General features: G+C 49.8%; 58 protein-coding genes and 1 pseudogene (1 of these 59 cut by a window edge). 35 read left to right on the forward strand and 24 right to left on the reverse strand.

All coding sequences use genetic code 11. The features are described from left to right. Both KG631_RS14490 and KG631_RS14495 read left to right on the forward strand, forming a co-directional pair. On the forward strand, window positions 1-933 hold a 933-nt coding region (locus KG631_RS14490; RefSeq protein WP_214000408.1), incomplete at its 5' end, for a GGDEF domain-containing protein. A gap of 251 nt (window positions 934-1,184) precedes the next feature. Next, on the forward strand, window positions 1,185-1,514 hold the full coding sequence (locus KG631_RS14495) for a hypothetical protein (RefSeq protein WP_213994625.1): 330 nt from the start codon (window positions 1,185-1,187) through the stop codon (window positions 1,512-1,514). Between the two features lie 150 nt (window positions 1,515-1,664). On the opposite strand, the gene KG631_RS14500 is transcribed toward KG631_RS14495, so the two are convergent. From KG631_RS14500 to dksA, 7 genes are all read right to left on the reverse strand, one after another. Further along, complete coding sequence (locus KG631_RS14500; RefSeq protein WP_213994624.1) at window positions 1,665-2,486, reverse strand: DUF72 domain-containing protein; 822 nt, start codon at window positions 2,484-2,486, stop codon at window positions 1,665-1,667. A 25-nt stretch (window positions 2,487-2,511) separates the two neighbouring features. Continuing rightward, window positions 2,512-3,354 (reverse strand): pantoate--beta-alanine ligase, encoded by an 843-nt coding sequence (gene panC / locus KG631_RS14505; RefSeq protein WP_214000409.1) that lies wholly within the window; start codon window positions 3,352-3,354, stop codon window positions 2,512-2,514. After that, a complete protein-coding gene (gene panB, locus KG631_RS14510) occupies window positions 3,355-4,149 on the reverse strand; it encodes a 3-methyl-2-oxobutanoate hydroxymethyltransferase (protein WP_214000410.1) in 795 nt (264 codons plus the stop codon). 63 nt (window positions 4,150-4,212) lie between these two features. Continuing rightward, window positions 4,213-4,740, reverse strand: a complete 528-nt coding sequence (gene folK, locus KG631_RS14515) for a 2-amino-4-hydroxy-6-hydroxymethyldihydropteridine diphosphokinase (protein WP_214000411.1) — start codon at window positions 4,738-4,740, stop codon at window positions 4,213-4,215. Further along, complete coding sequence (pcnB, locus tag KG631_RS14520; RefSeq protein WP_365869155.1) at window positions 4,733-6,196, reverse strand: polynucleotide adenylyltransferase PcnB; 1,464 nt, start codon at window positions 6,194-6,196, stop codon at window positions 4,733-4,735. The genes folK and pcnB overlap by 8 nt, the downstream gene beginning before the upstream one ends. Before the next feature lie 122 nt (window positions 6,197-6,318). Next, window positions 6,319-7,239, reverse strand: a complete 921-nt coding sequence (gene gluQRS / locus KG631_RS14525) for a tRNA glutamyl-Q(34) synthetase GluQRS (RefSeq protein ID WP_214000501.1) — start codon at window positions 7,237-7,239, stop codon at window positions 6,319-6,321. Between the two features lie 17 nt (window positions 7,240-7,256). Continuing rightward, on the reverse strand, window positions 7,257-7,706 hold the full coding sequence (gene dksA / locus KG631_RS14530) for an RNA polymerase-binding protein DksA (protein WP_019675979.1): 450 nt from the start codon (window positions 7,704-7,706) through the stop codon (window positions 7,257-7,259). Window positions 7,707-8,019: 313 nt separating this feature from the next. On the opposite strand from dksA, the gene pepB reads away from it, so the two are divergent. The 6 genes from pepB (at window position 8,020) to KG631_RS14560 (ending at window position 18,800) form a co-directional block, all read left to right on the forward strand. Continuing rightward, a complete protein-coding gene (gene pepB, locus KG631_RS14535; RefSeq protein ID WP_214000412.1) occupies window positions 8,020-9,348 on the forward strand; it encodes an aminopeptidase PepB in 1,329 nt (442 codons plus the stop codon). 7 nt (window positions 9,349-9,355) lie between these two features. Then, a complete protein-coding gene (gene hrpB / locus KG631_RS14540; RefSeq protein ID WP_214000413.1) occupies window positions 9,356-11,839 on the forward strand; it encodes an ATP-dependent helicase HrpB in 2,484 nt (827 codons plus the stop codon). After that, on the forward strand, window positions 11,823-14,072 hold the full coding sequence (gene mrcB / locus KG631_RS14545) for a penicillin-binding protein 1B (protein ID WP_301003866.1): 2,250 nt from the start codon (window positions 11,823-11,825) through the stop codon (window positions 14,070-14,072). The genes hrpB and mrcB overlap by 17 nt, the downstream gene beginning before the upstream one ends. A gap of 42 nt (window positions 14,073-14,114) precedes the next feature. Then, a complete protein-coding gene (locus tag KG631_RS14550; protein WP_214000414.1) occupies window positions 14,115-16,274 on the forward strand; it encodes a winged helix-turn-helix domain-containing protein in 2,160 nt (719 codons plus the stop codon). A gap of 112 nt (window positions 16,275-16,386) precedes the next feature. Continuing rightward, window positions 16,387-16,635, forward strand: a complete 249-nt coding sequence (locus KG631_RS14555) for a hypothetical protein (RefSeq protein ID WP_214000415.1) — start codon at window positions 16,387-16,389, stop codon at window positions 16,633-16,635. Between the two features lie 92 nt (window positions 16,636-16,727). Next, window positions 16,728-18,800, forward strand: a complete 2,073-nt coding sequence (locus KG631_RS14560) for a winged helix-turn-helix domain-containing protein (protein ID WP_214000416.1) — start codon at window positions 16,728-16,730, stop codon at window positions 18,798-18,800. Here KG631_RS14560 and hemL read toward each other — a convergent pair. The 4 genes from hemL to KG631_RS14580 all read right to left on the reverse strand — a co-directional run bounded on the left by hemL (window position 18,797) and on the right by KG631_RS14580 (window position 23,369). Next, window positions 18,797-20,077, reverse strand: a complete 1,281-nt coding sequence (gene hemL / locus KG631_RS14565) for a glutamate-1-semialdehyde 2,1-aminomutase (RefSeq protein WP_214000417.1) — start codon at window positions 20,075-20,077, stop codon at window positions 18,797-18,799. The two genes, KG631_RS14560 and hemL, sit on opposite strands and share 4 nt — an antisense overlap. Window positions 20,078-20,139: 62 nt before the next feature. Continuing rightward, a complete protein-coding gene (locus KG631_RS14570; protein WP_214000418.1) occupies window positions 20,140-21,144 on the reverse strand; it encodes an aspartate carbamoyltransferase in 1,005 nt (334 codons plus the stop codon). 90 nt (window positions 21,145-21,234) lie between these two features. Next, window positions 21,235-21,669 (reverse strand): CopD family protein, encoded by a 435-nt coding sequence (locus KG631_RS14575; protein ID WP_214000419.1) that lies wholly within the window; start codon window positions 21,667-21,669, stop codon window positions 21,235-21,237. Continuing rightward, on the reverse strand, window positions 21,666-23,369 hold the full coding sequence (locus KG631_RS14580; protein ID WP_214000420.1) for a chloride channel protein: 1,704 nt from the start codon (window positions 23,367-23,369) through the stop codon (window positions 21,666-21,668). Before KG631_RS14580 ends, KG631_RS14575 begins: the two co-directional genes overlap by 4 nt. Window positions 23,370-23,547: 178 nt before the next feature. Between KG631_RS14580 and erpA the strand changes: the two genes are divergently transcribed. Continuing rightward, the gene (gene erpA, locus KG631_RS14585) at window positions 23,548-23,889 is read left to right on the forward strand and encodes an iron-sulfur cluster insertion protein ErpA (protein WP_019675990.1); all 342 of its coding nucleotides are present in this window, start codon (window positions 23,548-23,550) and stop codon (window positions 23,887-23,889) included. A gap of 81 nt (window positions 23,890-23,970) precedes the next feature. Here erpA and KG631_RS14590 read toward each other — a convergent pair whose 3' ends face one another. Continuing rightward, complete coding sequence (locus KG631_RS14590) at window positions 23,971-24,144, reverse strand: hypothetical protein (protein WP_214000421.1); 174 nt, start codon at window positions 24,142-24,144, stop codon at window positions 23,971-23,973. Between the two features lie 252 nt (window positions 24,145-24,396). Between KG631_RS14590 and KG631_RS14595 the strand changes: the two genes are divergently transcribed. Then, on the forward strand, window positions 24,397-24,639 hold the full coding sequence (locus tag KG631_RS14595; protein ID WP_019675992.1) for a helix-turn-helix transcriptional regulator: 243 nt from the start codon (window positions 24,397-24,399) through the stop codon (window positions 24,637-24,639). A 37-nt stretch (window positions 24,640-24,676) separates the two neighbouring features. Here KG631_RS14595 and KG631_RS14600 read toward each other — a convergent pair whose 3' ends face one another. From KG631_RS14600 to KG631_RS14620, 5 genes are all read right to left on the reverse strand, one after another. Further along, the gene (locus tag KG631_RS14600) at window positions 24,677-26,017 is read right to left on the reverse strand and encodes an MFS transporter (protein WP_214000422.1); all 1,341 of its coding nucleotides are present in this window, start codon (window positions 26,015-26,017) and stop codon (window positions 24,677-24,679) included. A gap of 130 nt (window positions 26,018-26,147) precedes the next feature. Next, the gene (locus tag KG631_RS14605) at window positions 26,148-26,468 is read right to left on the reverse strand and encodes a hypothetical protein (RefSeq protein ID WP_214000423.1); all 321 of its coding nucleotides are present in this window, start codon (window positions 26,466-26,468) and stop codon (window positions 26,148-26,150) included. Window positions 26,469-26,523: 55 nt separating this feature from the next. Next, on the reverse strand, window positions 26,524-27,105 hold the full coding sequence (locus KG631_RS14610) for a peptidylprolyl isomerase (RefSeq protein WP_214000424.1): 582 nt from the start codon (window positions 27,103-27,105) through the stop codon (window positions 26,524-26,526). A gap of 4 nt (window positions 27,106-27,109) precedes the next feature. Further along, window positions 27,110-27,661, reverse strand: a complete 552-nt coding sequence (locus KG631_RS14615) for a YajG family lipoprotein (protein ID WP_214000425.1) — start codon at window positions 27,659-27,661, stop codon at window positions 27,110-27,112. A gap of 4 nt (window positions 27,662-27,665) precedes the next feature. Continuing rightward, the gene (locus tag KG631_RS14620; RefSeq protein WP_214000426.1) at window positions 27,666-28,820 is read right to left on the reverse strand and encodes a methyltransferase; all 1,155 of its coding nucleotides are present in this window, start codon (window positions 28,818-28,820) and stop codon (window positions 27,666-27,668) included. 32 nt (window positions 28,821-28,852) lie between these two features. Between KG631_RS14620 and KG631_RS14625 the strand changes: the two genes are divergently transcribed. The 12 genes from KG631_RS14625 to KG631_RS14680 all read left to right on the forward strand — a co-directional run bounded on the left by KG631_RS14625 (window position 28,853) and on the right by KG631_RS14680 (window position 39,755). Beyond that, a complete protein-coding gene (locus KG631_RS14625) occupies window positions 28,853-29,476 on the forward strand; it encodes an alpha-ketoglutarate-dependent dioxygenase AlkB (RefSeq protein WP_214000427.1) in 624 nt (207 codons plus the stop codon). 129 nt (window positions 29,477-29,605) lie between these two features. Beyond that, window positions 29,606-29,938, forward strand: a complete 333-nt coding sequence (locus KG631_RS14630; protein WP_214000428.1) for a BolA/IbaG family iron-sulfur metabolism protein — start codon at window positions 29,606-29,608, stop codon at window positions 29,936-29,938. Between the two features lie 125 nt (window positions 29,939-30,063). Then, the gene (gene fabV, locus KG631_RS14635) at window positions 30,064-31,257 is read left to right on the forward strand and encodes an enoyl-ACP reductase FabV (RefSeq protein ID WP_214000429.1); all 1,194 of its coding nucleotides are present in this window, start codon (window positions 30,064-30,066) and stop codon (window positions 31,255-31,257) included. Between the two features lie 332 nt (window positions 31,258-31,589). Beyond that, window positions 31,590-32,927, forward strand: a complete 1,338-nt coding sequence (locus tag KG631_RS14640; RefSeq protein ID WP_214000430.1) for a Na(+)-translocating NADH-quinone reductase subunit A — start codon at window positions 31,590-31,592, stop codon at window positions 32,925-32,927. A gap of 2 nt (window positions 32,928-32,929) precedes the next feature. Continuing rightward, a complete protein-coding gene (locus KG631_RS14645; RefSeq protein WP_214000431.1) occupies window positions 32,930-34,135 on the forward strand; it encodes an NADH:ubiquinone reductase (Na(+)-transporting) subunit B in 1,206 nt (401 codons plus the stop codon). Further along, window positions 34,128-34,931 carry a Na(+)-translocating NADH-quinone reductase subunit C gene (locus KG631_RS14650; RefSeq protein ID WP_097111519.1) on the forward strand — a complete coding sequence of 268 codons (804 nt, stop codon included), beginning with the start codon at window positions 34,128-34,130 and terminating at the stop codon, window positions 34,929-34,931. Before KG631_RS14645 ends, KG631_RS14650 begins: the two co-directional genes overlap by 8 nt. Then, entirely contained in the window at window positions 34,924-35,553 is a 630-nt protein-coding gene (locus KG631_RS14655) for an NADH:ubiquinone reductase (Na(+)-transporting) subunit D (RefSeq protein WP_214000432.1), read from the forward strand. Before KG631_RS14650 ends, KG631_RS14655 begins: the two co-directional genes overlap by 8 nt. A gap of 10 nt (window positions 35,554-35,563) precedes the next feature. Then, the gene (gene nqrE, locus KG631_RS14660; protein WP_214000433.1) at window positions 35,564-36,172 is read left to right on the forward strand and encodes an NADH:ubiquinone reductase (Na(+)-transporting) subunit E; all 609 of its coding nucleotides are present in this window, start codon (window positions 35,564-35,566) and stop codon (window positions 36,170-36,172) included. A gap of 20 nt (window positions 36,173-36,192) precedes the next feature. Then, window positions 36,193-37,419, forward strand: a complete 1,227-nt coding sequence (gene nqrF, locus KG631_RS14665) for an NADH:ubiquinone reductase (Na(+)-transporting) subunit F (protein ID WP_214000434.1) — start codon at window positions 36,193-36,195, stop codon at window positions 37,417-37,419. A 121-nt stretch (window positions 37,420-37,540) separates the two neighbouring features. Beyond that, window positions 37,541-38,572 (forward strand): FAD:protein FMN transferase, encoded by a 1,032-nt coding sequence (locus KG631_RS14670; RefSeq protein WP_301003868.1) that lies wholly within the window; start codon window positions 37,541-37,543, stop codon window positions 38,570-38,572. 3 nt (window positions 38,573-38,575) lie between these two features. Then, window positions 38,576-38,788 carry a (Na+)-NQR maturation NqrM gene (gene nqrM, locus KG631_RS14675; RefSeq protein WP_097111524.1) on the forward strand — a complete coding sequence of 71 codons (213 nt, stop codon included), beginning with the start codon at window positions 38,576-38,578 and terminating at the stop codon, window positions 38,786-38,788. A gap of 103 nt (window positions 38,789-38,891) precedes the next feature. Further along, entirely contained in the window at window positions 38,892-39,755 is an 864-nt protein-coding gene (locus KG631_RS14680) for an MBL fold metallo-hydrolase (protein WP_214000435.1), read from the forward strand. A gap of 37 nt (window positions 39,756-39,792) precedes the next feature. Here KG631_RS14680 and dbpA read toward each other — a convergent pair whose 3' ends face one another. The 5 genes from dbpA to ygfZ form a co-directional block, all read right to left on the reverse strand. Beyond that, entirely contained in the window at window positions 39,793-41,172 is a 1,380-nt protein-coding gene (dbpA, locus tag KG631_RS14685; protein WP_214000436.1) for an ATP-dependent RNA helicase DbpA, read from the reverse strand. Window positions 41,173-41,261: 89 nt separating this feature from the next. After that, complete coding sequence (locus KG631_RS14690; RefSeq protein WP_301003869.1) at window positions 41,262-41,585, reverse strand: polymer-forming cytoskeletal protein; 324 nt, start codon at window positions 41,583-41,585, stop codon at window positions 41,262-41,264. Between the two features lie 8 nt (window positions 41,586-41,593). After that, a complete protein-coding gene (locus KG631_RS14695) occupies window positions 41,594-42,544 on the reverse strand; it encodes a M23 family metallopeptidase (RefSeq protein ID WP_214000438.1) in 951 nt (316 codons plus the stop codon). A 153-nt stretch (window positions 42,545-42,697) separates the two neighbouring features. Then, the gene (locus tag KG631_RS14700; RefSeq protein ID WP_214000439.1) at window positions 42,698-43,183 is read right to left on the reverse strand and encodes a peptidylprolyl isomerase; all 486 of its coding nucleotides are present in this window, start codon (window positions 43,181-43,183) and stop codon (window positions 42,698-42,700) included. A gap of 10 nt (window positions 43,184-43,193) precedes the next feature. Beyond that, window positions 43,194-44,165 (reverse strand): tRNA-modifying protein YgfZ, encoded by a 972-nt coding sequence (gene ygfZ, locus KG631_RS14705; RefSeq protein ID WP_214000440.1) that lies wholly within the window; start codon window positions 44,163-44,165, stop codon window positions 43,194-43,196. A 135-nt stretch (window positions 44,166-44,300) separates the two neighbouring features. On the opposite strand from ygfZ, the gene KG631_RS14710 reads away from it, so the two are divergent. Both KG631_RS14710 and KG631_RS14715 read left to right on the forward strand, forming a co-directional pair. After that, window positions 44,301-44,552 (forward strand): succinate dehydrogenase assembly factor 2, encoded by a 252-nt coding sequence (locus KG631_RS14710; protein ID WP_214000441.1) that lies wholly within the window; start codon window positions 44,301-44,303, stop codon window positions 44,550-44,552. Continuing rightward, window positions 44,539-44,976: a protein YgfX gene (locus KG631_RS14715; RefSeq protein ID WP_365869187.1), complete on the forward strand. Its 438-nt coding sequence runs from the start codon at window positions 44,539-44,541 to the stop codon at window positions 44,974-44,976. Before KG631_RS14710 ends, KG631_RS14715 begins: the two co-directional genes overlap by 14 nt. Here KG631_RS14715 and nadB read toward each other — a convergent pair. Next, window positions 44,973-46,604 carry an L-aspartate oxidase gene (gene nadB, locus KG631_RS14720; RefSeq protein ID WP_214000443.1) on the reverse strand — a complete coding sequence of 544 codons (1,632 nt, stop codon included), beginning with the start codon at window positions 46,602-46,604 and terminating at the stop codon, window positions 44,973-44,975. The two genes, KG631_RS14715 and nadB, sit on opposite strands and share 4 nt — an antisense overlap. 215 nt (window positions 46,605-46,819) lie before the next feature. Here nadB and rpoE point away from each other — a divergent pair, with 215 nt between their 5' ends. The 11 genes and pseudogenes from rpoE (at window position 46,820) to acpS (ending at window position 55,904) form a co-directional block, all read left to right on the forward strand. Further along, a complete protein-coding gene (rpoE, locus tag KG631_RS14725) occupies window positions 46,820-47,395 on the forward strand; it encodes an RNA polymerase sigma factor RpoE (protein WP_097111534.1) in 576 nt (191 codons plus the stop codon). 36 nt (window positions 47,396-47,431) lie between these two features. Beyond that, the gene (locus KG631_RS14730; RefSeq protein ID WP_214000444.1) at window positions 47,432-48,034 is read left to right on the forward strand and encodes an anti sigma-E factor RseA C-terminal domain-containing protein; all 603 of its coding nucleotides are present in this window, start codon (window positions 47,432-47,434) and stop codon (window positions 48,032-48,034) included. Window position 48,035: 1 nt separating this feature from the next. After that, window positions 48,036-48,965: a MucB/RseB C-terminal domain-containing protein gene (locus KG631_RS14735; protein ID WP_214000445.1), complete on the forward strand. Its 930-nt coding sequence runs from the start codon at window positions 48,036-48,038 to the stop codon at window positions 48,963-48,965. Between the two features lie 82 nt (window positions 48,966-49,047). After that, window positions 49,048-49,533 (forward strand): SoxR reducing system RseC family protein, encoded by a 486-nt coding sequence (locus KG631_RS14740; RefSeq protein WP_214000446.1) that lies wholly within the window; start codon window positions 49,048-49,050, stop codon window positions 49,531-49,533. 134 nt (window positions 49,534-49,667) lie between these two features. Next, entirely contained in the window at window positions 49,668-51,467 is a 1,800-nt protein-coding gene (lepA, locus tag KG631_RS14745; protein ID WP_214000447.1) for a translation elongation factor 4, read from the forward strand. A gap of 24 nt (window positions 51,468-51,491) precedes the next feature. Continuing rightward, window positions 51,492-52,415, forward strand: a complete 924-nt coding sequence (gene lepB / locus KG631_RS14750) for a signal peptidase I (protein WP_214000448.1) — start codon at window positions 51,492-51,494, stop codon at window positions 52,413-52,415. Between the two features lie 9 nt (window positions 52,416-52,424). Next, window positions 52,425-53,099, forward strand: a complete 675-nt coding sequence (gene rnc / locus KG631_RS14755) for a ribonuclease III (RefSeq protein ID WP_214000449.1) — start codon at window positions 52,425-52,427, stop codon at window positions 53,097-53,099. After that, window positions 53,089-54,015 carry a GTPase Era gene (gene era / locus KG631_RS14760; RefSeq protein ID WP_214000450.1) on the forward strand — a complete coding sequence of 309 codons (927 nt, stop codon included), beginning with the start codon at window positions 53,089-53,091 and terminating at the stop codon, window positions 54,013-54,015. Before rnc ends, era begins: the two co-directional genes overlap by 11 nt. Window positions 54,016-54,042: 27 nt before the next feature. Next, window positions 54,043-54,726, forward strand: coding sequence for a DNA repair protein RecO (gene recO / locus KG631_RS14765; protein ID WP_214000451.1), 684 nt, complete (start codon window positions 54,043-54,045; stop codon window positions 54,724-54,726). Between the two features lie 64 nt (window positions 54,727-54,790). Continuing rightward, window positions 54,791-55,521, forward strand: a pseudogene (gene pdxJ, locus KG631_RS14770) (pyridoxine 5'-phosphate synthase). Further along, window positions 55,521-55,904 (forward strand): holo-ACP synthase, encoded by a 384-nt coding sequence (acpS, locus tag KG631_RS14775; protein WP_214000452.1) that lies wholly within the window; start codon window positions 55,521-55,523, stop codon window positions 55,902-55,904. The pseudogene pdxJ and the gene acpS overlap by 1 nt, the downstream one beginning before the upstream one ends. Here acpS and KG631_RS14780 read toward each other — a convergent pair. Continuing rightward, window positions 55,882-57,553, reverse strand: partial view of a response regulator gene (locus KG631_RS14780; RefSeq protein WP_214000453.1) — the 3' portion only. The gene runs 1,079 nt beyond the window's last position; only the last 1,672 of its 2,751 coding nucleotides appear in the window; its start codon lies off the right edge, out of view — the gene reads right to left on this strand; the stop codon is at window positions 55,882-55,884. The two genes, acpS and KG631_RS14780, sit on opposite strands and share 23 nt — an antisense overlap.

A 57,553-nucleotide genomic window follows, 5' to 3' on the forward strand; every position in this document is an offset into this window, starting at 1 on the left:
CAGTGTTGTGCCCAGCGGGGCTGGTGCAGTTTTCACGCTTTCCGGTACACCAAACGCCGCAGGCGTCAGGCATTCGCTGCTCTGGCCTTTACCTTACTGGTGTTGCTGGCAAGCTATCAGCAACCAGGCCTGATAAGTGTGGCAGTGGCGCTGGCCATTGGTATTACATTTTGCCTGTGTGCCCTTTTACTGCAAAGGTCCGTTATCACCGAACCGTCCTTTAGCCGAACCCTGCAAATAGTTTTTATAGTGCATGCATTGGTGATGTTCGGGCAAGCCGCGTTAATAATGTTTAACTGGCAGCAGCTCAATATGCATGGCTTACCAGAAACCTCTATTTACACCCTGCTTAGCCACATTTTGTTAACCACATTTACCGCCTTGCTATTGCCATGGCTAAGCTTTTTGAAACTGGAGCGTAAACTTACCCTTAGATCGCAACGTGATGGCTTAACCCGGCTGGCGAATCGGGAGCACTTTTTTAATCAGATTGAGCGGTACTGGCAGCAACATCCATCGATCCCTGCGGTGCTAATGATGATTGATATCGATTTCTTTAAAGGCGTAAACGACACCTTTGGCCATGCGGTGGGTGACCGGGCTATTGCTTTGGTAGCGAAGCTGCTGTCAAAACAACTGCGCAGCAACGATATTATTGGCAGGATAGGTGGCGAGGAATATGCGGCGTTGTTAATTGATATAGACGAGCAAACGGCGTTGAGGATCAGTGAGCGGCTCTGTCAGCAAGTCGCAGCGCAATTACAGTACATTGACGATGCCAAAGTTGAGCTGACTATCAGCATTGGCATGGTCCATGTGGTTCCGGCACAGCACAAGCATACTGCTGCCTTTAAAATCGCTGATGAAGCCTTGTACGCCAGTAAACAGGCCGGTAGAAACACCGTAACACTGGGTAAGCTTAATACAGTTTAACATCTGGTATTTGATTAATCCTTCAAATTTTTGTGAGTCAGCACTCTTGCTGTGGTCATGTTTGTTCCTTCGTAAATAACAAATGTATATACATAATGAAAATCTTGAATTACATTCGGGTACAAGAATCTGCCAACTGATTGAACTTTTAAGACTGTTCTTGCTGCCACTTGTCTTAATTGTTTATCAAGAGAAAGCTGATTTTAGATATCAGCGCCGTTAAAACAGCATATATAAAAAAAGGAGTTAAAGTGGAAGAATTAAAACATTCCGGGCTTGGTATCGCGTCATTTATCACAAGTATTGCCTCTGGGATCCTGATATTTGTGCTTATTGTAATCGCTGGCATTATGGAAGTGTCTACACCTGGTGGCATTGATGAAAACTCTGCAGATGCGATAATAGTAGGCCTGTGTGTCCTTGCTTTTTTAGGGACGTCAGTAGTTGCATTTGGCTTGGGTATTGGTTCACTTGTTCAGAAAAACCGCAAAAAAATCCTTGGCATCCTTGGTACAACGTTTTCTGCACTCATAGTGTTAGGAACGGTATTTCTTATTGTTCTTGGTTTGTCAATGGAGTGATGCTGCTCAAGCAACAGCCATAATGTGGCATTTGACAAGTATTGGCCATATTGATTACTTGATGGTGTTATTACTTCAAAGAAACGATACGAACACTATTATCCATAAAATATGATAGCTGGCCTATATACCATGATAACTGCAGACTACTTACCATAAACCCAGCTGTGCTTGCTGCTCGCCTGGCCAGGGCGAGAGTACTAGGTGGGGTTGCTGTAAATCGGCGGCAAACTGGCGGCACAGCTGAGGAGCGAGGGTATTGTCCGGGGTGTGGAAAAAACAGTACGGCGTTTTCCCCTCTCGCAGCCAGTTGTTAATTTTCGCTAGCCAGGGGGTATAGAATTGCCGGTTAAGCTCCATATCATCGGTGCCGATAAAGCGCAGCATCGGCCGGTCACTCAGGCAAATAGCATGCACCGGTAAGCGTGGCTTTTTCGCCTGGGCATCCAATAGCGCCGGGCTGCTGGCCGTTACTGAAAATAGCGCTCGGCTATCTAACACCACCCGCTCGGCACCGTGTTGCTGCAACAGGCGGTTTAAGGCCAGTTCGTGCTCAGCCTTATCAAAAAACGCCGGATGGCGTACCTCTACTGCTAATGGCACCTTACTACTTAATAGCTCAAGCACAGTGGTTAATTGCCCCAGCATGGCCGGGCCCACTGCTGCAGGTAGTTGTAAGTGAACTAAACCAATAAAAGGGTGGACCGGGGCAAAATGTTGCCACCATGCTAACAGGGCGCTGTGGTCGAGCTCCGTTAACTGATGACTAAAACGACGGGGGATTTTAAATACAAAGCGGAAATGCGCTGGCAACTGCGTGGCCCAACGCGCCAATTGGCTGTCGGACGGGTCAGCATAAAAGCTGGTATTGCCCTCCACGCTGTTAAAATACTGGCTGTAACCGGCCAGAAACTCATTGTTGCTCAGATCATCAGCAAATAAGCTGCCTTTCCAGCGGCTGTTAGCCCACATCGGACAACCAACATACAGCAAAGGGTTACAGTTCCAGGTTATCAATCAGCCGGGTGCTGCCAAGTTTAGCTGCGGCCAGAATGACTTTTGGCTCGGTTGCGTCAACAGCGAGCGTCAGACTGTGCTGATTGCTGATATTAACGTAATCCGGCACAAAACCCGCTGCTGTAAGCTGTGTCTTGGCTTGTTGCTCCAATGCCCGGTAATTATGGTTGCCGGCGATAATGCTGGCTTTAAGTTGCTGTAATATCTGATACAGCGCAGGGGCCTTAGCCCGCTCTGCCGGCGTTAAATAACCATTGCGGGAGCTAAGTGCCAGGCCGTCATTTGCGCGCTCAGTGGCCACGCCAATAATCTCAATCGGCAAGGATAAGTCGATCACCATCTGGCGGATAATCGCCAGTTGCTGAAAGTCTTTTTTACCGAAACAGGCAATATCGGGTTGCACCAGATTAAACAGTTTGCAAACGATAGTCGACACGCCGCGAAAATGGCCAGGCCGGTTTGCCCCGCAGTGCAAGTCACCCAGTTGCGGCACTTCAACAAAGGTTTGGGCATCGAGCCCGCGCGGATACATCAGTTGCGGGGTCGGGGTAAAAACGGCATCGGCATGGTGCTGGGTTAAGCCGGCGATATCGGCATCCAGGGTACGCGGGTAATTGGCTAAATCTTCATTCTGGCCAAACTGCATTGGGTTAACGAAAATACTGACAAGAACTTTATCAGCCTGGCTTTTTGCCACGTCAACCAGCTGCAAATGACCCTGATGGAGGTTCCCCATGGTAGGCACAAACGCTATTTTTTCACCGGCGCGGCGCCAGCTGGCAATTTGCGCCCGCAGCTCTGCAATAGTACTAAGAATAATCATTTAGTTAAAACTATGCTCCGGGCCAGGGAACACCTGGCTTTTTACTTCACTGACATAGGCGGCAATGGCACTTCTGATCTCGCCGGTTTGCGCCAGATAGTTTTTCGAGAATTTTGGAATATAGCCGCTGCTGATGCCCAGTAGGTCATGCATAACCAGAACCTGGCCGTCAGTGACGTTGCCAGCACCAATACCAATAACCGGAATGCTCAGTGCGTCGGTAATTCGTTTTGCCAGCGGCGTTGGAATACATTCCAGTACCAGCAGCTGAGCCCCGGCATCTTGCAGTGCCTGCGCTTGCTGCAACATGGCATCGGCCGCAGTATCGGTTTTCCCCTGTACTTTGTAGCCACCAAAAATATGCACCGATTGCGGCGTTAGTCCCAGATGACCGCACACCGGTACGCCGCGTTCGGTTAGCGCTTTAACGGTTGGTAGTAAAAAATCACCGCCTTCCAGTTTCACCATATTGGCGCCGGCCTGCATTAACGGCGTCACGCTTTGCATCGCCTGCTCGGGGGTGGCGTAGCTCATAAAAGGCAAATCGGCAATGATAAAAGCATCTGGAGCACCGGCCCGGACGCTTTTAGTATGGTAAGCAATATCGGCGACGGTAACCGGCAGCGTATCGCTGTGGCCCTGCAGCACCATGCCCAGCGAGTCGCCAATTAACAACACATCGACGCCTTGTTCGGCAAACAATTTGGCGAAGCTGGCGTCATAGGCTGTCAGCATGCTGATTTTATCAGCTTGCAGCTTCATTTTTTGCAGTACCGCTGTGGTGATTTTAGCCATAGGTTGTGATCCGACCATTAATTCCGGGTGCGCAAGATCGCACAAAGTTCCGCCAGCTGCAAGTTACCAGCTGCACGTTTCGCTAAGTTTCTGCAGGCCATTTAATGGCACTTTGCTTAGCAATGCCTGCAGCGGTGTGCCACAAGGCAGGGTTAACTGTGGTGCAATTTCAGCCAGCGGATACAGCACAAACTCGCGCTCTGCCAAACCGTAATGTGGCACCGTTAAGCGCTCTGAGGCAATAGTGTGGCTGGCATACAGCAAAATATCCAGATCTAACGAGCGCGGCCCCCAGCGCTCGGCTTTGCGCTGCCGACCTTGTTGCTGTTCTATTTGCTGCAAGGCATCCAGCAGTGCCAATGGCGTAAGCCCGGTGCTGATTTTGGCCACCGCATTAACGTAGTCGGGCTGGTCTTGCGGGCCCATTGGTTTGGAACCATACAGGCTTGATACTACCAGCAGCTTGCTTTGCGGCAGCTGGCGTAGCGCCGCTACCGCGTTCTGTATTTGCGCGACCGGGTTGGCTAAATTAGCACCTAAACCCAGAAAAACCTCATGCTCAGCAGGCCGTTCGAGTTGCTGCTCAGGCATCGGGTGTGCTGCTGCGCCTACGCTTGTAATTATTCCGGCGGCGCTTTGGTCTGTCATGCGCTTCGCGGCCCAGGCTGTTTATCAGCTCCAGTTTTTCAGCATCATCTGCAAATTGAAATTGCTGCCACCAGCTGGCCAGTTCAGTCAGGCTGCCGCCTTCGGCTTCGGCGCGCAGTTGCAGAAAATCAAAGGCGCCGCGAAATTTATTTTGCTCAAGCATTTTAAAAGCCCGGCGGCCACCGCGTTTGGTTAGCCGGTACTGCAGTGCCCAGATATCGCGCATGGTTAAGCTAAAGCGTTTTGGGATGGCGATAGTGCGTTGGATATCATCCAGCACTTCAGTCATCGCAATATTCAGGGCGTCAATTTCATTTAAGCCGCTCTCAATCAGCAGAGTCTGGCTACGCAGTTCTACCGGATACCACAGCATGGCAGCAAAAATAAAGGCCGGGGTAACCGGTTTATCAACTGCAACCCGTTGATCAGTATCCTGCAGAGCGCGGGTTACCAGGCTGAAGGCTTTACCTTCAGGTTCCTGTTTTAATATTTTGTCCAGCTGCGGCATCAGCTGTTTTAATATCCGGGTATCGCGCAGCAACATAAAATTGTCGAATGCTTTACCGGCCAGCAGCATTTTTACCAGCTCATCAAATAAACGCGGCGGTGGAATGTTTTTTAACAGCACGGCTAATTGACTGATAGGTGCTAACGCGTCAGGTGCAATCTCCATATTGAGCTTGGTGGCGAAGCGGATGGCTCTGAGCATCCGCACTGGATCTTCCCGGTAGCGCACGTCCGGGTCACCAATCAGCTCAATCCGCCGTGCCGTAATGTCACGCATGCCGTTAGCAAAATCGTAGATAGCGAAGTCTTTTACCGAATAGTACAGCGCATTTATAGTGAAATCGCGCCGCTCAGCGTCTTCCTCAATAGTGCCATAGACGTTGTCACGCAAAATCTGGCCGTGATCACTTAAACTGGCGGTTTTCAGCTTGGGAGCCGTGTTTTCTTCATCATCAGCGCCGCTGTGATGACCACGAAAGGTAGCAACTTCAATTATCTCCCGGCCAAACACCACATGGGCCAGCCGAAAACGACGACCAATTAAGCGGCAGTTACGGAATACCTGTTTAACTTGCTCCGGATGGGCATTGGTTACCACGTCAAAGTCTTTGGGTTTTAAGCCCAGTAATAAATCGCGAATACAGCCACCGACCAGATAGGCTTCAAAGCCAGCGTCTTTCAGACGATACAATACTTTTAAAGCACTGGGACTGATATCGCGCCGGGAAACACTGTGCTCACCCCGGCTGATAACCTGCATCGGTGGTAATATTGAACTGGCTGACGCCCGGGCAATAGGCGCTGCGGCTGCGGCCGATCTGGCAGCAACAGGCTGTTGTTGGTTGTCGCCCTGAGGCTTACCGCTTAACGTTCTGCGGCAGAAATCTAACACGCGCGAAATTATGATATCTCTCCTGAGCACTTGCCAGTTTGATTAGTGGCATTGGCATCTGACTTAAAAAAACGGCTAATAATACCGCAGCACACAACAAAAAAGAATTAATCTGGCTAAAATCAGCCAAAATCGGGGGTTATTACTTCCCGTGCCGCCGGAATATCAGCAGGACGCCAGTTGGCAAGGGCAAAAGTTAACTGTTCTGGGGCCTGGGCTTGTTGTAGCTCATCTGGCAACACCAGCCCTAATATTGCCAGCGCCCGGGCCAGAGTATAACTGGCTGGCCAGTGACTTAAAGCGGTAGCATGGTTTTGTTTACTTAGTTTATGGCCAGGTGTGGTAACCGCTAACGGCAAATGGCCATAAAGCGGTGGCGAGGTCCCAAGTAACTTAAACAGATGCTGTTGCCGGGGGGTCATACTGAGTAAGTCGGCACCGCGGATCACTTCCGTAACCCCCTGGTCCCAATCGTCCACTACCACTGCCAACTGGTATGAAAATAAGCCATCCCGGCGTAATAGTATGTAATCTTCCTGCGCCAGTGCCGGCTCGATCTGCTGCGGGCCGAGCAAAGTGTCGTTAAACTGACAGGCGACGCCAGCTGCCTGCAAGCGCCAGCTCAATGGTGTCGGGTTGTTTTCTTGCTGATGCAGTTTCAGGGTCGCACAGGTGCCCTGATACAGCCCGCCGCCGGCATTAACTTGCTTACGGCTGCACTGACAGCCATACACCAGGCCTTGTTGCTGCAGCTGGTTAAATATTTCGCGGTAGCGCTCAGTACGCTGACTTTGATAGATAACCTGCTCATCCCACAACAGGCCATACTGCTCCAGCGCGAACATAATGCTGCTGTCTGCACCCGGGCTGACTCTGGGTGTGTCGATATCTTCTATACGCAGCAGCCATTTGCCACCTTGCTGTTTGCTGTACAGATAACTGCCGACAGCAGCCAGCAATGAGCCAAAATGCAGTGGTCCGGAGGGAGAGGGGGCAAATCTGCCAACAGCGATGGCTGTTGGCTTACTTTTGCTATCTAACATTGTCACAGTGGCTGCAATTAGCCGCCTAGCTGCTTTTCTTTTATCTCGGCCAGGGTTTTACAATCGATACATTGATCAGCTGTTGGCCTTGCTTCCAGACGCTTTATACCAATTTCAATCCCGCAGGTATCACAAAAACCGAAATCGTCGTTTTCGATTTTTTGTAAGGTTTTTTCAATTTTCTTTAATAGCTTCCGCTCGCGATCGCGGGCGCGTAATTCCAGGCTGAACTCTTCTTCCTGAGCGGCACGGTCTACCGGATCAGGGAAATTGGCTGCTTCATCGGCCATGTGGGTCTTGGTGCGGTCAACTTCTTCGCGCAGTTGTTGGCGCCAGGCGTCAAGAATTTTGCGAAAATGTTCGAGCTGCTTCGGGTTCATGTACTCTTCCCCGACCGCTTCCTGATAAGGTGTTACACCAGCCAGTGCCAGTAACCCTAATGTCTTAACATTCTTGCCTTCTGGCATGATCATCTCCTGTACAATACTGCCAAGCAAAAAAAAGTGGCGGCTATAGATAGCAGAATATTGCCACTACCGCAATCACTAATAAAAAAGCCGGCGAAGTATACAGATTGTGGCTGGAGCCGTCACCTGTTTTAACCCCGGCAGCCTTATTGGCTAAAATGTGGCATAGTTTTGTCACTGATAACCGCGCCAATAGTGCATTGCAACGCCATTTTAATGCTTTGCGCTCGTTGTCTGCTGCGCGGCTATGTTACACTTTGGCCCATAAAAGTTAGCCATTACTGCTGATAAGCTCGATTAAATGGGGATTACTATGTCTGATTCAAGCTCTAATTCAACACCAGAAATATTACAAATCAGTATTGCTGCAGACAAAGCTGCGCAAAAATGGGGTAATAATGCGTTATTAAGCCCTACTGCAGATGGTTATCAAATTCATTTGCCGGAGAATGACCCGCTGCGTGGCATGCAGAGAGCCGGTCGTAGTCTGGACAATCTCGGTATTTCACAACTGCAATTAAGCGGTACGGGTTGGAGTAAAGACCTGCAATGGGCGTTTTATCAGGGTTTCTGCAATGCCAGAAAACACGATGGAGTGGTTTTCAACAACCAACTGGGCGACGCAGAGCAGCTGCAACAACTAGCGCAGTGTTTTAGTTTTGCCAAGAAAATGATCAATGATACCCCTGAAATGTTATCGCCGGTCGCATTAGCAGAGCAGGCTGAAGCCTTTATCCGCACTGTTGCCCCGGCAGGTAGCGTAAGCAGTGAACTGATTAGCGGCGCAGATCTGGCCGAAGCAGGCTGGCATGGTATTTACCAGGTAGGCCGGGGCAGTACCCGCCCACCAGCGTTACTGGTGCTGGATTTTAACCCCGCTAAAACGGAAGACGCACCGGTTGCTGCCGCTCTGGTTGGTAAAGGCATTACCTTCGACAGTGGCGGTTACTCAATTAAACCAACGGAAGGTATGGCGACCATGAAATGCGATATGGGTGGTGCTGCTACCGTAACCGCGGCGCTGGCGCTGGCAATAATGCAGGGTCTTAAGCAGCGGGTAAAACTGATTTTATGTTGTGCAGAAAATCTGATCAGTGGTCATGCATACAAACTGGGCGATATTATAACCTATAAAAACGGCACTACCGTTGAAATTGTCAACACCGATGCTGAGGGCCGTTTAGTGCTGGCCGATGGCCTGATGTGTGCCGCGGAAAGTAAAGCGCCGCTAATTATTGATGCCGCTACCCTGACCGGCGCAGCCATGATAGCAGTCGGGGGGGAATATAATGCCCTGTTTGCGCTGGACCAGCCTCTGGCAGCCCGGACGCTGCAATACGCTGCCAATGAGCAGGAAGCGACCTGGCAGTTACCGCTGGAAAAATGGCATCAGCAACAATGTCCTTCGCCCTATGCCGATACGGCTAACAGCCGGCCGGTAAAAGGCGGTGGGGCGGGTGGAGCCAGCAATGCTGCCGGTTTTTTAAGCCGGTTTGTGCCAGCTGATGGCAAGGGCTGGCTGCATTTTGATTTAGCAGCAGCCTTTAATAACTCGGCCAATGGTTATTGGGCAGCTGGCGCTACCGGCCATGGCATTCGTACTATTGCCACTACCTTACTGACTGAAACGACGGCTAAGTAATACTGCAGTGACCAAAAAAGAGGTTAACGCGGGCTTACCGGTAGCAGAGGTGCTGCCGGAGCTTTGTCGCTTGCTGAAAAGCGGCAACCGACTGATTTTGTCAGCGCCGCCTGGTGCCGGTAAATCGACCTGGCTACCATTGCAGTTGCTGCAGCAACCCGAATTTGCAAGCGGCCAGATTATTATGCTGGAACCGCGCCGGCTGGCGGCGAAAACCATTGCCAGTTACCTGGCACAGCAGCTGAATGAGCCAGTGGGTAAGACCGTTGGCTATCAGATCCGCCATGACAGCTGCCAGTCTGCAACCACCCGCTTGCTGATTGTCACTGAGGGTATTCTGACCCGCAAACTGCAGCAAGACCCGGAACTGACCGGTGTCAGCCTGCTTATTTTTGATGAATTTCATGAGCGTTCGCTGCATGCCGATTTAGCGCTGGCGTTAAGTATAGAAGTGCAGCAATTACGGGAAGATCTGAAAATACTGGTGATGTCAGCCACCCTCGATGTGGCCGCGCTGGAAAGCTACCTGCAGGCACCGCTAGTCAGTAGCAGCGGGCGCAGTTATCCAGTCGATATTCAGTATATAAAACCAGGTTCAGAGCCCTTAGCAATCCAGGGCGCGCGACAGGCGCTGAGCGCATTTAACGATAAGCCGGGGAATATACTGGTTTTTCTGCCGGGGCAGGCTGAAATAAACAAAGCCCGGGAGTATTTAGCAACTCAGTCGTTGCCAGAAAATCTGCAAGTTTATTCATTGCTGGGGGCGCTGAGCCTGACTGAACAACAGGCTGCAATTGCGGCACCGCCAGCAGGCCAGTATAAAATTGTCCTGGCAACCAATTTGGCCGAAACCAGTTTAACGATTGATGGCGTTAACCTGGTGGTGGATACCGGCTTGTGCCGGCGGGCCAGTTTTAACCCGCGCCACGGCATCAGCAAGCTGGAAACGGTGGCAATTAGTCAGGCTGCGGCCATTCAGCGGGCGGGTCGGGCGGGCCGCCAGGCACCGGGGCGTTGTTATCGGATAGACACAGCGGAATTATGGCAAAGGCGGGCGGCGTTTGAGCCGGCCGAAATTGAATTGGCAGAGCTTACTCAACTACGGCTGGAAATTGCAGTATGGGGCTGTCTGCCCGATGATATTAACTGGCTAACCCCGCCGCCGCCTGCGCATCTGGCCGTTGCCAGCCGGTTGTTACAACAGTTTGCGGCACTGGACGAGGCCGGGGTTATTACCTCCTATGGCCGGCGCTTGTATCAGACCGGCAGTTCAGTGCGGCTGGCTAATATGTTGTTGTATGCTGCAACTCATGAAGCGCAGGTTCCCGGGCTGGCGTGGCTGGCTGCGTTAGTGGCAGCGCTGTTGGAAGATAGCCGTAATTTGCAGGCAAATCTGCACCAGCAATTACAAATGCTGGCCCAAAGCAAGCATTTGCCACAGTATCAGCAAGCGCAATCTTTCGTCCGGCGTTTAGGATTTAACAGCCGCGCCAGCTTACCCTTGCAGTCGCTGCCAATGTTATTGCTCAGAGCCTTCCCGGATCAGCTGGCGCAGCGCCGTGGTCAGGGTTATTTGCTGGCCAATGGGGTGGGGGCCAGCCTGGCGTCGGATCATCCGCTGCATGACACCGAGTTGTTGGTAGTGTTGGATATCCAGCAGTGGCAACAGCAAAACCGCATTCGCCATGCTGTCGCTATTACGCTGCAAGATATACTGGCTGATTGGCAGCCACAGTTGGATTGGCAGCTGAAAACCGGCTGGAATGATAAAACGGCCAGTTTCAGCAGTGAACGCCAGCGCTGTTTTGGCCAGCTGGTATTACAACGACAGCCAGTGCAAAGTCGTATAACAGCGGCAGAACGCCAGCAAGCCTGGCTTGACTATCTGAGCCGGCGTGGCCTGGCAGAATTAAGTTGGTCGGATGCGGCACAAAGCTTATGTGCCCGGGTACAGCTGATCCGCCAATATCAGGGCGTTGCCGTGTTGCCTGATTTCAGTCAGACAGCGTTACTGGCAGACTTGGCCAGCTGGCTTGGGCCACATCTTGGTGATATCAGCAAAAAAACACAGTTAAGCCAATTAGAGCTGGAACCCATATTACTGGCCAGATTAAATTACCAGCAACAGCAGTTGCTACAGCAGCAGTTGCCTGCCTATTGGCAAACCCCGACGGGCAGCCGGCTGAAAATTGACTATTTGCATCCCGGCGGACCGCAGCTTTCAGTAAGAGTTCAGGAAATGTATGGTCAACTCAGCACACCTGTGCTGCTAAATGGCGCTATTGCATTAACTATTGCCCTGCTTGCACCCGGGCGGCAACCTTTGCAAGTTACCCGCGACTTAGCCAGTTTCTGGCAAAACAGCTGGCAGGATGTTAAAAAAGAAATGAAAGGTCGTTACCCGAAACACTACTGGCCAGATAATCCGGCCGATGCGCAGCCAACAACTAAAACCAAAAAGGCGATGTTACGCGATGTCAACCCGAAGTAAAGGCGCCCGCGCGCCGAAAGTCAAAGTCAGACCATGGTGGCATAAAGTACTGTTTACCATTGGTAAGTTAGCGCTGGTAATGTTGTTTTTACTGGCTACCTACCTGATTTATCTCGACAGTAAAGTTACCCGGGCTTTCGCCGGTCAGAAATGGCAGGTACCGGCCCAGATATATGCCCGTAGTCTTGAACTCTTTCCCGGTAAGGCGTTAACTTCTGCTCAACTGCAGGCCGAACTGGACCAATTACAGTATCAGCGCAATCCGGCAATGACGGCCCCCGGCCAGTACAGCGTGTCGCGCAATCATATTACAATTTACCGACGGGCCTTTACCTATATTGATGGCGTTGAGCCTGAAGCCTTATTCAGTGTCGAGTTTAACAGCAGTGGCATTAACCGGATCCGTTACCGCCAGCAGCAGGAAGTAAACTTTGCCCGGCTGGAGCCGCAGTTAATTGAGCATATGCTGTCACCGCATCAGGAAGACCGCGAGCTGGTCAGGTTAGAGCAGGTGCCCAGCCTGGTAAAGGAGGGGCTGTTATTGGTCGAAGACCGTGATTTTTATCATCATCGCGGCGTGTCACCCCTGTCGGTATTACGGGCGCTGTGGGCGAATATTGTGGCCGGGCGGACAGTGCAGGGCGGCTCTACCCTCACTCAGCAGCTGGCAAAAAACATGTATTTGTCCAGTGATCGGACGTTGCTGCGTAAAATTAATGAGGCGATGATCGCGCTGATCCTGGATTACCGCTTTAGCAAAGATCACCTGCTGGAAGCGTACCTGAACGAAATATTCCTGGGGCAGAATCACGCCACGGCTGTGCATGGCTTTGGCCTGGGTAGCCGGTTCTATTTCGCCAAACCAATAACAGAATTGCGGCCGGATGAAGTGGCGTTATTAATTGGCCTGTTGAAAGGACCATCCTATTACGATCCGAGACGCTATCCTGAGCGGGCAATTACCCGCCGGGATCTGGTGCTGCGATTGATGTTTGAACACCATTTACTGGATGGTAAGCAGTATCAGCAGGCACTGGCGCAGCCATTGCAACTGGTACCACGGGGTCAGTATCTGAATGCGCGTTTCCCAGCCTATCTGGATGCGGTTAAAAAAGAACTCAGGCAGATAAACTTTGATCAACAGCTGTTAAGTAGCGGCATTAAAGTGTTTACGTTTTTAGACCCGAAAGCCCAACAGCAAGCCGAACTGACTGTTCGCCAGCAATTGCAGGAGCAGGATGAGCAGTTGCAGGCGGCGATGATGGTTGTCAATTATCAACAGGCGGAAATTCAGGCACTGGTTGGCGGTAGGGAAAGTGGTTTTGCCGGCTTTAACCGGGCGCTTGACGCCAGGCGGCAGATTGGCAGTATTATCAAACCGGTGATTTATCTGGAAGCCCTGAATCAACCTGGCAGATTCTCGCTGGCGTCGATGCTGGACGACCAGCCATTAAGTTTGCGCTCAAATAATGAAGAGTGGCAACCGCAGAACTTCGATAAAAGCTATCGGGGCCCGGTTAATCTGTTGACAGCATTAACAGACTCGTTGAATGTACCGACGGTCCGGTTGGGTTTGCAATTGGGTATGCCTACAATAAGTGACGGTTTACGTAAACTGGGATTAAATCGCCGGGTTAATTTGCATCCGGCGGCATTACTGGGTGCTATTGAGCTTAGCCCGCTGGAAGTCAGTCAGCTGTACCAGACCCTGGCCAACGACGGTGTTTATCAGACACTGGCAACGGTGCAGGCGGTAACAGATCAGGACGGCCACCGTCTGTATCACCGGCCTGGTCAGCGCTACAGCCGTTATTCACCGCAAAGTATTTATCTGCTGCACCATGCATTAATAGCGGCGACGCAGACAGGTACAGCGAAGGCATTGCAACAGGCTTTACCGATGACAGTTGTTGCCGGGAAAACCGGAACCTCAAGTGACTATCGCGACAGCTGGTTCAGTGGTTTTGACCAGCAGACTCTGGTAACGGTCTGGCTGGGTCGGGATGACAATAAGCCAATAGGCCTGACGGGCAGTAGCGGTGCGTTGCCGTTGTTTATTGATTATTTTCAGGGCCAAGGTGCGCAGTCACTAGTCCGGTATTTGCCTGATCAGGTACAGATCCAGGCATTTTCGGCTGTAAGTGGTGCGCCGGTGGCAGAAACTTGCGCTAACATATTGTTATTACCTGCAATATCAGTTGAAATGCAGCAACAATTAACCTGTGATGATTAACGTTAACTTTTAAAGTAATTAGGGTGCAGCAAACTCACTATTATGGAAATTAAACCCGAACGTTCGCTCCTGGTTGGTGAATGGCACTATCTGGCAAAAGAAGACAAGTTGGTGAAGCTTGATCAGCATGGCCAGATTATTGCCACGGCTGATTTAGATAACCTGGGCCAGAAAGTTGTTAACTACTTTATCGTTCATGCCGGTAATCTGGTCACTAAAGATCAGCTACTGGCTGATGTATGGGGGATCCGTGATGTGTCTGACGGCCGGGTGATGCGGGTTATCCGGGCTATCAGAATTGCCCTGAATGACGATACCCGCCAGCCAACCTATATTGAAACGATCCCTAAACGCGGTTATCGCTTTATAGCCAACGTAGCCGAAATTCCGGATAAACCTTTGCAAGACAGTGGCAGCGCTGCCGAAACGCCGGTTGATGCTGTTGCTATTAGTCCGCACCGGCAGGCAGCAACTTGGGCCACTGCAATATCGGTATCCTTGCTGGTGTTGTTAGCCTGGTTGTTCTGGTTAAAGCCGGTGGCTGAAAATCAGCCTGCAGAAGTTAATACTATTCCGCTGTGGCGCTATAAGCCTATTACCTCGCTGGATGGCCTCGAGTTCTACCATAACGTGTCGCCCGACGAGCGTTATTTAGTATACAGTTATGCAAAACAGGGCTCAGACTTAGTTGCAGTTCTTACACTACAGGATTTACTAAGCCATCAACGGGTACAGCTTACAGCAGAAATTGGAAGTAGTCTTGGTGCGGCGTTCAGCCCCGATGGCCGGCAAATTGCCTACCACAGGATGCTGCCGGATAGAAGTTGCGAAATCCGGCTGATTGAACTGGATCAGGGCAAAATGGCGGTAAAAACAGACCGGTTATTAACCCGCTGTACTCCTGAGTCAGTATCAGCACGAGTCAGCTGGTCACCTGATGGCCGCTATATTGTTTATCCCAGTCTCGACCCTGAACAACGGCAGATGGTTATGATGATGTACCCGGTAGCGGGTGGCACCGCTGAGCAATTAACGGTTCCCCCAACCAGTAGTTTTGGTGACTATGTTGGCCGGTACTCGCGAGCAGGCGATAAGATTGCCTTTATCCGTGATGCGGCCGGTACCGCTCAAATCTGGCTGCTCGATTTAACCAACAGAGCGACCCGGCTGTTAGTGCAGATTGACGATGCTTATCCGGGCAATATTGACTGGACGTTGGATGATCGCAGTATTATTTACCCTTCCGGGCCCACCGCATTGGGAATTGTGGATATTGCCACGGGAGAAAGCCGGGAACTGGCCTATACCGATAATCATGCTAGTGAAATTCAGCTGGGGGCAGTTAGTGGTAAAATTTATGCTTCAGTGGGCTTTTTTTCGCATACCAATATTAAAAAGGTCAATAACCAACTGGTTACTGCCACGTCCACAGAAAACCTGGTATTCAGCTCCAATCGTAATGAGTCATTAGTTGAAATTAACCCGCAGCCGGAAGGGCCAACGGCAGTGGTATCCCGGCGATCCGGATTACCCCAGGTCTGGCTGTTTTATCCGGATGGCCGCCAGCAGCAGATTACTGATTTTGCCTCGCGCGAGCGGATCCGTAGTTTGGTATTTTCGCCGGATGGCAAGCAGTTGCTGGTCCATCTGAATAGTGGGGTCTGGCAATTGGCTCTTGATGGTGAACTTAAACAGGTCGTTGGCCAGGGGGGCGAAATTGTAGCGTATCCTGCCTGGAGCAGAGACGGCACAGAAGTATTCTATGCCCAGTCACGGCAGGGACGTTGGGATATTATTACAGCAGCTGTCGACACGGAGATTGAAAAGCGGTTGCTGGCAACCGATCGTGAGTTGTATCAACAAAGTTATATTGCAGATTACAATATCTGGCGTGATGCTAATTCAAAGAATTTTGTTATCGAATACAGTAATGGTGAAACAAAGGAACTGGATTTAGGCACTACAGCAGATCAGGCTTTTTTTAAACTAGATCTTCGCTCGGAGGGTTTTTACTTTACTTATCTGTTGGATGGCACTCAATATCAATTGCGCTATTATGATTTAACCAATGATACTATTGATGATCAGGTGATAAAAGATTATCTGTATCACAGTCGTTTCAGTATGTCACTAGACGAGAAAGACGTTTATTTTCTGGAAGCGGCCAGAGCGGATTTCGATATCGCTGAAATTAGTTTTTAGATCGACATTTTATAAGGTTTTTATTGAAAAACCATCGAGTTTCATCGGAAGTTCAGGAGTAGGGTCGATAGTGTTTAGCACAATAATGTGACTGAAACCCGGAGACTTTACCATGATAAAAGCAATTAAAGCGATCGTAGTTAGTGCCAGCCTCATTGTTGCATTAGCCGCCAGCACGACAACTGATGTCGCTTCTTACAAACAGCAGCTACAACTTGATGATTTGTATGTGTGTTCTTTTTGGCCAACATGTCGTGACCCGGATGAGCAGAAACCCGCACCATCAGACAGTTCCGCCCCCAAGCCAAGTGGTGATAAAGACACCACTAAAGATAACAAAGATGAGGCTCAGCTGGCCTGAGACAACTTAAAGTCGTTTCAAAAGCAGATACACTCTACTTTTCAGTCAATTAAGGTATAATCCGCCCTGACACTTTAGTCAGGCGGACCTTAATGTCAAATTTAGAACCACTGGTAAAAATCGGCAACTGGTATTATCAGGCAGCATATGGGCAGTTATTGCCCGCTGAACCTGATAGCAGTGATGCGGTGCCGGTAGTGTTAGAACCGCGGCTGCACAGTCTGCTGAACTACTTTTTGTTGCACCCGAATCAAATTCTGGATAAAGACACCCTGATTAATGACGTCTGGCCACCTGCTGAAGGCACCGATGCAGCGGTGATGCGGGCGGTCGGGGCGTTACGTAAAGTGTTGGGTGATAACGTTAAGTCACCAACTTATATTGCCACTATTGCCAAGAAAGGTTATCAGTGGCTTTGCCATATCGAACCGTTAACCAGCCATCAGCGGAAACCGTTGGCGCTGGCAGGAACCCTAACGCCGGCTGATCTGGCACTGCCCGCTGCTGACGCTGAAAAAAGGTTACCCTGGCGTTTTATTAGCGCAGTTTGCAGCGCATTGCTGCTGGGCGGTGCAGTCCTGGCCTATGTGCTTGCCAGTGTGACCGTGACGCCGCTAACCCAGTTACCTGATACGGTAAAACCGCTTAGTGCCCTAACCGGCCAGGAATACGGGGCCACCCTGGAGCCCGGTCAGCAGTATGCATTTTATTGGCACCGCAAATCTGAAGCGGCGCCACTGCAGCTGGCGCGCCAGGACTTAACCAGCTTAAAAGTCAGTTATCACGACCAGCTATATACTGCTGCCAGCCAACCGCTATGGCTGGATGACAGCAGATTACTGTTCCGGGCCCGGGACAGCGAACAACAATGCTACTTTTATCAGCAACAGGTGATGCCGGACTTTTTGCCCGCCGAAAAAGTTATGCCTTGTCAACAGGTGGTGGCGCAGGGATTAGCGATTATGGAGCGGAATTGGTACTGGCTGGACTATGCTGATGATTTGCGCCGTTACGAATTATGGCGCCGGACAGAAGATGGCAGCACCTTGCGGCTAATGGCATTTGAGGAAAAGTGGCACAACGTTGACCAGCTGCTGGCAGTGGGTTCATCACTGTATCTGGTTGTGCAGCAGGATTTTTATCGTAGCCGGTTGTATCAGGTCAAGCTGGAGCAAAATCAGCTGGAACATATCGGTCACTTTGACCAGAAAATTATTACCAGTAGCTACTGGGACCAGCATCATGCGCTGCTGACCCTGAAAAACAGTGAGTTGCAGCTATATGATTTAAAGAGCAATAAACAGCTCAGTCTGGGGCCGATGACCTGGGATCTGACTCAGCCACAGCGATATCAGCAGCGGATCTTGTCGACTCAGTACCTCGATTACACGACAGACATTGTGCAACTAACGTTAGCAAACGAACAGTTAACCAGTCAACAAAGCTGGCAAACCAGTAACCGTAACGAGCGGCTGTTTGCTGCTAATGGCGACCAGCTTGCTTTTGTTTCAGAGCGGGCTGGCGATAATCAGGTTTGGCTGTCCCAGGCAGGTGAAAGTCGTCAGTTATCAAGGTTAGCAAGTGGCCAGTACATTCAGCAGTTATTCTGGCATCAGAATGCCCTGTTATCAGTAATTGATAATCAGCTTTATCAGGTAGCGTTGGCAGATGGCAGCCTGTCATCAATTAGCAGCAGGCCGGTATCCGGACGATATCAAAGCTGTAACGATACTCTGTACTGGACAGAGCAAAATAATGATGGCTGGCAGTTAATGCATAGTCTGCAACAACCTGAAGTGCTGTTGTCCGGGGTAGTAAACCTGAAATGTGCGCCAGCTGGCCTTGTGGTACAGTTTTACAATGATAATGCCTTGGCATTGTGGTCAGCCAGTCAGCCACAACAGCTAACGCCATTGCCCGTCAGCCTGAACTGGCATCACATTCTGCCAGAGCAGTGGACCAGTAATAACCAGCAATTGTTATGGCTGGAGCGGCAACAATGGCAGCTAAAAGTGTATGACTGGCAAAGCGGTGAGATCAGCAGTTACCCGTGGCCGGCCACGGCATTGCCGCTGGAAATTCATAGCGACAATAGCGGTGACCTGTACAGTGTGCAGCCGCGACATTATGACACTGACATCGTCTGGCTGCAGAACCGCAATTAAAGCGCGGCAAAACTCTTGGCCGCGGCATCAATTGTAGCGGCCAGATCATCATCACTGTGAGCCAGCGATAAAAAGCCCGCTTCAAAGGCCGAGGGGGCCAGATAAATTCCCTGTTGCAGCATTAAATGGAAGAAATGTTTAAAGGCGGCGGCATCGCACTGGGTTGCCTGCTGATAGTTGCTGACTCTTGGCTCGCTACTAAAGAAAAAGCCAAACATACCGCCCACCTGATTAAACGTCATCGGCACGCCGTTTTGTTGCGCAGCTGCGCTGATCCCGGTGATTAGCAGACTGGTTTTTGAGCTAAGCTTTTCATAAACATCTGGCTGGCTGATTTCATTCAGTGCCGCCAGGCCGGCAGCCATAGCAATAGGGTTACCCGAGAGGGTACCCGCCTGATAAACCGGCCCTAACGGGGCAATGTGCTCCATTATCGCCCGCCTGCCACCAAAGGCACCGACCGGCATACCGCCGCCGATGATTTTGCCAAGGGTGGTCAGATCTGGCACAACATTGTATACCGCCTGGGCGCCGCCAAGCGCTACCCGAAAGCCGGTCATTACTTCATCAAAAATAAGCACGCTCTGGTATTGATCACAAATCCGGCGCAGCCCTTCCAGAAAACCCGGCTCTGGCGGTATGCAGTTCATATTGCCCGCCACGGGTTCGACAATAATGCAGGCAATATCAGTGCCTTTTTCCGCAAAGATTTGTTCTACCTGCTCCAGGTTATTAAATTCGCAGGTCAGAGTATATTTGGCAAAGTCGGCCGGTACGCCCGGCGAGTTAGGCACGCCCAACGTCAATGCACCGGATCCTGCTTTAACCAGCAAAGAATCTGCATGGCCGTGGTAGCAGCCCTCGAATTTTAAAATGGTATCGCGCCGGGTATAGCCGCGGGCTAAGCGGATAGCACTCATGGTAGCTTCAGTACCTGAACTGACCATCCGCACCATTTCCATCGATGGCATCAGTTTGGCAATTTTTTCTGCCATATCAATCTCTGCCGGGCAGGGAGCACCGAAGCTCAGGCCATTTTCAGCCGCCTGAATGACTGCATTGCGGATAGCTAAATGGTTATGACCGAGCAGCATCGGGCCCCACGAGCCAATGTAGTCTATGTAGCGTTTGCCATCAACATCGAATAAATAGGCGCCATCAGCACGCTCAATAAATACCGGGGTTCCGCCAACACTTTTAAAGGCTCGCACTGGCGAGTTAACCCCACCTGGGATAGTAAGCTGGGCCCGTTGAAACAGGGTTTCAGATAAAGACATAGTAAATTCCGCTCGCAGTTATTGGGTGTGGTATCAGATGATTACGTCAGCTTACTACTGAACTATTTATTGCTATACCAGGGCACCGCACATTCGTAATCTTTGACGATGTTTTCCACGCCAAGAGTCAGGGCAAACAGTGCCATTCTCACCAGTACGCCATTATCGGCCTGACGAAAAATAGCAAGGTTAGGGTTCAGGTTTAAATCATTGTCTAATTCGTTGGCTTCCATACGCGAATCGCGTGGTAACGGATGCATAATCACCGTATTGGATTTACAGTATCTTGTATAAATTTCCTGATTCAGCCGAAACTTACCGCGGTACTGATCGGCATCGGCTTTCGAAGGAAAACGTTCTTCCTGAATTCGGGTCTGGTAAACAATATCGGCGTTTAAATGGCCTTCCAGTTTATCACTGATCACCAGCTGATGACCGGCATTGGTCAGGCTACTGACAATGTCATCCGGCATCGCCAACTCAGCAGGGGACACCAGGGTTAACTTAATATTGCGGTATAGGCACAGTAGTTTTGACAGTGAATGGACGGTGCGGCCAAATTTCAAATCACCGACCATCGCAATATGCATACCATCAATCTGCAGGCCGGAGGCGGCAAGCTCACGTTCTATGGTAAACAGGTCAAGTAATGCCTGGGTAGGGTGTTCATTGGCACCATCACCGCCATTTAATACCGGCACTCGGCTGCCTTCAGCAAATTCAGCGACGGAGCCCGCCTGCGGATGGCGCATAGCAATAACATCACTATAGCTGCTGATCACCCGTGCCGTATCAAACAACGACTCGCCCTTGGACAGCGCTGAAGATTCCATGCCGGTGGTTTCGCGCACTTCTCCGCCCAGCAGGTTAAAGGCACAACCAAAGCTGACCCGGGTGCGGGTACTAGGTTCAAAAAACAAGTTGCCTAAAATGGCACCATCGAGCACCCGGGTCCGTTTCTTCCGGCCGGCATAGGGTGCCATCTGCCGGGCAATATCAAAAACCCGGGTAATACTGTCGCGGTCGAATTGCTTAACAGAGAGGATATGCTGGCCTTTGAAGCTCATTGTCAGTACTCATTAAACAGGTGCCATTGGGCGCCATTATCGACGCAAAGGAAACCCTATTATACCCAAAACCGTCAGCAAAAAGCGAGTTTAGTGCAGCAAGGGTTTCAGCGTTGCCAGTAAAATAATGGCCAATAACAACAGCACAGGCATTTCGTTAAAGATTCGGTAAAACCGCGGACTGCGCCGGTTGCGGTTGTGTTTAAAGTCCGCCAGTAATTTGAAACACCAGCCGTGATAACCATACAGCAATAGCACCAGCAGCAGTTTGATATGTAGCCAGCCGCTGGCGATAAACCAGGCCTTACCATAAGCGATAATCAATAACATACCGAATATCAGCGTAAGTACCGCAAAGGGGTTACAAAAAAGTAGCCGCCGTTCCATGACTTTAAAGGTTTCAGCACATTCAGTGCTGCGGGTTTCTGCATGATAGACAAATAGCCGCGGCAGATAAAAAATGCCGGCAAACCAGGCCACCATAAAGAAAAGATGTAATGCTTTGTATAGCAGAATTAGGGTCATAATAAATTATTCTGTTTAATGAGTAAGCTGCGAACCTGGTCCCAGCGGATAATGCCAATTGGTTCTGTGGGCGAGTCCTGGTAGATATAAACCAGGCCATCGCGTGCGTCTTCCAGCAGCGCAAATACTTCAGCCAGGGTGGCTTGATGAGACAAGCCGGTAACGTCCTGATAGCGAATTGCACTATCCCCGGTTAATGACAAACTGACATCATAGCTTGCCGCCACAAATTCTGTAGCATCACCCTCCGTACGTTTTAACAATAATTGTACCGGGGGCTGCAGCTGGGCCAGTTGCTGGCGTATTGCCGGATCGTCAGGGTTATGTAGCAACACATATTCTTTACTGAGCAGCGCCAGCACGCCTACTTTTTGCAAAATATCGTCAGCGGGAGCCAGCTTGTAAGGCATTTGCATGAAATCGAGCTGCATCATGAAGATGGATTTGTTATTAAAAAATTGCACTGTGGTGACATAGGCCGTAATAATCACCACCATTGCCGGCAGAATAATTTGCTGATTTGATGCCAGTTCAATTACGGCGAGCAGGGCTGCCAAGGGCGCGTGCAAGGTAGCGGCCATTAAACCGGCCATGCCGAGCACCGCATAGGTACCTGCAGTGCTGCTGTCGCCGATAAAAATCGCCGGTATTATTGCCAGCAACGTGCCCAGTACAATTCCCATGCCAAATACGGGGCCTATTACCCCGCCCGGCACGCCAAGTCCGAGGGCAAAAATGGTCAGGACCAGCTTGCCAACAAATATTACCAGCAGCAGTTGCACGTCTGTCGGATTATTCACGGCATTAAAAATTGCGCCGGTTTCCGCGCCCATCGCATGTGGTATCAGGTAGCCGACTGCGGCGGTTACCACACCAGCCAGCGCCAGACGCACCAGTAGCGGCCAATTTTTAACCAGCCGGATTAGCCGCATCAGGTTCTGATTAAATAGAAAGGCTACTGCGCCAAACACGATACCGCAGATAATAAGATAGGGGAAATGCCAGATATTTATTGCCACTATGTTAAGAGATGCCAGTTCCCGGTCGTGACCAAACACTAACTGGGTGGCCAACGCACCGACTACGGATGCCAGCATAATCGGAATAAATACATGAATACGGTATTCACGCAGCACGACTTCCATCACGAAAATTACCGCGGCCAGTGGTGTGTTAAAGGATGCGGAGATACCTGCCGCTATACCACAGCCGGCCAGAATCCGAACGCTGTTATAAGGTAGTTGCAGGTATCGGCCTACGGTACTGGCGCCATATGCGCCCAGATGCACTGAAGGCCCTTCCCGGCCAACTGAGAAACCACTGACCAGGGCAATAATACCACCGAAAAACTGATTCATGGTATTGCGAAAGGGCATGATGCCGTAGCGGGTTTTTATTCGGTGGATAACAAAAGGTATCCCCATCCGGTAGTGGCGATAACCGGTTGCCAGGGCAATAAGGCCTATCAGCAGGGCGCCGCCAAGAGGCAGTAACCAGACAATTTCCGGGTCGGCGCTGGAGAAATCATCGGATTCGGTTAGAAATAGTCGTTGCAGGGCCACGATCGCCAGGCGGAAGATGATAATCAGCAAGGCGGCTATTAAACCGCCAAGCATACCCAGCAAACACAACTGTAAAGACGTTTGCGGTAATGCTAATCGGCGCTGCAACCCGGGCAGCCAGTCTCGCCATCGTCGCATAATAAATAACATGAGTTAAACGATGGCTTAAGTCTAACATAAGCATATGAGAACGCAGATATTAATTGCTGGTAGCTTTGGAGAGTGAACTTAAGTTTGTTTGCGGCCGGGTTAATACTTGAATAAATTAGTCAGGTATTAGATAATCCGCGCTGTTGTAACCCCTGTTGGAGCACCCATGTCTGATATGCAAATACCACTGGAATTTACTGATGCAGCCGCTCGTAAGGTCGCGATGCTGGTAAGTGAAGAGGACAATCCTAACCTGAAATTGCGGGTTTATATAACTGGCGGCGGCTGTTCTGGTTTTCAGTATGGTTTTACTTTCGATGAAAAAGTAAACGATGGTGATTTAACCGTTGAAAAGCAAGGGGTCTCTATGGTTGTCGACCCGATGAGCCTGCAGTATCTGATGGGGGGGGTTGTTGATTATACCGAAGGTTTACAGGGCAGCCGCTTTATTGTCCAGAATCCCAATGCCACCACTACCTGCGGCTGTGGCTCATCATTTTCTGTTTAGTAAAAGTAGACATTTTGTAAATTTTTAAAGACAATTTTGCCGGGTTATCCGGCAAAGTCGCTTTAAAATCACAGTTTTACTCTATTGGCGGGTAGCAAACACCAAAATGGTCAGAACCAGCGCGATAACAAGGTTGAAGCTGATAATATATAAAAAACCTTTTTTACCCTGGGCCAGCGTCCAGTTATTCTGCCGTAGATAGAGATACCAGATAACACACATTAATAACGGTATTAGAAACAATAGTTTAACCATTTTTTATAACCTCAAAATTCCTGCAGTTACCGTCAAACCCTGACAGTTTAAGCCTTTATCTTCGCCGCTGATTTCTACCAATGTAAAGTTGTTGTACATTTTTTAACGCATGTAGCTATACGCTCGTCGCATCCTATGGTTTAATTAATTGCTTTAAATTGCTTATTGCACTGGCAATAGGGTTTGGATTTTATTTCGCAGGAAGGCTGGTTGATCATAATAAAAGCGTAACACGCTGGGAGAAGAAAAAATATGAAAGGTACTAAAAGTGTAATTTCAGACGAAAATAAGCGTCTTTGTGTCTGGCTGAAACGACAACGTCAGGACAAAGGTCATACGATGCGGAGTTTGTCTGAAATTTTAGGGACACCTCATTCATTTATCGGTAAGGTTGAGAATCAGGAGCGCCGGTTGGACGTTATAGAGTATGTCCGCTATTGTCAGGCGCTGGAGGTCGATCCAACTGAAGGGTTAAAACAGGTGCTGAGCGCCTGAGAGTAATACCCGAAAATTTAGATAATAAAGGAAGCCGCTACTCAGCGGCTTTTTTATCAGCACTAAGCTTGTTTGACCGCGCCAGCAAAATAATTAACAGCAATACCGGTAAGCCCATTGCGGCCGTCATTATAAAGAAATTGCTATAGCCGAACTGATCGACCCACGCCCCGGAAAACCCACCGGTAAATTTAGGTAATAACAGCATCAGTGAGCTGAACATCGCATACTGGGTAGCGGTAAAGGCTAAATTAACTAACGAGGATAAGTAAGCGATAAATGCACTGGTCGCTATGCCGGCACTTAAATTGTCAGCGGATATAACCAGCGTCAGCCACATCAGATCGTAACCAATCTGACTTAATGCGGAAAATAACAGGTTAGTAGCAGCGCTTAGAATTGCCCCGGCAAACAACACCTTCATAATGCCGAATTGATTAATTAACACTCCACCAAGTGCCGCACCAACCAATGTCATTATCACCCCGAATACTTTTGAGACACTGGCAACTTCTTCTTTGCTGTAGCCCATGTCGACATAAAAAGCATTTGCCATAACTCCCATTACCACGTCCGTCAGCCGGTAACAGGCAATTAAGGCAAGTATCAGCAGTGCATGCCATTTATAACGGGAGAAGAAGTCAGTAAAGGGGGCTACCACGGCTTGCTTTAGCCAGCTTATAAAGCGATGCGCCAGGGTACCGTCAGTATATTGCTGCTGTTTTAAGCCGCTTACCGGCTCGCTACTCAGCAAGGTGGTCAGGATGCCGGGCAACATGCAAAGTCCCATTACCAGATATGCTTGTTGCCAGCCGGATAAATCATAATCGTTGCCATCTGAAAACAAGGCTGCCAGCCACAAGGTACCCGCTGACGCCAGAATCATCGCCAGACGATAGCCGGTAAGATAGGCTGCCGCCAAAGCCGCCTGCATGTCAATTACCGCGCTTTCTATCCGAAAGGCATCGACATTTATATCCTGTGTCGCCGATGAAAAAGCCAATAGCACGGCAAAGGCCGCCATCAGGGCTAAATTTTGCTGTGGATCAGTCAATGCCATACTGCAAATAGCGCCTGCGACGAGTAACTGTGAGGTAAGTAACCAGCTACGGCGCCGCCCCAGCCAGTGGTGCAACAGCGGAATTTTCAGGTTGTCAGCCAACGGAGACCACAACCATTTGATGGCATAGGCCATTGCCACCCAGCTGAAATAGCCAATGTCAGCCCGGGACACGTTGGCTTCCCGTAACCAGAATGACAGGACACCAAATACCAGCATTAAAGGTAAGCCGCTGGAAAATCCCAGCACAAAAATAACTAATACCTGACGTTGGAAATAAATACGAAGACCTGAGAGCCAGGCAAAATAAGAGGTCAAGGTGAGCTTCCGTACAACAAACCGTGTAATTAGCTTACTCTGCTGACAATTCTGGTCAAGTAATTAGGGCGTGTTGCATGCTAAACGCCGCCAGTGCGAACAAAATCTAACCATCAAACGTCAACATGCCCTAAGGCCTGACACCAATACAATTTAACGGGCAGTGGCCTTTGCCGCGCAAAAAACTCAGGCAATCCTGAATACTTCTGCGCAGCTGGCGATTATGTTGCAGGCTATCAGCGGGCCAGTATTCTAACTGGTGCATCAGGTGCCAGAATACCCGTTCCCGCAGGCTGTCGGGTGCACCGGCCAGCAACTGAAATTGCGACCATTCTTCCAGGGTATCCCAGATAAACAGATGCAATTCCTGATGGGCCAGCCGACCACGCAAAAAGCCGGATACATAGTACACCAGCTGCTGAGATTTTAGTTCAATAAACCGCTCTGACATTGCCTGCCTCAACTGTTGCAAAACAGTACAACAATTAAGGCAAGTATAGCCGGTTTTATTCGGTTGGCAGTAAGCGTACCGTTTTTAACAGCAAGGGTTCACGCGGAACATCAGGCCAGCCGAGCTTTTCGCTGGTTTCAGTTTCCAGGGCATTAATTTTGTCCAGCACGTCAAAGCCGCTGACTACCCGGCCAAATACGGCATACCCCCAACGGGAGCCGGGGTCGAGGCTGTCATTATCGGCAAGATTGAGATAAAACTGACTGCTGGCACTGTGCGGGTCAGACAACCGTGCCATGGCAATGCTGCCGTACTGGTTTTTTAAACCATTACCAGATTCATTGAAAATGGTTTTGCCCTGTTCAATTTCAGTAAACTGCATATTATAGCCGCCGCCCTGCACCACAAAATCGGCAATCAGCCGATGAAAAACCGTGTTGTTATAGGCATTGGTTTTGACATAACTTAAGAAATTATTAACGGTGAGAGGGGCCCGGCTGCGGTCAAGTTCCACCACTATGTTGCCTTGCGATGTTTCCAGTTGCACCCTGGGATACAGGTTATCTGGTTGCATAAATTTACCAGCCTGTAATGGCATGGCCCAAAGTAAGATAATTGCAAATAACCACAATCGCATCATTTTATCCTCTGATCTGATTTTGCCAGCTTTCATCGCGCAGTAAATCGGTAAGTACCTGTTCGGTTAGCACCCTGAGCTCGCGTTCAATTACCGCAATATCAGCCCGAAACGGTGCTATTTGACGGCTGTCACCGCTATACGCTTTTGAAAAACTATTGCCATTATGCTGCACCAGCACCGTCATTGTTACCCGGTTTACTACTTCATGATCAAGAGGTCGCTGGTTTACTCTGGCCTGTAGCTGATTAATCTGAATAGTAAGCGAGCGCTCACTCTGATTCGTTAAGCTGGCACCCCGTGCGGTTAATGCATCGGCGACAGTTTGCTCCAGCTCGGCTCTCAGATCATTGGCTGTTGCATAGCCCTGACTGGTATCACCGCGCTGAATTACCAAAGTATTCATGCTGGAGCGCTGGTCCAGTAAATAAAAGCTGAAGGTGCTTTGCGTCAGCGAGGGCGCTTGTGGCCAGAACACCTGAGGGCTGACAATTAACTGCGGTGGTTTGCTGGCACAGCCAGCGAGCAACAATAAACACAGCAACAGGTTACGCATCTGGTTAGCTCCTTTTAATCGCTTCTAGTATCACAAATTTTGGATTTGCAGCTAACTGCTGACAATGGCCAAACAGCCGCTGCAATTGCTGCTGATAATTGAGATGACGATTAGCCACAATACGCAACCGGCCGCCCTGTTTCAATACCCGCTTAGCCTGGGTAAACATTTGAGTTGCGATATGCGTGGTAACAGTATGTTGCTGATGAAAAGGCGGGTTACAGATGATCTGATCTATGCTTTGTTCCTGCTGACCGGCCAGACAATCATCAACCATAAACTCGCTATTACCCAGGCAGTGTGGCAGGTTTAGCTCAATATTGGCTTTGGCAGACGCAACGGCCATATAAGACTCATCAGTAAATACCACGTTACTGTCGGGTTGTTTCGCAAGCAGCATCAGGCCGAGCACACCATTACCACAGCCTAAATCAATAATCCGCTGCCCTGCAGTATCTTGTGGTAAGTGTTGCAGGAAAAACCGGGCGCCTAAATCAAGTTTTTCCCGGGCGAAGACATTGGCGTGGTTTATCAAAGTAAAGTCAGTATCTTCCAGTGGCCACTGCAGCGGAAAATTTGGTTGGGGCTTGCCGGGCTCGGGCTGACAGCGAATTAGCCGGCATTTTTTGACGGTCAGTGATGCCTCGGCCGGACCCAGTTGTCGGTTAAAGATGTCCAGCACATTGCGATTGATCTCTTTGGCCTTCGCGGCTGCCAGAATAATCGTTTCAGGGCGAACCACAGCGGCCAGCTGACGTAGCATAAAACGTAAATAGCTATGATTGTTTGGCAGCTTCAATAACACGATGTCAGCATTTCCAGGCAGCGGCTCCAGGCTGTTGATCATGCTAAACTGGGCGTGCTCAATATTATTTGCTGTCCGGTTATAATGTACCGCTTGCTGTGCCAGAAAAGAGTCGCTGCTGCTGGTTTGCTGGCAGGTAGCCAACGCGCATGACAGAGCGCCAAAACTATCGTTAAGCAATAATATATGAGGGGATGCCATATGGGTTGCAGTATAGTCGACTATAGCTGCATGAGCCGCTTCTATCAGTAGTTCGTCAGCCGCATCCCAGGCTTGTAAACTGTGATTAGGCTGATCTAGTGGCCAGCGGTGGAGAGTCAGGCTGATCTGACCAAACTGAAATTGGGTATTCATATTGCCAACGTTTTAGCAGAGAGAACCGCATTTTGACACGCAAGGCGCAGAGCGACAACCGCAAAGCTGAAGCACAACAGTTTTTATTACCTGACGCTGCCATTACGCTTTGGCCGGCCTGGTTATCCGCTGGTAGAGCGGCCATTATACAGGCTCAGTTAACCACTGAATTGTCCTGGCGTCAGGAACAAATCCGGATCTATGGTAAAACGGTCAGCATACCACGGCGCCAGGTATGGATGGGTGATCCGCATTGCAGCTATAAGTATTCCGGAGTGCGCTTTATCCCTGCGTCATGGCATCCTGAGGTCCGGCATTTGGCGACAGAGCTTAGTGATGTTGTTGGCCGGCCGTTTAATTGTGTACTGCTTAATCTGTATGCCAATGGCCAGGATCACATGGGCTGGCATGCAGATAATGAGCCTGAGTTAGGCCGGGCTCCGGTTATTGCCTCGCTCAGTTTAGGTGCAGCCCGTCGCTTTGATTTACAGCACCGGCAGCGAGGGCACCAACTGCAACTGCAGCTGGACCATGGCAGTTTGCTGCTGATGGCCGGAGATTGTCAGCAGTATTGGCAGCATCGCCTGCCAAAGCAAAGCCGGGTGGCAACCCCAAGGCTAAACCTTACTTTTCGGTATATTACGCCACCGGGTTAGATAAAATTATTTTTAGTAGGCTGGCCAGTTCGTTAGCCTGATATGTGTGATGTAAATAGAAATAGCGCGCGACAATCGCTGGCTGCTTTACTAAGATCAATTTAACGTCCAGTTCAGGGAATGAGAAAAATGCTGATTCACACTGCAATAGAACAAAAACTGCTTAGTGCCTTTGAGCCGGTGCACCTTGAGGTCATTAACGAAAGTAGTAACCATAATGTGCCTGCTGGTTCTGAATCACACTTTAAAGTGGTAATAGTCACACCGGCATTCGATGGTATGCGTTTACTGGCACGCCACCGGGCTGTTAATGCCATAGTTGCTGAAGAGCTGGCAGAGAAAATTCATGCGCTGGCACTGCACACTTATACGCCATCTGAGTGGTACGAGTATTACGCCGAAAAGCCGCCAGTCTCGCCCAAATGCTTCGGCGGCAGTAAAGCCGACAAAGCAATTATTTAACGTAAACCACGAATTTATTAGCTGAATTTAGCCTAAAATAAAATAAACAGGCTGATCAGACCTGTTTTCTGCGTTAAAGTTTTACACTAGCGTAATTTTTTAGCGAGCTAACAGCAGGACTTCTTATGGTTATTCAACCGAAAATTCGTGGTTTTATTTGTACTAACGCTCATCCGGTGGGCTGTGCTGAGAATGTAAGGCAACAGATTAGCTATGTAAAACAGCAGGGACCTGTAGCTAATGGCCCGAAAAATGTATTGGTTATAGGTGCATCAACCGGTTATGGTCTGGCATCAAGAATTACCGCTGCATTTGGTTCCGGCGCAAACACCCTGGGTATCTTTTTTGAAAAAGCCCCTACCGAAAACAAAACCGGTTCCGCCGGCTGGTACAACACTGCTGCCTTTGAACAGGCAGCCGGAGCAGAAGGCTTATGGAACAAACATCTCAATGGTGATGCCTTTACCGACGAGTTAAAAGCCGAAGCCATTAATCTTATCCGCAGTGAAATGGGTAAAATCGATTTAGTGGTGTATAGCCTTGCCGCCCCACGGCGCAAAGACCCGGTAACTGGTGAAGTTTACAGCTCGGTACTAAAACCTATTGGCCAGGCGTACACCGCCAAAAACCTGAATACGACCAAGCGGGAAATTGAAGAAGTCTCGGTTGAACCCGCTAACGATGATGAGATTTTCAACACCGTTAAAGTCATGGGCGGTGAAGACTGGGAGCGCTGGTTAGATCAGCTTCACGCGGCCGGCGTATTGGCCGACAACTGTCAGACTGTGGCATACACTTACATTGGTAAAAAACTGACCTGGCCAATTTATGGTAAAGCCACCATTGGTCGGGCTAAAGAAGATTTAGATCGGGCAGCGGGGGCAATTCGCAACAAGCTTAGCGATGTTAAAGCCAAAGCCTATGTCGCTTCATTAAAAGCGCTGGTTACTCAGGCCAGTTCAGCCATTCCAATTATGCCGTTGTATATTTCCCTGTTATATCGGGTAATGAAACAGCAGGGTAGTCATGAAGGCTGTATTGAACAGATTAATGGTTTATTTCGCCAGGGATTATATAGCGACACACCAACGCTGGATGACGCCGGCAGGTTGCGGATGGATGGTAAGGAGCTGGCTGACGAGGTGCAGGATAAAGTTGCCGCACTGTGGCAACAGGTAAGCACTGATACCATTGACAGCCTGACTGATTATCATGGCTACCATACTGAATTTTTACATTTATTCGGCTTTGGCTTTGCTGGTGTTGATTACGATGCCGATGTTACGCCTGCCGTGCCATTGGCCAATCTGGCTAATTAGTCGTATTGACAAGCCGCCTTTGGGCGGCTTTATTTTGCAACTAAGTAAGCGACGCTAACTGGCAAACCCAGCATCGGAGCGCTTTCAGCGGAGATTAGTACTGGCCGTAGTCAGCATTTTCAGCAGAGCCAGGCAGTAATCATTTTGCTGATAATTTTACGCTGTACCATGGATAGCCGCTGGCTTTAATGTTAGAATTCGCGACTTTAATACGTGTATCTGGTTAAAAATTAATCGCCTTGTTGGCTGGATTAGCAAAATCAGGTGCGCTGCGTTCGCTGCAGCTGAAAAACTAGACCCGGTTTCTTCCCAAAATAGTAGTGCAAGTACGTATGATAAAACTCAAAAAAGGCTTGGACATTCCCCTTGCAGGCAGTCCTAAACAAGAGATAAGTACGGGTAACGCCATTACTACCGTCGCCGTTTTGGGCGAAGAGTATGTGGGCATGCGTCCGACAATGGCGGTCGAAGTAGGTGATGCCGTAAAAAAAGGCCAGGTGCTTTTCGAAGACAAGAAAAACCCTGGTGTTAAATTTACTGCGCCACTTGCCGGTACCGTCAAAGAAATTAACCGCGGTGCCAAGCGGGTATTGCAATCAGTGGTTATTGCGGTTAGTGGCGATGACGCAGAGCAATTCAAGCGCTACAGCAGTGACCAGCTTGCCGGTTTAAGCCGTGAGCAAGTCACTGAAAATCTGGTTGAATCAGGCCTGTGGGCGGCATTGCGCACCCGGCCATTCAGTCAGATCCCGGCGATTGACAGCACGCCTCGTGCTATTTTTGTCAATGCCATGGATACCAATCCATTGGCGGCCGATCCTACTGTTATTATTAATGCAGAAGCAGAGGCCTTTACTCAGGGGCTGACGCTGCTGAGCAAGCTGACCGATGGTAAAGTTTACCTGACCAAAAAAGCCGGCAGCGCAGTGCCAACCAGTTCTGTAGTTGAAGTGGCAGAATTTGACGGCCCGCATCCTGCCGGCTTAGTCGGAACCCATATTCACTTTTTAGAGCCGGTGAGCATGAAAAAAGTGGTATGGCATATCGGTTATCAAGACGTCATTGCCATGGCAAAGTTGTTTTTAAGCGGTGAGCTGGATGCTAACCGGGTGGTGGCATTGTGCGGTCCTGTAGTGAAATCACCACGTTTAGTAAAAACGGTACTCGGGGCATCCTTAGCAGAACTGACTGCCGATGAACTTAATGACGGTAAAAACCGTATTATTTCAGGTTCAGTGCTGGCAGGAAGCAGTGCGCACGGTGTGCATGGCTACTTAGGTCGCTATCACAATCAGGTATCAGTACTGGCCGAAGGGTATGAAAAAGAATTCCTTGGCTGGATTGCCCCTGGCGCCACGAAGTTCTCGGTAACGCGTGCTTATCTGTCGCATTTGAGCCCCAAACGCCTGTTCAATATGACAACGACCACTAATGGCTCATCGCGGGCTATGGTGCCAATTGGTAATTATGAGCGGGTAATGCCGCTGGATGTATTACCAACCTTGTTGTTACGGGACCTGGTGTCCGGTGATACCGACAGCGCCCAAACCCTGGGTTGCCTGGAGTTAGACGAAGAAGATTTGTCGCTGTGTACTTTTGTATGCCCTGGCAAATACGACTACGGCACAATTCTGCGCAGCTGCTTGACGACCATCCAGAAGGAAGGCTAACCATGAGTTTAAAGCATTTTTTAGAGCGCATTGAACCGCAATTTGAGAAAGGCGGTAAGTATGAGAAGTGGTACGCGCTGTATGAAGCTGCCGCGACTATCTTCTATACCCCTGGTTTAGTTACCAAAAATGGCACTCATGTTCGCGACAGTATTGATTTGAAGCGAATCATGATTTTTGTCTGGCTGGCACTGTTTCCGGCATTATTTTTCGGTATGTACAATATTGGCCATCAGGCGGTAGAAGCGCTGGTAGCCGGTTATGGCACACCTGATACCTGGCAGGTTGCGATATTCCAGATGCTGGGCGGTAATTTGACTGAAGCGTCAGGCTGGGCCGGCAAGATGTTTTATGGTGCCGTCTGGTTTTTGCCAATATACGCCGTAACCTTCATCGTTGGTGGTTTCTGGGAGGTCTTGTTTGCTTCGGTGCGTAAGCATGAAATCAACGAAGGCTTTTTTGTCAGTTCAATTCTTTTTGCACTGATCCTGCCGGCAACCATTCCGTTATGGCAGGTTGCGCTGGGTATTACCTTCGGTGTCGTTGTGGCCAAAGAAGTATTTGGTGGTACGGGCCGTAACTTCCTGAATCCGGCGCTTGCTGGCCGTGCTTTCCTGTTTTTTGCTTATCCGGCACAAATATCCGGTGACGCCGTATGGACTGTAGCCGATGGTTACTCAGGTGCTACCTGGTTAAGTAAAGCACAAATGGGCGAACTGGATTATGGTGCCAATACCGAATTGTGGTGGGATGCCTTCTTAGGTTTTATTCCTGGCTCAGTCGGTGAAACCTCAGTACTGGCCTTGTTAGTGGGTGGTTTAGCATTAATTTACTTCCGTATTGCTTCCTGGCGTATCGTGCTGGGTGTGATGATCGGGATGATCTTAACCAGCTACCTGTTTAACGCTATCGGTTCAAACACCAACCCGCTGTTTGCTATGCCCTGGCATTGGCATCTGGTATTGGGTGGGTTTGCTATCGGGATGTTCTTTATGGCAACCGATCCGGTTTCAGCATCCTTTACCAATCAGGGCAAATGGGCCTACGGCATTTTAATCGGCTTTATGGTGATTATGATCCGCGTTGCTAACCCGGCCTACCCGGAAGGCATGATGCTGGCCATCCTGTTTGCTAACCTGTTTGCACCTTTATTCGATTTCTTCGTGGCTCAGGCCAATATTAAGCGGAGGCTGGCACGCAATGTCTAGTAATAATGACACCATCAGCAAAACGCTGATTGTAGTAGTTTCCTTGTGTTTAGTTTGCGCTATCGTGGTGTCTACCGCTGCAGTGCAACTGCGACCGAAGCAGAACCAGAATAAACTACTGGATTCTCAGGTAAACATTTTGCGCAGCGTCGGCCTGATTGAAGGCAAAGCTTCGCCACAGGAAATTGCTGAAAAGTTTGAAAAACATGTTGAATCGCGGCTGGTTAATCTGGAAACAGGTGAAATCGTGGCCGACTGCGATAAAGCCTGTGCCAAAGCCTATGATTACCGCCGGGCAATGAAAGACCCTGAGCAAAGCACTGCATTGGATGGCGCAACGGATGTGGCGTCAATTCGCCGGATTGCTGAGCTTGCTCCGGTTTACCTTACATATGATGAAGACCGTAATCTGCAATCGGTAGTACTGCCGGTTCATGGCTATGGTTTATGGTCAACGATGCATGCTTTTCTGGCATTACAGCCAGATGGCAATACCATCATTGGCCTCAACTATTATGAGCAAGGTGAAACGCCGGGTTTAGGTGCGGAAATTGAGAATGAGCGCTGGAAGGCGCAATTTAAAGGTAAAAAGCTGACGAAAGACGGTGGTGTGGTTGGCCTGGAAGTGAAAAAACCAGGTAACGCGAACCCAGACTCCGACTACGAGGTTGACGGTTTGTCGGGCGCAACTCTAACCGCAAATGGGGTGCAAAATACCTTTACTTTTTGGATTGGCGAGAACGGTTTCGGACCTTTCTTAGCCAAAGTGCGTCAAGGAGCCTTAAACAATGGCTAATGCAAAAGAGATTAAAACGGTCCTGTTTGGGCCCGTTTTCGCCAACAACCCGATAGCATTACAGGTATTGGGTATTTGTTCAGCGCTGGCAGTTACCACTAAGATGGATACTGCATTGGTAATGTGCTTTGCACTGACTTTCGTAGTTGCATTTTCAAACCTTTTTATCTCTATGATACGCAATCACATTCCATCAAGCGTGCGGATCATTGTGCAAATGACCATTATTGCCTCGCTGGTAATCGTGGTGGATCAGTTCCTGAAGGCCTTTGCTTACGATCTGGCTAAGCAGCTATCAGTATTCGTTGGCCTGATAATTACCAACTGTATCGTAATGGGCCGGGCTGAAGCCTACGCTATGAAAAGTTCACCTGGCATGAGCTTTTTAGATGGTATTGGTAATGGTTTGGGCTACAGCGTGGTGCTGCTGGTCGTCGCTTTTATCCGCGAGTTAGGTGGTTCAGGTTCACTGTTCGGCGTGCAAATTATGCCATTGCTGAGCGAAGGCGGCTGGTACCAGCCAATGGGTTTCCTGCTGATTGCACCCAGTGCTTTTATTATTATCGGACTATTTATCTGGGTGTTGCGGACATATCGTCCGGAACAAGTAGAGAAGGCATAAGGAGCAGCAAATGGAACATTACTTAAGCTTATTTGTGCGTGCCGTCTTTATTGAGAACCTGGCGCTATCGTTCTTTCTGGGGATGTGTACCTTTATAGCGGTATCACAGAAAATTAAAACCGCTTTCGGTCTAGGGGTTGCGGTAATTGTGGTACTGGGAATTTCGGTACCGGTTAACAATCTGGTGTTTAACCTGTTACTGGCACCAGGCGCGTTATCCTGGGCAGGCTTTCCTGAAGCAGACTTAAGCTTTCTCGGCTTCTTAACCTATATCGGGGTTATTGCCGCGCTGGTGCAAATTCTGGAAATGACTTTAGATAAGTTCTTCCCGGCACTGTACAACGCCCTGGGTATCTTCCTGCCTTTGATTACCGTTAACTGCGCTATTTTTGGTGCGGTAGCCTTTATGGTTGAGCGTGACTATAACTTCGGTGAGAGTGTAGTATTCGGTCTGGGTAGCGGTGTTGGCTGGGCGTTGGCGATTACCTTGCTGGCAGGCATCCGTGAGAAGTTAAAGTATGCTGATATACCCGCTGGTTTACGCGGCTTAGGGTCTACCTTTCTGGTAGTGGGTTTAATGGGGCTAGGCTTTATGTCTTTCTCTGGCGTTTCACTGTAAAGCAGTAGAGGGAATATATAATGCAAGAGATATATCTTGGCGTTGGCATGTTCACCATAGTGGTTTTAATGCTGGTGTTTATTATCCTGGCAGCAAAATCCAAGTTGGTGGAAAGCGGCGACATTACGATTAGTATTAATCACGACCCGGACAAAGCCATCAAAACCAAAGCGGGTGGTAAATTGCTGGGTGCATTAGCAGACAATGGTATTTTCCTGTCTTCTGCCTGCGGTGGCGGTGGCTCTTGTGGTCAGTGCCGGGTCCATGTTAAATCAGGTGGGGGCGAAATACTGCCAACTGAGATGGGCCATATCACTAAAGGTGAAGCGCGCGAAGGTTGCCGGTTATCCTGTCAGGTTGCGGTTAAATCTGATATGGAAATTGAAGTTGAAGAAGAAATCTTTGGTATCAAAAAATGGGATTGCGAAGTTATCTCTAATGATAGCAAGGCAACCTTTATTAAAGAGCTGAAAATGGCGATTCCGGATGGTGAGTCAGTACCATTCCGCGCCGGTGGTTATATCCAGATTGAAGCGCCGCCGCACCATGTTAAGTACAAAGACTTTGATATTCCGGAAAAATTCCGTGGTGACTGGGAACGCTTCAATTTCTTCAGCTTAGAGTCGAAAGTTGATGAGGAAACCATCCGTGCTTACTCGATGGCCAACTATCCGGACGAGGAAGGCATTATTATGCTGAACGTGCGGATTGCGACGCCACCGCCGAATAATCTGAGCCTGCCTTGCGGTAAGATGTCGTCTTACATCTGGAGCCTGAAAGAAGGTGACAAAGTGACGATTTCAGGGCCATTTGGTGAGTTCTTTGCCAAAGACACTGATGCTGAAATGGTATTTATCGGTGGTGGTGCGGGTATGGCGCCGATGCGTTCACACCTTTTCGATCAGTTACGTCGCTTAAAATCGAAGCGTAAAATCAGCTTCTGGTATGGCGCACGTTCTAAGCGTGAAATGTTCTACGTGGAAGATTTCGATATGCTGGCGGCTGAGAACGACAACTTCGAGTGGCATGTTGCCTTGTCAGACCCGCAGCCGGAAGATAACTGGGATGGTTATACCGGGTTTATTCATAACGTCATTTATGAAAACTACCTGAAAAACCACAAAGCGCCGGAAGATTGTGAATTTTACATGTGCGGACCGCCAATGATGAACAAAGCGGTTATCAACATGCTGAAAGACTTAGGGGTTGAAGACGACAATATACTGCTTGATGATTTCGGCGGTTAACTCAGTACAACCTTAGATATATTAAAAGGGGGTAACGTTCTGCGTTGCCCCTTTTATGTTATTAGCCGTGTTGGTCGCTGCTTAAGCAGGAAATTTTTCAGGAATGTTATCAGGAAATATGATGAAACGTGTCCACCCTTTTTCGTTTATCTGGTTAGCTTTTATAAGCTTGTGGCTAGGTGGCTGTTCACCCGCGGCTAAGTTGCCACAGGAGCAGGAGCTGCACGGTAACACCATGGGCACGACCTACAGCGTCAAGTTCTTCAGTGTGCAGCCAGTGGATAATCAGGCTTTGCAACAACAGCTGGAGCAGGAGCTGGAGCTGATTAACGATTTAATGTCGACTTACCGAGCTGAATCAGAGCTGATGCAGTTTAACCTGCAGCAAACCACAGAGCCTTATACGCTAAGTGAACAAACAGCCAAAGTGATTGCCGAAGCTATAAGAATAGGCCAGCAGACGGGAGGAGTACTGGATATTACTGTCGGACCTCTGGTCGAACTGTGGGGGTTTGGTGCTGCAGGTCGGATTACTGAGCGTCCTGAGCCTGAGCAACTGCGGCTTGTCAGTGACTATGTTGGCCTTGATAAAATCAGCCTTGATGCTAATCAGCTGGTGAAAACAGATGCCCGCTTAGCCCTCGACTTATCGACCATTGCCAAAGGTTACGGCGTCGACCGGTTAGCTGAAATTCTGGAGGCAGCAGGTATCACGGATTATATGGTGGATATTGGCGGTGAAATGCGGGTTAACGGCCGTAAACCTGACCGGGAATGGCGGGTAGCGATTGAGAAACCGGTGGCGGGAGACCGGGCGGTGCAAAGGATTATCGCCCCGGGTGATATGGCGATTGCCACCTCAGGGGATTACCGTAATTATTTTGAACAGGACGGTATTCGCTATTCTCACTTGATCGATCCGCGCACAGCTGAGCCAGTTCAGCATCGAACAGTGTCCAGTACGGTTATTCATCCAAGCAGCATGACCGCTGACGGTTATGCTACAGCGTTACATATTATGAGCGCAGAAGAAGCGATACAATTTGCTAATCAGCATCAGCTTGCTGCATTGTTGATTATTAAAACTGACGAGGGCTACAGCGAGCTGGTCAGTGACGCGTTTCAACCCTTTTTAGCTGACGAAGTGAGGTAAGCGATGGCGGTATTTATATTTACCTTTGGTTTATTTCTGGTGGTGGTTTTAGCGATGGCAGTGGGCGTTATTGTCCAGCGTAAAACCCTGGCCGGAAGTTGTGGCGGCCTGGGCGAGCTTAATATTGATAAAGCGTGTGATTGCGATAAACCCTGTGAAAAAAGACAGAAACGGTTGCAGAAAGAGAAATACTGGCAAGATAATAAAATCATCTGAATGGTGGATCGCTGCGTATAGGTTAAGCTATTAAGTGAACAGGCGCTTACAACTGTAAGCTGCCTGCATTTTATTGATATAACCTGTACTAAGGATAATAACGATGCCAAGGTTACAACCCTACACCCTGATCCTGCTGCTGGTGATGAGCCTGCCTGCACTGGCTAACCGCTTTGCTAACGTTGAGATTAACGCCACACCACTGGCTGACAACCTGTACATGCTGACCGGTTCCGGTGGTAATATGGCGGCGTTGGTAAACGATAATGAAGTGATATTGATTGATGCTCAGTTTGCGGAACTGGCCGATAAGATTAATGCCAAATTAGTCGAACTCAGTGACGGAAAAGCGCTGGGCACGCTAATCAACACCCATTTACATGCTGATCATGTCAACGGCAACAGTGCGTTAAAACCCAAGCGGATTATTGCGCATGCCAATGTGCTGAAACGCCTGAGTGAGGACGAAACGTTTCCGCGCGCCGGCTTACCCACCGAAACCTTTAAAACCCAATTAAGCCTGAACCTGAACGGTCAGAAAATTCGCCTGGAATATCTGCCACCCAGCCACACTGATGGTGATATTGTTGTCTGGTTTGACGATAAAAACGTGGTGCATATGGGTGATATGATGTTTGAGGGGCGATTTCCCTTTATTGATTTAAATAACGGCGGCTCGGTTCGCGGCTATATTGCCAACGTAGCCTATGTATTAGACAACATCGATGATAATACTAAGGTTGTTCCAGGGCACGGTGAGCTGACTGATAAAGCCGGGCTGCAGCGCTTTCATCAGATGATGGTTAAAACTCTGGAAATAGTAGAGCAGCAGCAAGCTAAAGGCTTAACTAACGAGCAAATTGTCGAAGCAGGATTGGGTGATGAATGGCAAAACTGGCACTGGAATTTCATTACGGAACAGCGCTGGATTAATACCTTATTGCAAGCTGAACCAATAACCCGCTAACCATTAATTCAGCTTTACATCCCAGCCGGGTTTGCGGTTACAGTCGCCAGACCCGGTACTTTTTGCCTTTCATTTTACCGTCGTTTAAAAGCGCTAATGCTTGTTTAGCCACCTTACGGTTAACCGCAACAAAGGCTACAGTATCCAGCATCTGAATTTTACCAATGTCGGCAAACACAATCTGGCCGCCGCTGGTCAGGGCGCCGACAATATCACCCGGGCGTAATTTGTGTTTTTTGCCGCCATCAATTTGCAGCGTTTGCATGGCAGGTTCTGGTAATTTCTGGCTCAGTACCGAGTTGTCAGGTAACGGCTGGGCTGTGATCTCAAGGCTTAGTTGCTCAGCCAGCGCCGCCAGTTTCTGGCCGTCGTCTGCGCTTAGCAGTGAACAAGCCAGCCCGCTGTTACCGGCACGCCCGGTGCGGCCAATGCGGTGGGTATGAGTCGCAACATCATGGGCCAGCTGATAGTTAATGACTAAATCCAGTTTGTCGATATCCAGGCCGCGGGCAGCAACGTCGGTGGCAACTAACACACTGACGCTGTTATTACTGAATTTAAGCAACGCATGTTCCCGGTCACGCTGCTCTAAATCGCCATGCAGGGCGATAACACTGACCCCGGCTTGCTTTAGGGTGTCAGCTAATTCCTGTGTTTCCCGTTTGGTATTACAAAATACCACAGTACTGGTTGGTACAAAGCGGTGTAGCAGCAATTTTACCGCGTCGGCCCGGCTTACTCCGTCTAGCTGATAAAACTGTTGCTCAATACTACTTTGAGTATGGGGGCTTGCAACCGTTACGCTTACAGGAGTCTGCATAATGGAATCGGCAATCTGGCGTACGGCTTTATCAAAAGTAGCACTGAAAAGCAGCGTTTGTCTTACTGCCGGTACGTCAGCGAGAATGGCATTTAGAGCATCTGCAAAACCCATCTCCAGCATCCGGTCAGCTTCATCCAGTACCAGAGTTGTTAAATTGCTCAGATCCAGTCGTTGCTGCTGCAGATGGTCAAGGATCCGGCCAGGAGTGCCAACTACAATATGGGCACCATGTTCGAGCGAGACGATTTGGCTGCGGTTAGGTACGCCACCACACAGGGTCAATACTTTAATATTGTGAATATTGCGGGCCAGCTTGCGAATTTCAGCAGCAACCTGCTCTGCCAGTTCGCGGGTAGGGCACAGCACCAGGCTTTGAACCCGGTAGCGTTTTACGTCTAGTTTTGCCAATAAACCCAGCGCGAAAGCCGCCGTTTTACCTGAGCCGGTTTTAGCCTGGGCTATCACATCTTTGCCCTCTAGAATTGCGGGCAGACTTTGCGCCTGTACCGGTGTCATCTGCAGGTATTCGAGACTGGTTAGGCATTCCAGCAAGGGCGCTGGCAGGGCCAGTTGGTTAAAAGAGTGGTCAGACACAATATGATCCTGTAACTAAAAACAGGACGCCGCCTGCAAAGGGGCGGCATTATAGCAGAAGTTAACTTAGGGTGTTGTCGTTTTTTTGTTCAGGCTTTGTTCTCAATCCGGTTCTCAGTTGCAGCATCGTCCTGCTCAGGTTTGGCCAGACTGACCACCTGATCCTGAGCGGTGCGTTGGGTTTCACCGATAAAGCTGCCACCACGCTCGATGCATAGATCGTCACTGTGAATAATACCCATTGCCTTGCCCTGAGGTAAAATTTCTACCGTGTTCGCAAATAATTCACCGTCAAATAAGCCATTAATAATTACTTTGTCAGCAGTGACCTGGGCTTTAACCCGGCCGGCAGCGCTGATAATCAGGGTCTTTTCACTGGTAATGACCCCTTCGACATAGCCATCTACCTGCATATCGCAGCTTAATCGGAGGCTTCCGATAATTGAGCATCCCGCAGCGATGACAGTTGTAGTTGTGTGCTTGCTTTGGTTTGCAGCATCGTTACTAAAGAATCCCATTTAATGCTCCGTTCTTTTTCGAATACCAGGTCAAAGTTATTAGCATCCCAATCCATAAAGTTTTGTGGGTTAAGTGACCGGTCTAAAAAGTGTATCTCATAGTGTAGATGCGGTGCCGTTGAATTACCGGTATTTCCTGAGGTGGCAATTAACTGGCCCTTATGGACAAACAGACCATTGGCAACTTTAAATTCATCTAAGTGAGCATAAAGCGTCGAAAAACCAAAGGCATGCCGAATTTTGAGTAAGTTGCCATAACCATTTTTGCTGGGGCGGACCACTTCAACCACGCCATCTGCCGGCGCGTAAATTGGTGTACCACGGTTAGCAGATAAATCGATGCCATTGTGGTGCTGTTGTTTGCCCATAATTGGATGGGTACGCACACCAAAACGGGAAGAGCGCCGGCGGAACTCCAGCGGTGAGCCGTTGGGAACCAGCTGCAACATCGCCATTTTGGCACTGGAATTAACGGTTGCCGTATCCAGCCTGGCCTCTAAATCCTGCGGGAATTGTTGCTCCAGACCAAGGGTCAGTTCAATTTCCCCCAGCCGGTTGCTGACCTGCAGCATTTCATCCTGCTTAATCGCCAGCTCCTGCTGTAACTGCTCGCGGGTCTGGCTGAGTTGGTTGATCTCTGAACTGAGCTGCTCCGCTTGTGCTGCCAGCAGCTGATGTTGATTTTTGGTGTGGTCTACAGTCTTCAGCAGATAATCAATGACCGCAGCGGTGATAATTACAGTAAACAGGATTAGCCATAAGCTAATCACTGCATTGCGTTTAAACAGCTTGCTGACACTAAAGTGGCGGGTACCATTGATGCTCGATACCGAGATAATAATGCGATCTTTCATCTGATATAACAGCTTTTACAATGGTTAAAAACAGAACAAGCGGTCAAAATAGGGTGCTTTGTCGCTGCTGTCAAGGTTTTCGTCGCGGCCAAAAAAAGCAAAACCGCAACTACAGGCTGCGGTTTTGGTACTAATTACATTAATGTCAATGCATTAATGACTTTCGTCACCCTCTATACCGTGGACGTGGCCGTGGGCTAATTCTTCTTCTGTTGCCTCACGTACTTTCAGTACTTCAACGTCAAAGCTCAGCTGGATGCCCGATAATGGATGGTTGCCATCAACGACGACTTCTTCTTCAGTCACATCCAGGATGATCACTGATTGCTCACGACCATCGGGGCCTGCTGCGCGAAAACGCATGCCCGGCGCTACGTCCATACCTTCAAACATAGTTTTAGGTACAGATTGCACTAATTGATCGTGGCGCTCGCCGTAGGCGTCTTCCGGCGCAATGGTTGCAGTAAAACTGTCACCAACCGCTTTGCCTGCTAAGGCTTTTTCCAGGCCGGGGATTAATGCGCCATGGCCAAACAAAAATACCAAAGGCTCGCCATCAACAGATGAATCCAGTTTGTTACCGTCCGGATCGGTAACGGTGTAATGCATGGCGACGACTTTGTCTTGTGAAATGGTCATGAAAACCTCTTTAACTTAAAGGATAAGGTAACGGCAGTAACTGCAGTGCCGGTGCACTGTCGGACTTTAACCGTAACGAGTCTGCCGGCGTTATATCATTAGGCAGCACCGCAATTAACCAAAGCTGGTTATTGATATTCACTGCGTTAATAACCTGGCCCACCCGGCGCCAGTTGTCGTTAAACTGTTGTTCGATATCACAGCCTGCGGCTGGTGCTTCGTCAGTATCAGCCTGCAGGATCCAGGCAGCGCGCTTATTGCGGCCCAGATACTTCATCCGGGCTACCGTTTCCTGGCCAAGGTAACAACCTTTGGTAAAACTGATGGCATCTACCGCCTGTAAGTTAAGCATTTGTGGTACAAATTCGCCAATCAGCGGCTGTTCCAGATAACACAGTCCATGCAAAATATGCTGCTTTAACCACAGGGTAGGTGCTGCCAGCGGATAATCGCTATCCAGCAAGGTTATTGCATCAGCTTTAGGCAAGATCAACATGAAATGCTGATCTGCCAACTGTAATACTGCCCCGTCATTATGGCGGCTTAGCCTACCATTGCCGTCTGGCAATTTAAAGCCAAGCTGGCTGACTAATGCCTCAGCACCTGCACCGCCAATACCCAGTGTGGCAAAATCATCCTGCCCGGATTCAAAGCTCACTTTGGAAAACACGCCAAATTTCTGCCATTGGGCAACGGATGCGCTCAGCTCGTCCCGAAAAGCAACAATAAGCAGCTCTTCATGGTGTTGCAACAAATGAAATACTGACCAGGTTTTACCCTTGGCATCACAATGGGCGCCCCGGAGAAAGGTGTCGTTGCTTAACTCGTCGAGATCACAGGTAGTCTGGCTTTGCAAATACTTGCGATTATCAGCACCGCTGACCCGGATAATGTCGAACGCAGGCAAGGGGGCAATAAAAGCACCCTGAACCTGATTTGATAATTGGCCGTAACTCTTTGCGGTTAACCAGGATGTATGCATTGTTTATGTCACCAAAAGTATCACCAAAGCGTAGATAGTTGTAACATTGGGGCTGCAGTGAAAAGCTCAACCCCAAAGCGGCAGAATTGTTTAATCGCCGTTTCTTTATAATGTAGCTGGCAGTAAGGAATATAAATGACCGAGTTAATGATCAAACCCCGCCTACGCTGGGCGTGCCGTCGCGGTATGCTGGAGCTGGACGTATTGTTGGCGCCTTTTGTTGAAGAAGGTTACGACGCCCTATCGCTGCAACAGAAACAAGATTTTGAACGGTTACTGGCATGTGACGACCCGGATTTGTTTGCCTGGTTTATGGGGCACGCCAAGTCATCAGATCCGTCGTTGCAGGCGCTGATAACCTTAATTCTTGACCGTGTCCGGGTGTAACGTCGCCATTTCCCGCTCGCGCTGGCGCCGTTGCGGTATGCTGGTGCTGGCGGTAATGCTATTTATGTTGTTTGCTTTTCAGCCGTTGCCGCCGCTTAGTCTCTGGTTGGCTGCACCGTTACTTTTTATACTGTATTGGTATGGGGTGAATCTATACCAGCAAGGGCCGGTAGCGAAGGGGCTGAGCTTGCAAGATAATGGCCAGCTACGCTGGTGGCAAAGCGAGCAGCCGGCAGGACAGCTTATTGCTGGCTGTCTGGTCAGCGAGTTCGGGCTGCTACTGCGTTGGCGAAGCGAAAATAACAACCAGCATTTACAGTGGTTGCTTGCCGACCAGCTGACCATTGCCGACTACAGGGCGCTGGCGCGCCAGCTTAATCAGTTTAACTGGCAAGCCGGAGCCGGCAAATACCCGGGAAACTAAGGTGGTATGGCCAGGTTCAGGGGGCCAGGTTCAGGGGTTAGCACAGTAGGTTTACTGCTGCTAAGTAAATTCGGATAATCAAGATTGTAGTGCAGGCCCCGGCTTTCTTTCCGGGCCATGGCGCAGCGGATAATCAGTTCAGCAACCTGGGCCAGATTACGCAGCTCCAGCAAGTTATGGCTTAGCCGGAAATGGCTGTAGTAGTCATGAATTTCCGATTGCAGTAATTCAACGCGGTGTAAAGCCCGCTCCAACCGTTTATTGGTGCGGACAATACCCACATAGTCCCACATAAATAGTCTGAGCTCATGCCAGTTGTGGGTAATAACAATTTCTTCATCGGAATCACTGACCCTGCTCTCATCCCAGGGTGCGATGTCGGCGTAGCGGGCGTCGGCTGCCAACTGGCTCAGGATATGTTTGGCAGCGGCCTGGGCAAACACAACACATTCCAGCAGCGAATTACTCGCCATCCGGTTGGCACCGTGTAAGCCGGTGTACGCTACCTCACCTATAGCATACAGATTATGCAAGTCGGTCTGACCATTCAGATTTGTCAGCACGCCACCACAGGTATAATGAGCCGCAGGGACAACCGGGATAGGCTGACGGCTGATATCAATACCGACACTTAAACATTTGGCGTAAATTGTCGGGAAATGCTCAATTATAAAATCTTTCGGCTGATGACTGATATCCAGATACAGACAGTTGGCGCCCAGGCGTTTCATTTCATAGTCAATGGCCCGGGCCACAATATCCCGTGGCGCCAGCTCAGCGCGCTCGTCAAATTCCGGCATAAAGCGGCTGCCATCCGGCCGGCATAAATAGGCGCCTTCCCCCCGCATTGCCTCTGAAATCAGAAAATTTGGTGCGTCGGGGTGATACAAACTGGTCGGATGAAACTGGTTAAATTCCATATTAGCCACGCGGCAACCAGCCCGCCAAGCCATGGCGATACCATCGCCACTGGCAACATCCGGGTTACTGGTATACAAGTAGACTTTGCTGGCGCCGCCGGTGGCCAGCGCGACAAAATGGGCTTTAATGGTTTCTACCTTGGCGCGGGTTTTGTTCCAGACATAAGCGCCGTAACAGCGTTTAGCATCCAGGCCAAGCTTACTGCCGTTAATTAAGTCGATAGCGTTATAATTTTCCAGCAACTGAATATTCGGATGTTGCTTTACCTGGTCAACCAGGGTTATCTGCACCGCCTGGCCAGTGGCATCTGCTGCATGCAAAATACGTCGATGGCTGTGGCCCCCTTCCCGGGTAAGGTGATATTTGAGGCTGCCATCGGTATCATGGTATTGGTCAAAAGGCACGCCTTGCTCTATCAGCCATTGCATGGCCTCTTTGGCATGTTCGGCTGTAAATTGCACAGCGGCCTCATCGCATAAACCGGCACCGGCAATTAAGGTATCGTTAACGTGGGACGCAATACTGTCATTTTCATCGAATACTGCGGCTATGCCACCCTGGGCATAAAGAGTGGAGCCTTCCCGTAAGGGTCCTTTACTTAATACCAACACTTTCGCATGATCAGCTAACTGCAACGCCAATGATAAGCCGGCAGCGCCGCTGCCAATAATTAATACGTCACAATGATATTCATTTTGTCGTGTCATGCGATACACTTATCCCAGTTGAGCCTTAATGTTAGGGTAACCTTGGGGTTACCGCTGCAATTACCCGACAGCCGGGCTGTTGGATCAAACTATTGTAGCGGTTTTGTCATAATAAACAGAACTATTTATTGTGGCCACGGTCAGAGCTTCAACGCCAGACCAGGGCCATTTAAAATCGACGACCTAATAGGTATTACAGGGGACAGGCTCACAGAATGAGCGAGCAAGAATTAGATTGGCAAATTGTCCAGCGGGTCCAGCAAGGCGATAAAGCTGCTTTTAATCTGTTGGTAAAAAAATATCAGCACCGGATAGCGAACTTAATCTCGCGTTATGTCTCTAACCACGGAGATGTTGCAGACGTCGCACAGGAAGCTTTTATCAAGGCATACCGCGCAATGCCGGGGTTCAGGGGAGAAAGTGCCTTTTACACCTGGCTGTACCGGATTGCAGTTAACAGTGCAAAAAACTATCTGGTAGCAAACGGCCGTAAGCCACCTGCTACCGATGTTGATGCCGAAGATGCTGAGTATTTTGAAGGCAGCGATGCGTTAAAAGAGCAGGATTCGCCAGAGCGGTTGCTGTTGTCGGAAGAAATTCGTGCTGTGGTATTTAACACTATAGATAAATTACCAGATGAACTTCGTACCGCAATAACACTCAGAGAGCTTGAAGGGTTAAGTTACGAAGAAATCGCAGAAGTGATGGCGTGTCCTATTGGCACAGTGCGCAGCAGGATCTTCCGGGCACGTGAAGCGATAGACATTCAGTTAAAACCATTGATAGGCTAAACCGGATTAATGAACAGCAAGCAGACAGGAAAAATTATGTCGTTAGAAAAGCAGGATTGGCTCTCAGCAGCCAGTGACAACCGGCAAATCAGTGATGCTGAGCTTGACCTTTTGTTACAGCAACCTGAGTTACAGCAGAAGCTTGAACGGTATCAATTAGCTGCGGCTGTTTTCCGGCGTGAAAAAACGGTGCCGTTACCATCAGATTTCAGCGCAGATATTGCTAAGTTGCTGCAGGATGAGCCGGTATATCAGCTGACGCAAAGCCGCAGTTTATTGCATAAAGTAGGCGCTGGTATCAAATACGCAGCGAACGGCAGCTGGCTGAAACCTGTTGCACAGGGTGCTGTCGCGGCCGGGGTGGCGTTGTTTGCGGTATTGGGTGTGCAACAATATCAACAGCCAAATGGCCAGGACTTAATGTCGCCTAGCCCGGTATTACAAACCAACCCGATAGGGGGGTTCGCTACGCCGGTAAGTTTAAGTTCTACCACCGCTGATACCCGCTTTGCTGAGCAGGAGCAGCAGGCAATGCAGGAGCAGCAGCGCAGATTGCAGGTGTTGTTACAGGCTCACCGCCAGCAGGTTAGGGTGATGGCGCAGGACCAGCCGAAAACTGAGCAAGAAAACGAGCAGTAATATGAATAAAGTAGTAAGCCTGTGTTGCACCCTGTTGTTATTGTGCAGCAGCTTGCTGCGGGCCGATGAGGCAGGCTGGGCCTTATTTGACCGGGTTCAGCTGAGCGTTAAACAGTATAATTTTGACAGCTCGTTTGTGGTATTTAAAGGTGGCCAGGTCGAGACCTTTCGCTGGCAACACGGCCGTGAGGGTGATAGCGAAATTGAGCACCTGGTGCCACTTGATGCCGACGGCGTTGATATTTTGCGTCGTGACGGCGTAGTGTATTATTTTTTAACTGACCGGCCCGCTCTGGTCACCACCAGCGATAGTATTAAAGAATTACCCGCCATTTTGTTCCAGGACAGTCAGCAAATTCGCAACCTTTACACCGCAGTATTAGGCAGCAGCTCCGTTATGTCGGGCCATACCGCCCAGCTACTGCGGCTTAGCGCTAATGACGCCGGCCGGCATAGTTACTGGCTGTGGGTTGAAGTTGAATCAGGTTTCCCACTGCGGATTGATATCATGTCGGAGCAACAGGCGCCGCTGGAGCGCTGGTTAGTTACTCATATGCAAATCAGCCCTGAACTGCCAGAGAATCTGCAGCGCTTGCTGGACAGCGAACTACCTGAACCGGCGGCTCGCCAGACTGGCGCGGTATTGCCGGTAAATCAAATGCAGCTCGGCTGGCTACCAGACGGCTACCATTTGGTAGAAGATCCGCACATTGTGCCGCAGTTGCAGCAAAGCCTGTTAAGTTACTGGCTGCTGACCGATGGCTTGCATCAGGTATCGGTGTTCGTCCAACCCAGTCAGCAAATGCCAACTCAAGCCTACCGTGATGGGGCGACCACAATCTACATGTTAAGTGCACCACAGCATGATATAACGGTGATTGGCCCGGTCAGTATTGATGTGGCCGAACGGCTGGCTGCTGCTGTCCGCTAGCAAATGCTGTATACTGGCAAATACTGTTTGTTAGTAAATACTATTTGTTAGTAAAGAATAAAGACCTGCAGGTAACAGTGTAATGATTGAGCAAATAGCCACGGTGCTTGCCGTTGAATCAGACGGTGTCTGGCTGGGCACCACCCCGGTGACAACTTGTAACGCCTGTCATGCCAGTGATGACTGCGGCACAGGTATCGTCGCCAAAACCATGACTCCCCGTCAGAATCGGTTCTTTGTAAAGACAGCGTTACCGCTGCTGCCGGGGGAGCAGGTCAAGGTTGCTACTGCTGGTCAGCAGCTGGTTATTGCTGCCTTGCTGGTTTATTTGCTGCCACTGGTATTAATGATAATTGCGGCGTTACTGGTGCATCTTGGCTGGCAGGCGGCGGAAAATTGGGTAATGTTGGCTGCAGCAGTGGGTGCAGTTGCTGGCTTGTTGATTGCCCGCTATTACGGGGCAAAAATGGCCCATCAGCAGCAACTTAGCATTCTGGCCGTGCTGCCCGACATCTCGGTACAGCAAAAGTACAGTCGCTCTGCTGAGCCTTCGGCGAAGAACACATAGCAAGCTGTCTGCGGATAGAGTACAATTCCTCCTAATTTTTTTACAGCATCGGTCTCACAATAGCCGTACCGTTACGCGGTGCGCCTGAGCTTATTGTCAGTACCCCCAGTATATTTCGGACATTTGCGGATAACATGGCAAAACTTAATAACATCAGAAACTTCTCCGTCATCGCTCATATTGACCATGGTAAATCGACTCTGTCTGACCGGCTTATTCAATATTGTGGCGGTCTGGCTGATCGGGAAATGCAGCAGCAAGTTCTGGATTCGATGGATCTGGAGCGTGAGCGTGGTATTACCATCAAAGCGCAAAGTGTCACCCTGAATTATACCGCTGACGATGGCAACACCTATCAGCTGAACTTCATTGATACGCCGGGCCATGTCGACTTTACCTATGAGGTCAGTCGCTCGCTGGCGGCCTGTGAAGGGGCGTTGCTGGTAGTGGATGCGGGGCAGGGCGTTGAAGCACAAACCGTGGCTAACTGTTATACCGCGCTGGATATGAACCTGGAGGTGATCCCGGTTTTAAATAAAATCGACTTACCGCAAGCCGAGCCAGAGCGGGTTGCTGAAGAAATTGAAGATATCATCGGTATTGAAGCGCTGGGCGCCGTGCAGTGCTCGGCCAAAACCGGTTTTGGCATTAAAGATGTGCTGGAAACCATCGTCAAGAAAATACCACCGCCGGAGGGCGAGGCCGACTTGCCTACTCAGGCACTGATTATCGACTCCTGGTTTGATGCCTATCAGGGCGTGGTGTCACTGGTGCGGGTAAAACACGGTGCCATTAAAACCAAAGACAAAATAAAGGTCATGTCGACCGGTCAGGTATACGAAGTTGACAAGGTTGGAATTTTCAGCCCGAAAGCCACTAACACCGGCGAGCTGAAAACCGGTGAAGTGGGTTTCGTGATTGCTGGTATTAAAGAAATTAAGGGCGCGCCGGTTGGCGATACCCTGACCCTGGCCAAAAACAGCGCTGAAAAACCCTTGCCCGGCTTTAAGCGGATTAAACCCCAGGTATATGCCGGGGTGTTCCCGGTATCCTCGGACGACTATGAAGATTTTCGGGATGCACTGGCCAAGCTCAGCCTGAACGACTCATCGCTGTTTTATGAGCCGGAAAATTCCGGCGCCCTGGGTTTTGGCTTCCGGATTGGTTTCCTGGGCATGTTACACATGGAAATTATTCAGGAGCGTTTGGAGCGCGAGTACGACTTAGATCTAATCACCACAGCACCGACCGTGGTGTACGAGGTGATTAAGAAAGACGGCGAAAAGGTGATGGTCGACAACCCCAGCGATTTGCCGGCGGTAAATGACATTGCCGAAATTCGTGAGCCTATTGTTGAAGCGCATATTCTGGTGCCGCAGGAGTACCTGGGTAATGTTATTACCCTGTGTATCGAAAAGCGCGGTACTCAAACCAATATGCTGTATCACGGCCGGCAGGTTGCGGTAACGTATGAGCTGCCGATGGCCGAGGTGGTGATGGACTTTTTCGACCGCTTAAAATCAACCAGTCGCGGCTATGCCTCACTGGACTATGCCTTTAAACGGTTCCAGACCTCGAACATGCAGCGGGTCGATATTCTGATCAATGGCGAGCGGGTCGATGCGCTGGCGATTATCAGTCATATCGATTTTGCCCAGGGCCGGGGCCGGCAACTGGCCGAAAAGCTGAAAGAGCTGATCCCACGACAAATGTTCGATATCGCCATTCAGGCAGCCATTGGTAATCATGTTATTGCCCGGACCACGATTAAGCAAATGCGTAAAAACGTTTTAGCGAAATGTTACGGTGGTGATGTCAGCCGCAAGAAAAAACTGTTGCAAAAGCAGAAAGAAGGTAAGAAGCGGATGAAACAGGTTGGTAATGTTGAAGTACCGCAAGAGGCCTTCCTGGCCATTCTGAAAGTTGGCAAGTAGAAACAGCTAAAATAAGGGAAATGCATGGCCGGTTATTTTGCAATTTTATTAGTAATACTGACCTTAACCAGCGGCCTGATCTGGCTGCTGGACGCGTTGGTGCTGGCACCTAAGCGCCGGGAACGCCTGGTTTTAGCGCAAAGTAGTGCCGGTAGTCAGCTGAATGAAGCAACCAGCGATACCGTGCTAAAAGAGCCGGCAGTAGTGGAAACGGCTAAGTCGATTTTTCCGGTAATAGCTGCTATTACCTTGTTTCGCTCGTTTTTATACGAACCGTTTCAAATTCCTTCCGGCTCAATGATGCCAACTTTGCTGGTGGGTGACTTTATTCTGGTTGAAAAGTTTTCTTACGATGTAAAAGACCCTGTGTGGCGCACGACGTTGTATCACAATAAGTTGCCGGAACATGGTGATGTGGCGGTATTTAAGTACCCTGAGCAGCCTACCGTTGATTTTATCAAGCGTATTGTCGGCCTGCCGGGTGACCGGATTATTTACCGCGACAAGCAGCTGTATATCGAAAAAGCCTGTACAGAGGGGCAAACCAGCGGTTGCGGCACCCTGGAGCGGGTAACGCTGACCCATATTCCTGATAATCAGTTTTTTCAGGGCCGGTTTCAGCAGCGGCGTTATCACGAAGCGCTGGGCGAAAATGGCCATCATATTCTGGTTACCCCCGCTGCGCCCGAGCAGCCAGGCCAGTACCATCAGCAGAGCGGCACAGCGATAGATGAATTTGTGGTGCCGGCAGGCCACTATTTTGCAATAGGTGACAACCGTGATAACAGCCGGGACAGCCGGTTCTGGGGTTTTGTGCCGGCCGACAATCTGGTCGGCAAGGCGGTTTTTATCTGGATGAGCTTTGAGTTTAGTGAAGATCCAAACAGCTGGTTACCCGGCTGGGTACCGGTGGGCGTGCGTTTTGAGCGCCTGGGTAAAATTGAGTAAGGTAGGCTGATGCTACAACCGGTTAAACCGTTAATGAATAAGCTGGGTTATCAGTTTGCCCGGCCAGAGTTGCTGGAGCAGGCGCTTACCCACCGCAGTTGCAAAGGCAAGCATAATGAACGGCTGGAGTTTTTAGGTGATGCGGTATTAGGGCTGATTATTGCCCAGATGTTGTTTGAACAGTTTCCGCAAACCCGTGAGGGTGATTTAACCCGGATGCGCTCGGCACTGGTTAAAGGGGTTACTCTGGCAGAAATAGCCCAGGAGCTGGCCATTGCCCAATATTTGCGGCTGGGGCCGGGTGAGCTGAAAAGTGGTGGCCACCGGCGCGAGTCTATTCTGGCCGATGCGCTGGAAGCCATTTTAGGTGCTATCTTTTTAGACAGTGGCATGGAAGCTTGCCGTGAACGCATTCTGGTCTGGTTTGGCGAGCGCTTAAAACAGATTGCGCCGGGTGAGCAGAAAGACTCGAAAACCCGCTTACAGGAATATTTACAAGGCCTGCGCTTACCGCTACCGGTTTATGACGTGATAGCGACAGAGGGCGAAGCACATCAGCAAACGTTTACCGTACGCTGCACCGTGCCAGGGATTAAGCCTATTACTGCCTCAGGCAGCTCACGGCGTAAAGCTGAACAAGATGCCGCTAATGCGGCTTTGGAACAAATTAAAAATGAACGATAACCCTGTGCCAACCTCTTCTGCGATGCCAACCACTTATGCAGGTTTGGTGGCGATAGTTGGCCGTCCGAATGTGGGTAAATCTACGCTGCTGAATAAACTGGTTGGCCAGAAAGTCAGTATTACCTCAAAAAAACCACAAACGACCCGGCACCGGATCCTTGGCATAGATACCGTTGATAATTACCAGACGGTGTATGTGGATACGCCGGGTTTGCATATTGAAGAGAAAAGGGCAATAAACCGGCTGATGAACAAAGCCGCCAGCAGCTCCATCGCCGATGTGGAACTGGTGTTGTTTGTGGTAGAGGGGACCCGCTGGAATGACGACGATCAGATGGTATTAAACAAACTGATTGTCTCTGAAAAGCCAGTTGTGCTGGTGGTCAATAAGGTCGACTTATATAAAGATAAGTCAGAACTGCTGCCACATCTTCAGTGGTTGGGCAGCCAGCTGAATTTTGTTGATGTGGTGCCGTTGTCGGCCGAAAACGGCGACAACGTGGCGGCGCTGCGTAAAGTGGTGCAGCAGCACTTGCCGTTATGTGAGTTCTTTTTTCCGGATGACTATATAACCGACCGCTCACAACGTTTTATGGCAGCAGAAATTGTTCGCGAAAAACTGATGCGTTTTTTAGGCGATGAGCTGCCGTACTCGGTTACGGTCGAAATTGAACGCTTTAAATGGGAAGAGAAGCATTTCCACATTGCTGCTTTAGTACTGGTAGAGCGGGAAAGTCAGAAACGCATGGTTATTGGCAATAAAGGCGAGCGGATTAAAACCATCGCCACTGAAGCCAGGCTGGACATGGCAGCAATGCTGGAGCAACCGGTTTTTTTACAGGTATGGGTTAAAGTGAAGTCGGGCTGGGCTGATGATGAACGCGCGCTGCGCAGCCTGGGCTATGGCGAAGATTAATAACCATTAATAGTAAGGTGTAAGCAGATGCAGCCGCTATGTCCAGCCTATATATTGCATAGCCGGCCTTTTCAGGACGAAAAACTGTTACTGCAACTGTTAATGCCAGAGCAGGGCAGGGTCTCTGCGGTTATCCGTAAACGGCAGGGCAAGCAGCGCTTTGCCCTGCAGCCGTTTCAGCTATTTACCGTGGCGCTCAGTGGCCGCAGCAGTTTAAAAACCATCAGAACGCTGGACGAACTGGCACCGGCCGTGCGGTTTAGTGGTAAATTTTTGTTCAGTGCACTTTATCTGAATGAATTAATATGTCGGCTATGGCCGGACGATATGGCGGCTGAGCAATTATTTAACTATTACCAGCAAAGCCTGGCAGCATTAAACCTGGCGCAACAAACTCCAGAGCAACTCGAGCCCTGTCTGCGGCAATTCGAATTTTCGTTGCTCAGTGAGCTGGGGTTACAGGTAGACTGGTTGCACGATGCCAATGGTACAGCGCTTAACCCTGATTTACAGTACTTGTGGCAGCCAGAGCAGGGCTTTATTGTCGTGACCAATGGCTGGCCGGGTGCGGCCTTAAACGCTATCGGCCAGCAAGACTGGCAGCAACGTGGCGCCTTACCGGTTGCCAAGCAACTTAGCCGGCAGCTGTTACAGCCGTTACTAGGCGATAAACCACTGAATAGTCGTGCTCTGTTTAATGTCACGGTTTAATGTAGCCGTTTAATTCGCTTTTTTGTTTGGTAATTCACATTCACAACATTTTACCGGAGCTGTTATGAGCCCTATTTATCTTGGTGTTAATATTGACCACGTCGCCACCCTGCGTCAGGCTCGCGGCACCAGTTACCCTGAACCCTTGCACGCGGCACTGGTGGCAGAGCAGGCCGGCGCCGATGGTATTACTGTGCATTTACGCGAAGACCGGCGGCATATTATCGACCGCGATGTCTTTTTATTGCGCCAGAGCCTCAGTACCCGGCTCAATTTTGAAATGGCCGTAACCGATGAAATGCTGGGCATTGCCGCTAAGCTGAAGCCTCACTTTTGCTGCCTGGTACCGGAAAAACGGCAGGAGCTGACCACTGAGGGCGGCCTGGATGTTGCCAGGCAATTGAGCCGGATGACTGAAGCGGTAAGCGCGCTGGCGGCTGATAATATTCTGGTATCGCTATTTATTGATGCCGATAAAGCTCAAATTGACGCGGCGGCTGCGGCAGGTGCGCCTTTATTGAAATTCATACCGGCCGTTATGCTGAAGCAACAGACAGCAAAGCGCAGCAGGCAGAGCTTAGCAGAATAACCGAGGCAGCCGCTTATGCGGCATCGCTGGGTATTACCGTCAATGCCGGGCATGGCCTGCATTATCACAATGTGCAGCCAATAGCGGCTATTCCACAGATGTACGAACTTAACATTGGCCATGCCATTGTTGCCCGCGCTATTTTCAGTGGCCTGGCTGGTGCGGTAACAGAAATGAAACGGCTGATGGTCGAGGCCCGGCGCTAATGGCCATTATTGGCTTAGGTACTGATATTGTCGAGATAGGGCGGATAGAGCAAAGCCTGGCACGCTCGCCGGGTCTGGTGAAGCGGGTGCTCACTCCGGCAGAGCAGCAGCATTTTGCCGGGCATGCCCTGGCCAGCCGCTATTTTGCCAAACGCTTTGCTGCCAAAGAGGCTGCTGCCAAAGCGCTTGGTACCGGCATTGGCCGTGGAGTGTCGTTCCAGCATATTGAAATAAGTAATGATCAGCATGGCCGGCCTGAACTGAAATTCAGTGGTTACGCGGCCGAGTTAGCAGCCAGCTTAGGGGTAAATCATTGCTGGCTGTCATTAAGCGATGAGCAGGCATACGCCATGGCAACTGTTATTCTGGAAGCTCAACCTTAGCCAGCCAGTCATCATCCAGCTTGCACAGTGCCGTTAAAATATCGTCAAGCTCAAACAGTTCGGGCTCCAGTTGTTGCAGGCTGGTGCCGGTTTTCAGCTGGGTTTCCAGGGTTTCTGCCAGGCTTTTTAACGCAGGTACCCCGGTGTAACAGCAGGCACCATGCAGTTTATGCACTAATTGCAATAATTGTTCACTGTCGTTGGCACTCACCGCCTCATTGAGTAATTGCTGGGTCTCCGGCAGGCTTTTCAGCAGCATTTTCAGCATGTCTTTGGCCAGCTCAGGTTTGCCGCCAGCCCGCTGCAACCCAATTTGCCAGTCAACCAGGCTATTGTTATCACCGTTCAGGTACGCCGGCACTTCGCTAACTTCAGCTTGCTGGCCGGCCTGGGCTATCAGTGGACAAAACTCCTGCAGGGTGTAATGCAGCATTTTATCATCGAGCGGTTTGCTTAAGAATTCGTTAAAGCCAAGCGACAGCAGCCGGGCGCGCTCGCCGGCAACGGCGTGAGCGGTGACGGCAATAATAGGGGTGTGTTCGTTCAGAGAACTTTGCCGGATCCGCTGACAGGCACTGATGCCATCCATTACCGGCATATTGATATCCATAAAAATAATATCATAAACATGCTGCGTGGCTTTTTGCCAGGCATCGGCGCCGTTAGTGGCTGATTCCAGATGCTCAACCAACTCGGTCAGTAAGGTATTAATCAGTTTCAGGTTGGCTTCATTGTCATCAACCGTCAGCACTTTTAAGGCGGCTTTGGGCTGGGCAATTGGCAGTGGCAGCTTTTTTGCCTGGTCCAGATAAGGTTTAGCCAGGGCAATAGCCAGTTTGCGCTGGTGGGTGGGTTTGGGCAAACAGGCATTGGCACCGGACGCTAACATGGCTTCGCGTAAATTAGGCGACAGGGTATTCACCAGCAAATAGGTGTAGTTGCAGCTTGGCTGAATTTGCTGCACCAGACTGATCACCAGGTTTACCTGATTAATGGCTATCGCCCGGCCTATCAGGCCGATATCATAATGCTGGCCATGGTTCAGCGCTTGCTGCAGCTGGCCTTTGGTAGCGCAGGCCGTTACCTGTAAGCCCCAGCTGTGCAACAAATTCAGGGTGGCTTCGCGTGAGTATTGCTGCGGCTCAAAATACAGCAGGGTTTTGCCATCGAGCACATCAATTGGCAACGGCTCGGCTACCGATAAGTGATGGCGCTGACATTTAATGGTAAACCAGAACGTCGACCCTTCGGCAGCTTTACTCTCAAAACCAATGTTACCGCCCATAGCCTGCACCAGGCGCTGCGAAATCATTAAACCTAAACCCGAGCCGCTATTGTGATCGGCTGGCTGGCTGCTGGTAAAACCCTGGAAAAGCTGGTTTTGTTTATCCTCACTGATACCGCGGCCGGTATCCTGCACTGAGCAATGCAAAATTAGTTGATCTTCATTTAACAGGGTGGCACTGACCCGGATAACGATACTGCCGTGCTCGGTAAACTTGATGGCATTGCCGGCAATGTTCATCAGTACCTGAATTAACCGGCCCGGGTCGGCAATTAAGTCATCCGGACAGCCGTTGTCAATCATCATTACCAGTTCAAGATGCTTGTCAAACGCATTGGCGGCCAGTAATTCAGTGGCATCGTTC

Source organism: Arsukibacterium sp. (assembly GCF_018402695.1).
Taxonomy (GTDB): domain Bacteria; phylum Pseudomonadota; class Gammaproteobacteria; order Enterobacterales; family Alteromonadaceae; genus Alishewanella.

Bases quoted from the DNA above. Each gene is read 5' to 3' on its own strand.
- KG631_RS14570 (WP_214000418.1), bottom strand. From the start codon at position 21,144: ATGAGCTTCAAAGGCCAGCATATCCTCTCTGTTAAGCAATTCGACCGC.
- folK (WP_214000411.1), bottom strand. From the start codon at position 4,740: ATGCCTGAGCAGCAACTCGAACGGCCTGCTGAGCATGAGGTTTTTCTG.
- panB (WP_214000410.1), bottom strand. From the start codon at position 4,149: ATGGCTAAAATCACCACAGCGGTACTGCAAAAAATGAAGCTGCAAGCT.
- KG631_RS14710 (WP_214000441.1), top strand. From the start codon at position 44,301: ATGACCGAGTTAATGATCAAACCCCGCCTACGCTGGGCGTGCCGTCGC.
- KG631_RS14680 (WP_214000435.1), top strand. From the start codon at position 38,892: ATGCCAAGGTTACAACCCTACACCCTGATCCTGCTGCTGGTGATGAGC.
- gluQRS (WP_214000501.1), bottom strand. From the start codon at position 7,239: ATGTTAGATAGCAAAAGTAAGCCAACAGCCATCGCTGTTGGCAGATTT.
- lepA (WP_214000447.1), top strand. From the start codon at position 49,668: ATGGCAAAACTTAATAACATCAGAAACTTCTCCGTCATCGCTCATATT.
- pepB (WP_214000412.1), top strand. From the start codon at position 8,020: ATGTCTGATTCAAGCTCTAATTCAACACCAGAAATATTACAAATCAGT.
- rnc (WP_214000449.1), top strand. From the start codon at position 52,425: ATGCTACAACCGGTTAAACCGTTAATGAATAAGCTGGGTTATCAGTTT.
- KG631_RS14615 (WP_214000425.1), bottom strand. From the start codon at position 27,661: ATGCGTAACCTGTTGCTGTGTTTATTGTTGCTCGCTGGCTGTGCCAGC.
- KG631_RS14575 (WP_214000419.1), bottom strand. From the start codon at position 21,669: ATGACCCTAATTCTGCTATACAAAGCATTACATCTTTTCTTTATGGTG.
- KG631_RS14670 (WP_301003868.1), top strand. From the start codon at position 37,541: ATGAAACGTGTCCACCCTTTTTCGTTTATCTGGTTAGCTTTTATAAGC.
- KG631_RS14695 (WP_214000438.1), bottom strand. From the start codon at position 42,544: ATGAAAGATCGCATTATTATCTCGGTATCGAGCATCAATGGTACCCGC.
- KG631_RS14645 (WP_214000431.1), top strand. From the start codon at position 32,930: ATGAGTTTAAAGCATTTTTTAGAGCGCATTGAACCGCAATTTGAGAAA.
- KG631_RS14730 (WP_214000444.1), top strand. From the start codon at position 47,432: ATGTCGTTAGAAAAGCAGGATTGGCTCTCAGCAGCCAGTGACAACCGG.
- nadB (WP_214000443.1), bottom strand. From the start codon at position 46,604: ATGACACGACAAAATGAATATCATTGTGACGTATTAATTATTGGCAGC.
- lepB (WP_214000448.1), top strand. From the start codon at position 51,492: ATGGCCGGTTATTTTGCAATTTTATTAGTAATACTGACCTTAACCAGC.
- KG631_RS14590 (WP_214000421.1), bottom strand. From the start codon at position 24,144: ATGGTTAAACTATTGTTTCTAATACCGTTATTAATGTGTGTTATCTGG.
- era (WP_214000450.1), top strand. From the start codon at position 53,089: ATGAACGATAACCCTGTGCCAACCTCTTCTGCGATGCCAACCACTTAT.
- ygfZ (WP_214000440.1), bottom strand. From the start codon at position 44,165: ATGCATACATCCTGGTTAACCGCAAAGAGTTACGGCCAATTATCAAAT.
- hemL (WP_214000417.1), bottom strand. From the start codon at position 20,077: ATGTCTTTATCTGAAACCCTGTTTCAACGGGCCCAGCTTACTATCCCA.
- recO (WP_214000451.1), top strand. From the start codon at position 54,043: ATGCAGCCGCTATGTCCAGCCTATATATTGCATAGCCGGCCTTTTCAG.
- KG631_RS14500 (WP_213994624.1), bottom strand. From the start codon at position 2,486: ATGTGGGCTAACAGCCGCTGGAAAGGCAGCTTATTTGCTGATGATCTG.
- KG631_RS14555 (WP_214000415.1), top strand. From the start codon at position 16,387: ATGATAAAAGCAATTAAAGCGATCGTAGTTAGTGCCAGCCTCATTGTT.
- KG631_RS14620 (WP_214000426.1), bottom strand. From the start codon at position 28,820: ATGAATACCCAATTTCAGTTTGGTCAGATCAGCCTGACTCTCCACCGC.
- KG631_RS14560 (WP_214000416.1), top strand. From the start codon at position 16,728: ATGTCAAATTTAGAACCACTGGTAAAAATCGGCAACTGGTATTATCAG.
- KG631_RS14700 (WP_214000439.1), bottom strand. From the start codon at position 43,183: ATGACCATTTCACAAGACAAAGTCGTCGCCATGCATTACACCGTTACC.
- KG631_RS14550 (WP_214000414.1), top strand. From the start codon at position 14,115: ATGGAAATTAAACCCGAACGTTCGCTCCTGGTTGGTGAATGGCACTAT.
- acpS (WP_214000452.1), top strand. From the start codon at position 55,521: ATGGCCATTATTGGCTTAGGTACTGATATTGTCGAGATAGGGCGGATA.
- KG631_RS14655 (WP_214000432.1), top strand. From the start codon at position 34,924: ATGGCTAATGCAAAAGAGATTAAAACGGTCCTGTTTGGGCCCGTTTTC.
- KG631_RS14605 (WP_214000423.1), bottom strand. From the start codon at position 26,468: ATGTCAGAGCGGTTTATTGAACTAAAATCTCAGCAGCTGGTGTACTAT.
- KG631_RS14650 (WP_097111519.1), top strand. From the start codon at position 34,128: ATGTCTAGTAATAATGACACCATCAGCAAAACGCTGATTGTAGTAGTT.
- KG631_RS14690 (WP_301003869.1), bottom strand. From the start codon at position 41,585: ATGCAGGTAGATGGCTATGTCGAAGGGGTCATTACCAGTGAAAAGACC.
- nqrM (WP_097111524.1), top strand. From the start codon at position 38,576: ATGGCGGTATTTATATTTACCTTTGGTTTATTTCTGGTGGTGGTTTTA.
- erpA (WP_019675990.1), top strand. From the start codon at position 23,548: ATGTCTGATATGCAAATACCACTGGAATTTACTGATGCAGCCGCTCGT.
- dksA (WP_019675979.1), bottom strand. From the start codon at position 7,706: ATGCCAGAAGGCAAGAATGTTAAGACATTAGGGTTACTGGCACTGGCT.
- KG631_RS14630 (WP_214000428.1), top strand. From the start codon at position 29,606: ATGCTGATTCACACTGCAATAGAACAAAAACTGCTTAGTGCCTTTGAG.
- mrcB (WP_301003866.1), top strand. From the start codon at position 11,823: ATGTCAACCCGAAGTAAAGGCGCCCGCGCGCCGAAAGTCAAAGTCAGA.
- KG631_RS14610 (WP_214000424.1), bottom strand. From the start codon at position 27,105: ATGCGATTGTGGTTATTTGCAATTATCTTACTTTGGGCCATGCCATTA.
- nqrF (WP_214000434.1), top strand. From the start codon at position 36,193: ATGCAAGAGATATATCTTGGCGTTGGCATGTTCACCATAGTGGTTTTA.
- KG631_RS14735 (WP_214000445.1), top strand. From the start codon at position 48,036: ATGAATAAAGTAGTAAGCCTGTGTTGCACCCTGTTGTTATTGTGCAGC.
- KG631_RS14580 (WP_214000420.1), bottom strand. From the start codon at position 23,369: ATGCGACGATGGCGAGACTGGCTGCCCGGGTTGCAGCGCCGATTAGCA.
- KG631_RS14640 (WP_214000430.1), top strand. From the start codon at position 31,590: ATGATAAAACTCAAAAAAGGCTTGGACATTCCCCTTGCAGGCAGTCCT.
- fabV (WP_214000429.1), top strand. From the start codon at position 30,064: ATGGTTATTCAACCGAAAATTCGTGGTTTTATTTGTACTAACGCTCAT.
- KG631_RS14595 (WP_019675992.1), top strand. From the start codon at position 24,397: ATGAAAGGTACTAAAAGTGTAATTTCAGACGAAAATAAGCGTCTTTGT.
- rpoE (WP_097111534.1), top strand. From the start codon at position 46,820: ATGAGCGAGCAAGAATTAGATTGGCAAATTGTCCAGCGGGTCCAGCAA.
- KG631_RS14740 (WP_214000446.1), top strand. From the start codon at position 49,048: ATGATTGAGCAAATAGCCACGGTGCTTGCCGTTGAATCAGACGGTGTC.
- panC (WP_214000409.1), bottom strand. From the start codon at position 3,354: ATGATTATTCTTAGTACTATTGCAGAGCTGCGGGCGCAAATTGCCAGC.
- nqrE (WP_214000433.1), top strand. From the start codon at position 35,564: ATGGAACATTACTTAAGCTTATTTGTGCGTGCCGTCTTTATTGAGAAC.